The sequence below is a fragment of the Bacteroides sp. 214 genome (assembly GCF_010501015.1).
Taxonomy (GTDB): domain Bacteria; phylum Bacteroidota; class Bacteroidia; order Bacteroidales; family Bacteroidaceae; genus Bacteroides.
Genome location: NZ_QVML01000016.1, coordinates 57,672 through 104,707, shown reverse-complemented (window position 1 = coordinate 104,707; position 47,036 = coordinate 57,672). Strand labels below are relative to the sequence as shown.

The 47,036-nt window shown below is 41.8% G+C and carries 32 protein-coding genes; 14 read left to right on the top strand and 18 right to left on the bottom strand.

The annotated features are described in order from the left end of the window. Positions 1-331 precede the first annotated feature (331 nt). Positions 332-475 (top strand): hypothetical protein, encoded by a 144-nt coding sequence (locus D0T50_RS13630; RefSeq protein ID WP_203558231.1) that lies wholly within the window; start codon positions 332-334, stop codon positions 473-475. 82 nt (positions 476-557) lie between these two features. Here D0T50_RS13630 and tdh read toward each other — a convergent pair whose 3' ends face one another. From tdh to fsa, 4 genes are all read right to left on the bottom strand, one after another. Then, on the bottom strand, positions 558-1,583 hold the full coding sequence (tdh, locus tag D0T50_RS11420; protein WP_163223660.1) for an L-threonine 3-dehydrogenase: 1,026 nt from the start codon (positions 1,581-1,583) through the stop codon (positions 558-560). Between the two features lie 143 nt (positions 1,584-1,726). After that, entirely contained in the window at positions 1,727-3,586 is a 1,860-nt protein-coding gene (locus D0T50_RS11415; protein WP_163223665.1) for an SLC13 family permease, read from the bottom strand. A 49-nt stretch (positions 3,587-3,635) separates the two neighbouring features. Beyond that, a complete protein-coding gene (locus tag D0T50_RS11410) occupies positions 3,636-4,184 on the bottom strand; it encodes a TlpA disulfide reductase family protein (protein WP_163223659.1) in 549 nt (182 codons plus the stop codon). 114 nt (positions 4,185-4,298) lie between these two features. Further along, complete coding sequence (fsa, locus tag D0T50_RS11405) at positions 4,299-4,955, bottom strand: fructose-6-phosphate aldolase (protein WP_163223658.1); 657 nt, start codon at positions 4,953-4,955, stop codon at positions 4,299-4,301. A gap of 105 nt (positions 4,956-5,060) precedes the next feature. On the opposite strand from fsa, the gene D0T50_RS11400 reads away from it, so the two are divergent. Both D0T50_RS11400 and D0T50_RS11395 read left to right on the top strand, forming a co-directional pair. Next, on the top strand, positions 5,061-6,203 hold the full coding sequence (locus D0T50_RS11400; protein ID WP_163223657.1) for an ABC transporter substrate-binding protein: 1,143 nt from the start codon (positions 5,061-5,063) through the stop codon (positions 6,201-6,203). Further along, positions 6,200-7,189 carry an iron ABC transporter permease gene (locus tag D0T50_RS11395; protein WP_163223656.1) on the top strand — a complete coding sequence of 330 codons (990 nt, stop codon included), beginning with the start codon at positions 6,200-6,202 and terminating at the stop codon, positions 7,187-7,189. Before D0T50_RS11400 ends, D0T50_RS11395 begins: the two co-directional genes overlap by 4 nt. 5 nt (positions 7,190-7,194) lie before the next feature. Here D0T50_RS11395 and D0T50_RS11390 read toward each other — a convergent pair whose 3' ends face one another. Further along, positions 7,195-8,688, bottom strand: a complete 1,494-nt coding sequence (locus tag D0T50_RS11390) for a glycoside hydrolase family 10 protein (RefSeq protein WP_163223655.1) — start codon at positions 8,686-8,688, stop codon at positions 7,195-7,197. Positions 8,689-8,798: 110 nt separating this feature from the next. Between D0T50_RS11390 and uvrA the strand changes: the two genes are divergently transcribed. Next, positions 8,799-11,573, top strand: coding sequence for an excinuclease ABC subunit UvrA (gene uvrA / locus D0T50_RS11385; protein ID WP_163223654.1), 2,775 nt, complete (start codon positions 8,799-8,801; stop codon positions 11,571-11,573). A 117-nt stretch (positions 11,574-11,690) separates the two neighbouring features. Here the strand turns inward: uvrA and D0T50_RS11380 are convergent, their stop codons facing one another. Both D0T50_RS11380 and D0T50_RS11375 read right to left on the bottom strand, forming a co-directional pair. Continuing rightward, complete coding sequence (locus tag D0T50_RS11380) at positions 11,691-12,185, bottom strand: outer membrane beta-barrel protein (protein ID WP_163223653.1); 495 nt, start codon at positions 12,183-12,185, stop codon at positions 11,691-11,693. A gap of 17 nt (positions 12,186-12,202) precedes the next feature. Further along, positions 12,203-12,421 carry a hypothetical protein gene (locus tag D0T50_RS11375; RefSeq protein WP_163223652.1) on the bottom strand — a complete coding sequence of 73 codons (219 nt, stop codon included), beginning with the start codon at positions 12,419-12,421 and terminating at the stop codon, positions 12,203-12,205. Positions 12,422-12,554: 133 nt separating this feature from the next. Here D0T50_RS11375 and D0T50_RS11370 point away from each other — a divergent pair, with 133 nt between their 5' ends. Continuing rightward, entirely contained in the window at positions 12,555-14,015 is a 1,461-nt protein-coding gene (locus D0T50_RS11370; protein WP_163223651.1) for a glycoside hydrolase family 10 protein, read from the top strand. Here D0T50_RS11370 and D0T50_RS11365 read toward each other — a convergent pair. After that, positions 13,994-15,196: a hypothetical protein gene (locus D0T50_RS11365; RefSeq protein ID WP_163223650.1), complete on the bottom strand. Its 1,203-nt coding sequence runs from the start codon at positions 15,194-15,196 to the stop codon at positions 13,994-13,996. The genes D0T50_RS11370 and D0T50_RS11365 overlap by 22 nt on opposite strands. 136 nt (positions 15,197-15,332) lie before the next feature. Here D0T50_RS11365 and D0T50_RS11360 point away from each other — a divergent pair, with 136 nt between their 5' ends. Then, complete coding sequence (locus D0T50_RS11360; protein ID WP_163223649.1) at positions 15,333-16,511, top strand: ATP-binding protein; 1,179 nt, start codon at positions 15,333-15,335, stop codon at positions 16,509-16,511. 51 nt (positions 16,512-16,562) lie between these two features. Continuing rightward, entirely contained in the window at positions 16,563-20,117 is a 3,555-nt protein-coding gene (nifJ, locus tag D0T50_RS11355; RefSeq protein WP_163223648.1) for a pyruvate:ferredoxin (flavodoxin) oxidoreductase, read from the top strand. Between the two features lie 442 nt (positions 20,118-20,559). Here the strand turns inward: nifJ and D0T50_RS11350 are convergent, their stop codons facing one another. Together D0T50_RS11350 and D0T50_RS11345 are read right to left on the bottom strand one after the other, a co-directional pair. Beyond that, entirely contained in the window at positions 20,560-21,189 is a 630-nt protein-coding gene (locus D0T50_RS11350; RefSeq protein ID WP_163223647.1) for an HAD family phosphatase, read from the bottom strand. A gap of 74 nt (positions 21,190-21,263) precedes the next feature. Beyond that, a complete protein-coding gene (locus D0T50_RS11345; RefSeq protein ID WP_163223646.1) occupies positions 21,264-21,578 on the bottom strand; it encodes an MGMT family protein in 315 nt (104 codons plus the stop codon). A 207-nt stretch (positions 21,579-21,785) separates the two neighbouring features. On the opposite strand from D0T50_RS11345, the gene D0T50_RS11340 reads away from it, so the two are divergent. From D0T50_RS11340 to D0T50_RS11330, 3 genes are all read left to right on the top strand, one after another. Then, positions 21,786-23,816: an ATP-binding protein gene (locus tag D0T50_RS11340; protein ID WP_163223645.1), complete on the top strand. Its 2,031-nt coding sequence runs from the start codon at positions 21,786-21,788 to the stop codon at positions 23,814-23,816. Positions 23,817-24,014: 198 nt separating this feature from the next. Next, positions 24,015-25,859 (top strand): HAMP domain-containing sensor histidine kinase, encoded by a 1,845-nt coding sequence (locus D0T50_RS11335; protein ID WP_163223644.1) that lies wholly within the window; start codon positions 24,015-24,017, stop codon positions 25,857-25,859. Positions 25,860-25,952: 93 nt separating this feature from the next. Next, complete coding sequence (locus D0T50_RS11330; RefSeq protein ID WP_163223643.1) at positions 25,953-26,471, top strand: DUF4943 family protein; 519 nt, start codon at positions 25,953-25,955, stop codon at positions 26,469-26,471. Between the two features lie 116 nt (positions 26,472-26,587). Here the strand turns inward: D0T50_RS11330 and D0T50_RS11325 are convergent, their stop codons facing one another. From D0T50_RS11325 to D0T50_RS11300, 6 genes are all read right to left on the bottom strand, one after another. Beyond that, positions 26,588-28,294, bottom strand: coding sequence for an acyl-CoA dehydrogenase family protein (locus D0T50_RS11325; protein ID WP_163223642.1), 1,707 nt, complete (start codon positions 28,292-28,294; stop codon positions 26,588-26,590). Beyond that, positions 28,294-29,313: an electron transfer flavoprotein subunit alpha/FixB family protein gene (locus D0T50_RS11320; RefSeq protein WP_163223641.1), complete on the bottom strand. Its 1,020-nt coding sequence runs from the start codon at positions 29,311-29,313 to the stop codon at positions 28,294-28,296. Before D0T50_RS11320 ends, D0T50_RS11325 begins: the two co-directional genes overlap by 1 nt. An 18-nt stretch (positions 29,314-29,331) precedes the next feature. Next, positions 29,332-30,204, bottom strand: coding sequence for an electron transfer flavoprotein subunit beta/FixA family protein (locus D0T50_RS11315; RefSeq protein WP_163223640.1), 873 nt, complete (start codon positions 30,202-30,204; stop codon positions 29,332-29,334). 137 nt (positions 30,205-30,341) lie between these two features. After that, entirely contained in the window at positions 30,342-32,981 is a 2,640-nt protein-coding gene (locus D0T50_RS11310; protein ID WP_163223639.1) for a transglutaminase-like domain-containing protein, read from the bottom strand. A 19-nt stretch (positions 32,982-33,000) separates the two neighbouring features. Further along, positions 33,001-33,738: a copper homeostasis protein CutC gene (locus D0T50_RS11305; protein WP_163223638.1), complete on the bottom strand. Its 738-nt coding sequence runs from the start codon at positions 33,736-33,738 to the stop codon at positions 33,001-33,003. A 555-nt stretch (positions 33,739-34,293) separates the two neighbouring features. Further along, a complete protein-coding gene (locus tag D0T50_RS11300) occupies positions 34,294-35,472 on the bottom strand; it encodes an aminopeptidase C (protein ID WP_163223637.1) in 1,179 nt (392 codons plus the stop codon). A 124-nt stretch (positions 35,473-35,596) separates the two neighbouring features. On the opposite strand from D0T50_RS11300, the gene D0T50_RS11295 reads away from it, so the two are divergent. Then, entirely contained in the window at positions 35,597-36,442 is an 846-nt protein-coding gene (locus D0T50_RS11295; protein WP_203558229.1) for a patatin family protein, read from the top strand. A 129-nt stretch (positions 36,443-36,571) separates the two neighbouring features. On the opposite strand, the gene D0T50_RS11290 is transcribed toward D0T50_RS11295, so the two are convergent. Together D0T50_RS11290 and D0T50_RS11285 are read right to left on the bottom strand one after the other, a co-directional pair. Continuing rightward, a complete protein-coding gene (locus tag D0T50_RS11290; protein WP_163223636.1) occupies positions 36,572-36,823 on the bottom strand; it encodes a hypothetical protein in 252 nt (83 codons plus the stop codon). Between the two features lie 185 nt (positions 36,824-37,008). Further along, complete coding sequence (locus D0T50_RS11285; RefSeq protein ID WP_163223635.1) at positions 37,009-39,117, bottom strand: M3 family metallopeptidase; 2,109 nt, start codon at positions 39,115-39,117, stop codon at positions 37,009-37,011. Positions 39,118-39,428: 311 nt separating this feature from the next. Between D0T50_RS11285 and D0T50_RS11280 the strand changes: the two genes are divergently transcribed. The 3 genes from D0T50_RS11280 to D0T50_RS11270 all read left to right on the top strand — a co-directional run bounded on the left by D0T50_RS11280 (position 39,429) and on the right by D0T50_RS11270 (position 46,956). Beyond that, the gene (locus tag D0T50_RS11280) at positions 39,429-42,326 is read left to right on the top strand and encodes a pitrilysin family protein (RefSeq protein ID WP_163223634.1); all 2,898 of its coding nucleotides are present in this window, start codon (positions 39,429-39,431) and stop codon (positions 42,324-42,326) included. Between the two features lie 166 nt (positions 42,327-42,492). Continuing rightward, complete coding sequence (locus D0T50_RS11275) at positions 42,493-43,122, top strand: hypothetical protein (RefSeq protein ID WP_163223633.1); 630 nt, start codon at positions 42,493-42,495, stop codon at positions 43,120-43,122. Positions 43,123-43,503: 381 nt separating this feature from the next. Then, positions 43,504-46,956, top strand: coding sequence for a bifunctional proline dehydrogenase/L-glutamate gamma-semialdehyde dehydrogenase (locus D0T50_RS11270; protein ID WP_163223632.1), 3,453 nt, complete (start codon positions 43,504-43,506; stop codon positions 46,954-46,956). Positions 46,957-47,036 lie beyond the last annotated feature (80 nt).

The window sequence follows — 47,036 nt, the reverse complement described above, 5'->3', positions numbered from 1 at the left end:
GATATGAATGACAACCTTTTTAGAATGAAAAGATATATTGCGACAACCTTTTTAGTAACAAGCAGTAAAAACTGACAACCACTTTCAGTATAAGTCATATATCAATAGTACAATTATCTCTTCACAACTGTGATGATATATCGGCACATATGTGAAGAGATATCGTCACAACTGTGAAGAGATATCATCACATATGTGAAGAGATGAAAAGCACTATTCAAAACGAGTAAGAATGCAGTGCAAAAAGCACGAAGAAACAGTAGCTAAAAATCTGTGTTGAAATAGCACAAAACGAAAGAGCTAGTAGGTTAAGAATAATAAGCTATAAAAAATGGCAGTACAATTTGAGTTTTATGAGAATCCGTCTAAAGCAGACGAGGGGAAAGAAGAAAAAGGGGGTTCATGCGCGTGTCATATCTCGCGAATAGGTAGTGAATACCCTGTGAAGGCAAAAAGAGGGGGTCTTCACACGTAACCAGCTCGCTGTTATCTACTTACAGCGGTTTGTGAATGTGAAGACCTATTCCTTAAAATGGTTTATGAGTGGTAACAGGGCGCTATTCCCAGTTTAGAATTACCTTGCCACATTCGCCACCATCCATCACATCGAATCCTTTTTGGAACTCATCTATTGAGTAGTGATGGGTAATGATGGGAGACAGGTCGATACCGGTAATTAGCATTTGCTCCATCTGATACCATGTTTCCCACATTTCGCGTCCATAGATACCTTTCAGCGTCAATGCTTTGAAGATTACTTTATCCCAATCGACACCCGTTCCTTCGGGTTGAATGCCAAGCATGGAAATCTTTGAGCCGTTGTACATAGCGGCAAGCATTTCGTTGAATGCTTTGGGCGATCCCGACATCTCCAAGCCAACATCAAAACCACTCATCTTCAACTGCTTCATGGCTTGTTCTACTGTTTCGCCTTTGGCGGGGTTGATGGTCAGCGTAGCTCCCATACGCTTGGCAATATCCAAACGATAATCGCTAAGGTCGCTCACCACAATATATCTTGCACCGGCAAACCTGCAAATAGCCGTAGCCATTGACCCTATCAATCCGGCACCGGTTATCAAAACATCTTCGCCAATAATAGGAAATGAAAGCGCTGTGTGTGTAGCATTGCCAAAGGGGTCCATAATAGCTGCCATATCATCGGAGATACGCGGATCGAGCTTAACTACGTTTTCGGAAGGAATGGAAAGATATTCGGCAAAAGCACCGTCGCGATTTACACCTACGCCGATGATGTTTTCGCAAACATGTTTCTTTCCGCGACGGCAGTTGCGGCAATGTCCGCAAGCTATGTGACCTTCGCCGGTTACCCGGTCGCCTATTTTGAGATTCTCGACTCCTTTTCCCATATCAACAACCTCGCCCACATATTCGTGACCGATAGTCATCGGAGTCTTAATTGTTTTCTGCGACCAGGCATCCCACCTATATATATGTAAGTCGGTGCCGCAGATAGCGGTTTTCTTTATCTTAATCAGTACATCATTAACTCCAATGGTTGGCATCGGAACATCTTCCATCCACAAACCTTTTTCCGGGCGAAGTTTTACTAAAGCTTTCATTTTGTCATCAATTTAGATTCAAACTTATTTAATATAAGCAAAATTATAGCTTTTCTTCGATAGTACAACGGAGTAATGCTAACAAAATAACAAAACAGAGTACTAAAAAGAGTGAAAAGGCAAGAGGTGTTAAGAAACTGTTTCTAAAACGGGAATATCAGTGGAAGTACAAATATCATCACAATACCCATGATAATTTGCAACGGCAAACCAACTTTAATATAATCCATAAACGTATAATTCCCGGGATTCATCACCAATGCATTGGGGGGTGTAGAAAACGGCGAAGCAAAACACATACTCGCGGCAACCGTTACGGCAAACAAGAACGGGAAAGGACTTAAATCCATTTGCATGGCGGCGCTCAGCGCGATGGGTGCCATCAATACAGCCGTTGCCGTGTTACTGATAAACATGGTCATGAGCGAAGTTGTAAAATAGATACCTGCCATCAAAACATAGGGACTGTAGTCGCCAAGTCCGCTAACGAGTGCACCCGACACCAGTTCGGAAGCACCGGTTTTCTCCAACGCCAGCGACATAGGTAGCATGGCGGCAATAAGCACAATGCTCTCCCAGTTGATGGTTTTATAAGCTTCTTCCACATTGCGGAAACAACCCGTCAGCACCATTAAAATAGCAGCAATCAATACAGCGATAACAGGAGAAACAGGGATGAAGTCGAACATCATCGTAACAACCATTAAAATCATAATTGCCGCTGCAACCGGAGCTTTATGGTCTAGCGTAACTTTAGCAGCTTCTGTCAGAGGTTGCCCAAGCACCACCCATTCGGATTGATCTTCGCTCAAACGGGCAATATCTATCCATGCACCTTGCACCAACAGCACATCTCCCGAATGCATATTTGTATCTTTCAACTCGCGCAGGATATAGCGTCCATTGCGTTTGATACCTAATATATTAATACCATAATTTTCTCGAAACCCCGATGCCGATACCGGTTTATTGATGAGTTTGGAGTTATCCATTAATAAAATCTCGGCGATTCCAATTTCGGTAAATGCCAGATTCTCTTGCCGGGAAGCACTACCACCTTCTATTTGGTGTGTATCCAGCAGTTTGTTTCCGGTTTCATTGACAAAGCGCTCTACGTTCTCGAACTCGCCAAGCACATAAAGAATATCGTCTGCCGACACCACCGTACTTGCACCCGCAAGTTCCTGACTCATGGTTTTGAAAAACTTGCGCGAGGTAGAAAGGCGACGTACTTCGAGCACGGAGATATTATAGTTTTTAGTAATGCCAAGCTCTTGCAATGTTTTATCGACAAGCGAAGAACCCTTCTCTACCTGAATACGGTATAAATTGTTTGACAAGCGATATTCGCCAGCCAGTTCTTTCAATGTTTTGCCTTTCTTTTTTCCTTTTCCCTTCTGTCCTCTCTTACTCAACACCATGTTGCTCAATGGAACAAGCACAATCAGTCCTACCGCAAGGCAAACCAAGCCAACGGGAGTAAACGAAAAGAAAGAAAGGCTTTTGTAACCGGCATCAACCATTACGTTGTTTATAATAAGGTTGGGCGGTGTACCAATTAAGGTCATCATACCACCCATGCTACTGGCAAAAGCCAACGGCATCAACAAACGACTTACATTTATATTGCCACTCGCCGCCATGCTTACTACGATAGGCAGCATCAACGCCACCGTACCTGTATTGCTTACAAAAGCTCCGATAACAGAGGTCACCAACATGATTAGTATAAACAATTTCAACTCGTTGGTTCCTGCCAAGTTCAGGATACGGCTACTTATCATCTTCGCCAAGCCGGTTTTGAAGATAGCACCTCCCACCACAAAAAGCCCCACCATCATGATAACGACAGAGTTAGAGAAACCGGTCAGAGCCTCCTCGGGTGTAAGCACACCAGTAAGGGTTAGCAACACCAAGGCGCACAAAGCCACCACGTCCGAGCGTATTTTGCCACTTACAAAAAAGATGGCAGAAACAATAAGAATTGCAACTGTTATATAAATACCCATTGATTTTATGAATTATTTGTTAGCAAAAGAGTTAAGTCCTATCCTATTTCAGCATTTTATCAATCTTCGCTACCAGCTCATTAAACTCTTGTTCATTGAACAAGCGGGTAAGCATAATTATTTCCCCGTTTTTATCGATCAACACATTGCGGGTAATTCCCGACTGACGAAGTGCATACAATGCAAAGATATCTGCACCCGGGTCTAACCCCAGCGGGTAAGTTACCCCCACCTGCTGACCAAATTTTATCACTTTATCCAACGGTTCGTCGCGGTCTATACCAATCAAGGCGAAGTTCGCATTGTCTTTATGCTTCTGCCAGATATCTTTTTCAATGTAAGGCATCTCCTTGCGGCAAACACCACACCAACTTGCGGTAAACTGCAACATAACTAATTTACCACGCAACGAAGAGAGTTTTACCGACTCACCCGTAGTAAGAGTTATCGTAAAATCGGGTGCATAATCGCCCACTTTAACAATGTATCCTACTTTGTCGGCAATTGGTTCGGTAGTAGTTTGCTGTGCGTAAACAGAGCTACTCAACAATAAAAACAGGGAAATAAGCAGATTAAAAGTCTTCTTTTTCATAAATAGTAACTTAACTTAAGGCAAAGCTACAACAAATATCAGAAATTCTCTACGCGTTGAGAATAAATACTTGACGCTTTAAGTCTTTATTCTCAACGCGTAGAGAATCTGTACTTATCCGTTTACCTTTTTATAATCTGCCAAGAATTGTGCCAAGCCGGAGTCTGTCAACGGATGCTTCAGCAAACCTTTAATAGCACTTAGCGGACAAGTAGCTACATCGGCACCTACTTCCACACATTGTATTATGTGGCGTGTGTGACGAATGGATGCCGCCAATACCTGCGTAGGATAGTCGTAGTAACGATACATTTCAACAATTTCGCCTACCAAGGCAACACCATTTTCGCTAACATCGTCGAGCCTGCCCACAAAAGGAGAAACATAGGTTGCCCCTGCTTTTGCCGCCAGCAACGCTTGTCCGGTAGAGAATACAAGAGTACAATTAGTGCGGATGCCATTGGAAGAAAAATACTTGATAGCCCGGATGCCATCAGCAATACAGGGAACTTTTACGACAATGTTGGGATGCAGCGCAACAAGCTCTTTACCCTCTCTAATCATTCCTTCGTAATCGGTTGCAATTACTTCGGCACTTACATCGCCTTGCACAAGGTTACAAATCTCCACATAGTGTTTGTGTTGGTTCTCTACTCCGCTAATACCTTCTTTTGCCATGAGCGAAGGGTTGGTAGTTACGCCGTCGAGCACACCGAGTTCGTGTGCCTCTTTGATTTGCGCCAGGTTGGCGGTGTCAATAAAGAATTTCATATGTATATTTATTAATGGTGATACTCACAAAAATAAAAGAACTATTCCTAAACAACAATTCTTTAGCAAAAGAAGTTCTATCTTTGCGCCGAAAAGTTATTCTTTATGGGAAACAGGTTTATCTTAAGTATCATATTCATTATCATCCTATTACTTTCGGCTTGTGGCAAACAAAAAGAGCAACGAACGGAACAGGCAAACGCGCAGGGAAAAAGCATTGAAATAACTCACGCGGAGCTGTTTACAATTACAGTTCAAGAGAGCTACACCACCGTTAGCGTGCTGAATCCGTGGAAAACAGGCGAAGTATATGATACTTACTACCTTGTGACCGACAACGACACGCCCACCCCAGCCAACGGAAGGAAAGTAACCATTCCCATCACCCGGTTAATGACAAACTCCGCCACCCATCTCGGATTTCTTGAGTTACTGAACGAACTCGATGTGATTAGCGGAATCTGTAGCCCCGACTTCATCTATAACCCTACCGTACGTGAAGCTGTTAAAGCCGGAAGAGTTCAAGATATGGGAGATGCCTTTAACCTCAACATTGAGAAACTCCTGTTGCTACACCCCCAAGCTGTAATGACTACTGCTTATAATGCCGATGACGAGAACAGCAAAAAGATGAGACAAACCGGATTAACGGTTATTTATAACATTGAATGGCAAGAAAAAACATTGCTTGGCAGAGCAGAATGGATAAAATTTGTAGGTGCTTTCTTCAACAAATCTGCCCTTGCCGATAGCGTTTTTCAAACGATTGAAGCGCAATACAATAAAGTAAAAGCACTTGCCACCACACAAAGCCACCAGCCCACCATACTTTCGGGACAAGACTTCCGTGGCAGTTGGTCTATGCCGGGCGGACAAAGTTATAGCGGACAGCTTTTTCGTGATGCGGGCGGCAACTATTACTACAAGAAAGACACCAGTAGCGGAAGCATCAGCAGTACTATTGAAGAAGCATTGGTACACTTCAATAAAGCCGAAGTATGGGTAGGTGCACAAGCCTCTACACTGGAAGAACTTGGAAAAACCGATAGCAAATACAAACTCTTCGACGCATTCAAAAGCGGAAATGTGTATAACAACAACAAACGCATGAACGCCACCGGAGGGAATGATTTCTGGGAAAGTGGCGTAGCTCGCCCCGACCTTTTGCTCAGTGATATGATTAAGGTATTGCATCCCGAACTGCTACCCAACTACGAATTTACTTACTTCAACCGCCTTGCCCCATGAAGAAACTATTTGTTTTTTTAGTAGTATTGCTTGTATTGGCGTTGACAGCCGACATTCTTTTTGGAAGTATAAGCCTACAGCTAAGTGATATCTGGGCTACTCTTACCGGGAAAAGCGAAAATGAAATATACCGCGAAATTATCCTTAACCACCGCCTACCCAAAGCATTAACCGCGATTCTTACCGGTATTGCTTTATCGACTGCCGGTGTATTGATGCAAACTGTTTTTCACAATCCATTGGCAGGACCTGATGTTCTTGGGGTTACTTCGGGAGCAAGTTTGGGAGTAGCACTGCTGACACTAGGCTCTGCTTCTCTTCCTCTTTGGATGATTGCAGGATGGGGACAAGTAGCAGCAGCTATTATCGGTGCGGCATGCGTGTTACTATTGGTTATTATTGTCTCCATTAAAATACCACAAACTGTTTCCTTATTAATAATAGGAATGATGTTCGGTAACTTTGCCGGAGCAATTGTCAGCATTCTGCAAAGCGTGAGTAATCCTGATACACTAAAACTTTTCGTAACATGGACCTTTGGCAGTTTATCTGCTGTGGGTTGGGAGTATATGCGTGTTATGCTTCCGGTTATTGCCATTGGAGTAGTAATGGCACTGTTGCTTCAAAAACAACTTAATATTTTTCTGCTGGGACAAAACTACGCGGCAGGTTTGGGTATTTCTGTATCGCGTCTGCGGTTGTATGCGATACTGGCAACCGCGTTACTTGCCGGTACATCTACCGCTTTTACTGGCCCTATCGCCTTTATTGGCATTACTATTCCACATATTGCCCGCGGACTTTTCCGCACGTCCAATCACCGCATTATACTTCCGGCTTCAATGCTTATAGGCGCAGTGATTATGTTGCTGTGCGATTTGGTTTCGCAACTGCCCGGCAGCCAGTCTACACTACCTATAAATGCAGTAACAGCTTTATTCGGTGCACCGGTTATTATTTGGATTATCAGCAAAAATAAGGGGTAAAGAAACTACAGTTTCACAGCTTTTCCCACACTTCGCGATTCGTTTTGCAGACGATCTAACGCTGTCACTACATATCTGTATTTAGTTTTCCCGTTCTCGTAAGGCAATTTCAAGAAAGGTTCGGAGGTAATAGCAACAATATTCGCCGGATTATTGATGTCTACTTTTTGTTTGTTTTCAAAGCGATATACCACATAACGAACAGCTCTATCCATTTCGCTGGATGCTTTGGGTGGTGTCCAGAAAAGGATATAGCCATCGGCTGTCCATACTGGTTTTAGCTTCTTCACCTTGCCAGGAGCTACATTGTCGATAAAGTCGAATACAGGGGGTAAAGCCGGATATTTGTAATACTCCGCTTTTAGAGCATCTGCATAATTGCCTTCATTGGTAATAATTCCATTTGCCGGCCATTGACAGGCACCACCAATGGATTGGAAAGAACGTTCGAGCTTCATCTTCAAAGGGAGCTGATTAATAGCGGGATTGTCGGGGTCGGCATTCTTCACGGTGTTGGAGATAGATTGCCCGATGAAAAGCGGACGGTTTTCGTTATTCTTAGCCCACCACTCTACCAAGACTCCATAGTCAGCACGAGGGTGTCCTACATGCCAGTAAAGTTGCGGGATGTTGTAATCTATCCAACCTTCGCGCGCCCAAAGCAATACATCAGCATAAAGGTCGTCGTAATTGGCAAGAGCTTGTGTGTTACTTCCTAATGGATCTGCACTTTGATTGCGATAGACGCCAAAAGGACTTACACCAAACTTCACCCATGGTTTGGTGGCACGTACTGTTTCGTGAATTTGCTTGATGAGTACGTTTACATTGTTACGACGCCAGTCTGCTTTATTGGCAAAACCCGCACCATAGCGAGCATAGTTAGCATCATCCGGATAGGCTTCCTGGGTAGGGTACGGATAAAAATAATCGTCCATATGAATGGCGTCGAGATCGTAACGAGCTACCATGTCGGCTACTACTTTACAAATATGTTCCCGGCTTTGAGAGAGTGCAGGGTCAAAGAAAAGCTTGTTGTCGTATTGCACAAACCATTCGGGATGTGCATGATAGATATGACTGGGATGAAGTTCATTGGCAATATTTGTTTTTACCCGATAAGGATTAATCCACGCATGAAACTCCATAGCACGTTTGTGACACTCAGTAATCATAAATGCCATAGGATCCCAATAAGGATTGGGTGCTTGTCCTTGCACACCAGTAAGGAAACGGCTCCATGGCTCGTAAGGCGATTCATACAAAGCATCGGCTTCGGGGCGTACCTGAAAGAGAATAGCGTTAATACCTGCCGCTTGCAATATGTCAAGCTCTTTAATAAGGCGCTGTTGCATAGCTTCGGAACTCATGCCACGATAAAGTTCCGTAACGGTTGGAATCCACGCGCCACGAAATTCGCGTTTAGGATAACGTTGTTCTTGTTGTGCAAAAAGCGAGCCTGTGATACAAAGAACGAGTAGTAAAAGCTTATATTTCATACGATTCGGTATTACATTTAGAACGCAAAGATAAACGTTTATTTGTATTTACCCGATTTCTATTTCAGTAATAAATAGTACCTTTGCGGGGATTTTTTAGTTTGAAGAATATGTCGGAAAGCAAATACATAAGTGTAAAGGGAGCAAGAGTTAACAACCTGAAGAATATTGATGTTGCCATTCCGCGCAACAAGTTGGTGGTAATTACCGGCTTGTCGGGCTCAGGGAAGTCATCGCTTGCCTTCGACACACTCTATGCCGAAGGGCAACGCCGCTATGTGGAAAGCCTTTCGTCTTATGCCCGCCAGTTCCTTGGACGAATGAGTAAACCGGAATGTGATTTCATTAAGGGTATTCCGCCTGCTATTGCCATTGAACAAAAAGTTAGTAGCCGCAATCCACGTTCCACCGTAGGTACCAGCACCGAAGTGTACGAATATCTACGTTTACTTTATGCCCGCATCGGAAAGACTTTTAGTCCAATAAGTGGCGAAGAGGTAAAAAAGCACAGTACCGAAGACATTGTAAACTGCATGACAAGCCATCCTGAAGGTACGCGTTATACTGTACTTTCGGTTTTCCGTATAGGCAACAATCGCACTGCGTCAGAGCAACTCGATATCTACCTCAAACAAGGGTTTAACCGTCTGGAAGTAAATGGCGAAATGATTCGCATAGACGAATACACCTATAAAGAGGATGATATTATTTACCTCCTAATAGACCGTATGACGGTAAGCAACAGCAAAGACGCTATTAGCCGCCTTACCGATTCTGCCGAAACAGCGATGTACGAAGGAGATGGCATCTGCATGTTACGCTTTTATGCAGAAGATGCCACCAGCAAGTTATACACCTTCAGTACTAAGTTCGAAGCCGACGGCATACTCTTTGAAGAGCCTAATGATCAGATGTTTTCTTTCAACTCGCCCATTGGAGCATGTCCCACATGCGAAGGATTTGGCAAGGTTATCGGTATCGATGAACATCTGGTTATACCGAATCGTGTACTTTCTGTATATGACGGGGCGGTGGTTTGTTGGCGAGGCGACGTTATGGGCGAATGGAAAAATGAATTTATCCGGGCAGCATATGATGTTAAGTTCCCTATATTTACCCCTTATTACGAACTGACCGACAAAGAACGCCACATTCTCTGGAATGGAGACGGAGGATCACTTCATGGCATTAACGAGTTCTTTAAGATGGTTCAGGAGAACCAATACAAAATACAATATCGTGTAATGCTTGCCCGATATCGCGGCAAAACAACCTGTCCTACCTGCCATGGCACCCGGCTGAAACCCGAAGCGGGATATGTACGTGTAGGCGGTAAACCGATTAGCGAATTAGTGGATTTACCAATTACGGAACTACAAGATTTTTTTCGCTTATTAAAGCTCGATAAGCACGATGCAGCCATTGCCAAACGTATTCTCACAGAGATAACCAGCAGACTGAGTTTCTTGGTGGATGTAGGGTTAGGCTACTTAACAATGAACAGGTTAAGCAACTCACTCTCGGGAGGTGAGAGCCAGCGTATCAACCTCGCTACCTCATTAGGGAGCAGTCTGGTAGGTAGTTTATATATTCTCGACGAACCAAGTATCGGACTACACAGTCGCGACACCGACAAACTGATTCGCGTGTTGCGCCAATTGCAAACACTCGGCAACACTGTTGTTATAGTGGAGCATGATGAAGAAATCATCCGTGCTGCCGACTACATCATCGACTTAGGTCCCGATGCCGGGCGATTGGGTGGAGAAGTTGTGTATGAAGGTGACATGAAAGAACTGAAAAAGGGTAGTAAAAGTCACACCGTGCACTACCTGCTTGGAGAAGAAGAGATTCCTGTACCACTGCATCGCCGCCCATGGAACAACTACATTGAAATAACAGGTGCTCGCGAAAACAACCTGAAAGGTATTGACGTACGCTTTCCACTCAATGTGATGACGGTAGTAAGCGGAGTCTCTGGCTCAGGGAAAAGCACATTGGTACGCGATATTTTGTATCGGGCCCTTAAGCGCGAACTGGATGAGTGTAGCGACCGGCCAGGCGAGTTTATAAGTATGGGAGGAGATATTAAAAGTTTGCGCAATGTGGAGTTTATAGATCAGAACCCTATAGGAAAGTCTAGTCGGAGCAACCCTGTGACCTACATTAAGGCTTATGATGACATCAGAAAACTATGGGCAGAGCAGCCACTCGCCAAGCAAATGGGCTATACCGCAGGCTTCTTCAGCTTTAACAGCGAAGGTGGGCGATGTGAAGAATGTAAAGGTGACGGTACTGTAACAGTAGAAATGCAGTTCATGGCAGACTTAGTATTGGAGTGCGAAAGTTGTCATGGCAAGCGTTTCAAAAGCGATGTGCTCGAAGTGAAATACCACGACGTAAGCATCTATGAGTTACTGAACATGACGGTAAACCAAGCAGTAGAATTCTTCACCAAATACGGTCAAAAAAAGATATTAAAGAAACTGGCACCGCTACAGGCAGTTGGGTTAGGATACATTAAATTGGGACAAGCCTCTTCTACCCTTTCGGGTGGAGAAAACCAACGCTTAAAATTAGCTTATTACCTTAGTCAAGAGAAAGTAGACCCTACCCTCTTTATCTTTGATGAACCTACTACGGGGCTACATTTCCATGACATCCGCAAACTGCTCGAAGCGTTCGATGCGTTGATTTTACGCGGACATACCATTGTTATTATCGAGCACAACATGGATGTTATAAAATGTGCCGATTATGTGATAGACCTAGGTCCTGAAGGAGGCAAACAAGGAGGAAACCTGATTGTTTGCGGAACACCGGAAGAAGTAGCAGCGTGTGGAGCAAGCTATACAGGACAATTCCTAAAAGAGAAACTTGCGTGATTTGTACTATTTTTGGGCTTCACTTTTACACTAAATGAAGTCTGTTTTCATAAGAAACGAGGCTCACTTCGCTTGAAAGTGAGCCTCGTTTCTTAAGGATATATATAGCTTCTTCTTTTAGAAATAAATTCCAAATCCAACTTTAAGCCCAAAGTTATCATACTTAAATCCATCCAGATTCAAATCGTAGTACACAGCAGGCTCTATCGTTACAGTTCGGGTAATAAAGAAAGCATAGCCTACTTCGGCGTTAAAAAGATAATTGGTATCTGAATCACCACCTAAAGAATTGCTAAGACTAAGATGATTCATCTTAAACCCAACACCTGCATAGACACCACATTTATCGAAATAATAACGACCTCCTACTCCCAATGCATAAACATCGAAAGAGTCTTGCCACTGTGCACCAAGTGTTACCAAAAGTGCCACATTATCCATCAAGAAGTTACCTCCTTGCGCTACAATCCCAAAGGTAGTATCGCTACCCTTGCTATGCGATAAGTCCAAACCTGTTATCGAGGGGTTTACAATCCATTTTCCTTGTTCAAACTGTGCGTGAGCCGACAGCGATGCCACCAACAGACAGCAAATGATCATAATTTTCTTCATTGTTTCTTCGTTTTTAATTAGTTATTATTTTCTCTTTCTCGTCTCTCTTTAAATTGCTCTTTTTTGCGGAGTACAAACCACAAAGCAGCAACAATTACGTAGGAAGCAGCTAGCGTGATGTACTTCTCCGTATCGCCAATCTCTGTATTGCGTGGCAGGAAGTAAACAGCCATTGCTGTTACATAAATAAGCAAGGCAAGTGCAAGCCAAGTAGATTTCTTTAGTTTCTTTTTCATTTTATTTTTGTTTACGGAATCATACTGATTTCTTACGCGTTAAAAACTAAGCAAAAATAAGACAATCAACCGAATAATCGTAAACTAAACGACCATTTTGCTAACTTTGTAGAGTTTTTAATGAAAAATAAGTATGCACAAATTCTTTCTCTTATTTTTTCTTTCATTGTTTTCAATGGTAATGACCGCCCAGCCCAAATACGAAGTAAGGGCTGCCTGGATAACTACAGCATACGCTTTAGACTGGCCAAAGACGCGTGCAACTTCCACTGCACAAACAAAGAAACAACAAGAAGAATTACTGCAAATACTCGATAAGCTACAGGAAGCCAACTTCAACACCGTGCTTTTTCAAGCTCGTACGCGGGGGGATGTATTTTACAAATCTGCTATTGAGTCGTATAGCGCATTACTTACAGGGAAAGTAGGAAAGACACCCGGATACGACCCACTGAAATTTGTCGTTGAAGAATGTCACAAGCGAGGAATGGAATGTCATGCGTGGATTGTGGGTATTCCTTTGGGAAATAACAAACAAGTGGCGAGCCTTGGCGCACGGTCGGTTACAAAAAAGAGCTCAGGCATTTGCGTAAGACAACGGGGTAACTGGTACCTCAATCCCGGCAATCCAAAAACCAAAGAATACCTGATGGAGTTGGCAAACGAGATTGTAGACAATTACGACATAGACGGTATCCATCTGGATTACCTGCGCTATCCTGAAAATATGCAAGGTTTTGCCGACGCAAAGGAGTTCAAGCAGTATGGCAAAGGTAAGAGTATCACCCAATGGAGACGAGATAACATCACTGAAATAGTGCGTCATATATATAAAGGTGTAAAAGCAAAAAAACCGTGGGTAAAGGTTAGCACTTCGCCTGTAGGGAAGTTTCGCGATACCACAAGATACCCATCCAAAAATTGGAACGCCTACCACACTGTACACCAAGATGTACAGCAGTGGCTTTCCGAAGGTATACAAGACCAGATTTACCCTATGATGTACTTCCGCGAAAACGATTTTTTCCCCTTTGCACTCGACTGGCAGGAGCAGAGCAACGGTCGTCATATTATTCCCGGATTGGGTATTTACTTTCTTCACCCCAATGATGGCAATTGGAGTATTGACGACATTGAACGCCAGCTCCGCTTTATCCGCAAGCATCAGCTTGCCGGCAAAGCACACTATCGCGTGGAGTTTTTAATAAATAACACACAAGGTATCTACGACAAGCTTGCTAGCCATTATTACACGACTCCGGCGCTTCAACCTCCTATGCCATGGCTAGACAATGTAGCTCCTACTCCTCCCACCTCCCTTACTGCAATTCGACAAGAAGGTTATGTAACCCTCTCGTGGCAGGCTGCCACAGACAATGATGTAAGCAACACTCCTTATTATATTATATATGGTTCGGATTCGTTTCCAGTAGACACCGACAGCCCCATAAATATCATCGCACAACGAATTAAAGAGACCAATTACACCTATGCTCCTTTATTGCCATGGAAGAATTATGCCTATTACGCGGTTTCGGCTGTAGACAGGTTTGGGAATGAAAGTGAGGCCACTCAATGTATTTGCGGAAATTGACTACGCACCACTACGGTAGCTGCATACTGAGAGCTGGCAGTAACAGGAACCAAGGGGAAGGATCCTTCTTTAATTTTCTCTTGAGTATATACCAATGGTAATTTCTCAACATCTTCTTGAGGGTTAAACGCTACACTTACACCCGGTTTAACAATATCAATTTGGAATGTTCCTATTGAAGCCGGATGCAAATAGTTATCGCAGATTTTATGTGCAACAACCCCCATGGTCGTACGCAAATTAATCTCCACGCAAGGATGCAAGTAACAAGTAGATCTATTGTCAGAAGCACTACAAATCATCATATCCACACCTAAAAAGCCATTATAAAAGGAAGGCAGGGCAAGCGACAGCTCCTTTTCTATAGCCATTCTAACCGCCCTTAAAGTTTCTTGTGCAACATATGTATTTAATTCTTTTTCTATTAGCTCATCGGGCATTTGTATATTTCCAGTATATACTCCCTTGTTTGAAGTTACAAATAGTGAATAACCATAAAAGCGTACAGAGTTTTTATCACTGTAAAATAGCATAGAACAATCACGTACTTTCTTATACATTGGTTCGGCAACAACCCCACCTTGCTGTTTTAATACATTAATACACCAATTGGCTATTGGTTTGTCAAAACTACCTTTGCACCAGCAAAGTCCTTTTCCGCTACCCGACAAAGGCATTTTCAAAACAGCGTCAGGATGTTGCATGACAAACTCCCGCAACTCTTCGAGTGTGGTAAGGTAATGTGATTCTCCACAACAATTAGCGTCCATCAAGAGCTTGGGGAGTAATGCAGAGGCGAATTTTCTGTTGGAATAAGTACGAATAAGATCTAATGTTTCTTTTGGAGGCAGCAACCTTTCTGAAACGCCCAGCTTCAATAGTCTGTTCTTCAGTGAAGCATTCCATCCCCATGGCACAATATTGAAAGATTGACCCGACAATTCTTTCTCCGTTATTAACCGTGGAAGATGAGGGAATCGCTTGCGCATCTCTTCCGCAAAGACCAAATTATATTTTGATGGAGCCAACACATAGTCGTTAGCATCAGCATACCAAAGAGGCAACAGCGCCATCTCGGCAGCCATCTTTCTCGCCGACTCGGGCGCCATGTAGTTAGGATCATTATTGGCAAGTGCCAAGTCATGATCAGGGTTAAAGATATACAAATTGGGACTCTTCATGTTGCAGAATATTTTTGCATACGCAAAGATAACGCCTTTAAAACATAAACTTATCTAATAAGCCGACATTTTGCTATCTCTACTTTGCAAATAGCAAATAAAGAATTATATTTGCAAGCCGATAAAACCGATAAAGATGGAAGCATTTTACCGTACCCATGCATATCTTGTAGAACACGCCAAAGCGCCCGTTCGAAGAGACCTCATGAATGAGATTGATTGGAACGACAGGCTCATTGGTATAAAAGGTACGCGCGGCGTTGGGAAAACTACATTCTTGCTGCAATATGCTAAAGAAAATTTCGGAACAGATCGTTCTTGCCTCTTTATCAACATGAATAATCTCTATTTTTCTGCCAATACCATTGTGGATTTCGCTGGAGAGTTTCGCAAGCGAGGCGGTAAAGTATTGCTTATTGACCAAGTCTTTAAGTATCCCGATTGGAGCAAAGAGCTACGTGCCTGTTATGATCTCTACCCCGACTTAAAAATCGTTTTTACCGGCTCATCAGTCATGCGCCTGAAAGAAGAGAACCTTGAACTTCGCGATATAGTTAAGAGTTATAACTTGCGAGGGTTTTCGTTTCGCGAATTTGTAAACCTTCAAACAGGTATGGACTTCCCGGCTTATACACTCAATGATATTTTGCAAAATCATGAGCAGATAGCACGCACAGTGTTATCCAAAGTTCATCCTCTCAATTATTTTCAAGACTATTTGCACCATGGCTTTTATCCGTTCTTCCTCGAAGAACGCAATTTCTCGGAAAATCTACTCAAAACCATGAACATGATGATAGAAGTAGATATACTTCTGTTAAAACAAATAGAGCTAAAATACCTATCGAAAATAAAGAAATTATTATATCTACTGGCTGTTGACGAGCCAAAGGCTCCGAACGTAAGTCAGTTGGCTAACGACATACAAACATCGCGCGCTACAGTCATGAACTACATTAAGTATCTGGCGGATGCACGATTAATTAACATGGTTTATCCCCACGGTGAAGAGTTTCCTAAAAAACCCGCGAAGATTATGATGCACAACACCAATCTGATGTACTCAATCTATCCGGTAACAGTGAAAGAACAGGATGTGCTCGACACGTTCTTTCTCAACACCATGTACAAAGATCACAAGCTATACAAAGGTGATAAAAACATATCGTTCCTTGTGAACGACAATATACCCTTTAAGATTTGCTACGAGGGACAACGCGTGAAGAACAACCCGAAGGTAACCTATGCCATGCATAAAATGGAAATAGGTAGAGGAAACCAAATACCACTCTGGTTGTTTGGATTTTTATATTAGAATGTACAACCTATAAATGATTTATTTACTTAATATATTTTTAATTTAGTTATGGCTAAACAAAAAAAGTTTTTAACATGTGATGGTAATCAGGCAGCTGCGCATATCTCGTATATGTTCTCTGAAGTTGCTGCTATCTACCCAATCACCCCTTCTTCGACTATGGCAGAGTACGTAGACGAGTGGGCTGCAAAAGGTCGTAAAAACATCTTCGGCGAAACAGTATTGGTACAAGAAATGCAATCGGAAGGTGGTGCCGCAGGTGCACTTCACGGTTCACTTCAGGCAGGTGCGTTGACTACTACGTACACAGCTTCTCAGGGTCTGTTATTGATGATCCCGAATATGTACAAAATTGCCGGTGAGTTGCTTCCTTGCGTATTCCACGTATCGGCTCGCGCATTGGCATCTCATGCACTTTCTATCTTTGGTGACCACCAAGACGTTATGGCTACTCGCCAAACAGGTTTCGCTATGCTTGCCGAAGGTTCTGTACAAGAAGTTATGGACCTTGCCGCTGTAGCGCATCTTTCTACGCTTAAAGCTCGCGTTCCTTTCGTAAACTTCTTTGATGGCTTCCGTACTTCACACGAAATCCAAAAGATTGAAGTACTCGAAAACGAAGATTTGGCTCACCTTATTGACCAAAAAGTATTGGCTGAATTCCGTCAACGCGCATTGAACCCCAATGCACCTGTTGCTCGTGGTATGGCCGAAAATCCTGATGTTTATTTCCAACACAGAGAGTCGTGCAATTCGTACTATGATGCTGTTCCTGCTATCGTAGAAGAATACATGAACGAACTTTCGGCTATTACCGGACGTAAATATGGCTTGTTTGACTATTACGGTGCAGAAGATGCTGACCGTGTAATTATCGCTATGGGTTCAGTAACAGAAGCTGCTCGCGAAGCTATTGACCACATGCGTGCCGAAGGCGAAAAAGTAGGTTTGGTTGCCGTACACTTGTACCGTCCATTCTCTGCAAAACACTTCTTGGCTGCTGTGCCTAAAACTGCGAAACGTATCGCTGTTTTGGACAGAACAAAAGAACCGGGAGCAAACGGCGAACCACTTTATCTGGACGTAAAAGACTGTTTCTATGGAACAGAAAACGCGCCGGTAATCGTAGGTGGTCGTTACGGTCTTTCTTCAAAAGATACTACTCCTGCTCAAATCATCTCTGTATTTGAAAACTTGGCATTGCCCGAACCAAAGAATCACTTTACCTTTGGTATTGTTGATGATGTTACATTTACCTCTCTTCCTCAAAAAGAAGAAATCGCACTTGGTGGCGAAGGAATGTACGAAGCTAAATTCTACGGATTGGGAGCTGATGGTACAGTAGGTGCTAACAAGAACTCAATTAAAATTATTGGTGATAACACTAATAAATATTGCCAGGCATACTTCTCGTACGACTCTAAGAAGTCGGGCGGTTTTACCTGCTCACACCTTCGCTTTGGCGACCATCCTATTCGTTCTACTTATTTGGTAAATACACCTAACTTCGTAGCTTGCCACGTACAAGCTTACTTGAAGATGTATGACGTAACACGTGGTCTTCGTCCAAACGGTACATTCCTTTTGAACACCATCTGGAGTGGAGAAGAATTGGGTAAGCATTTACCTAACCGCGTAAAACGCTACCTGGCAAAGAATAACATTACAACATACTACATTAATGCTACTGAAATTGCAATGGAAATTGGCTTGGGCAACCGCACCAACACCATCTTGCAATCAGCATTCTTCCGTATCACTCAGGTTATTCCGGTAGACTTGGCTATTGAGCAAATGAAGAAATTCATTGTGAAGTCTTACGGAAACAAGGGCGAAAGCATAGTAAACATGAACTACGCTGCAGTAGATCGTGGTGGCGAATACAAGCAACTTACTATTGACCCAGCATGGGCTAACTTACCTAACGACGAAGTGGAAGCTAACGACAATCCGGCTTTCATCAACGAAGTGGTATTCCCTATCAATGCACAAGACGGAGACTTACTTCCGGTATCTGCATTCAAAGGTCGCGAAGACGGAACATGGAATCAAGGAACTTCTCAATACGAAAAACGCGGTGTAGCTGCTTTCGTTCCTGAATGGAATCCTGAAACTTGTATTCAATGTAACAAGTGTGCATACGTTTGTCCTCACGCTGCTATCCGTCCGTTCGTACTGGATGCCGAAGAGCAAAAAGGTGCTAACTTCCCTTCATTGAAAGCTGTTGGTAAGCAATTTGCAGACATGACATTCCGTATCCAAGTTGATCCACTAGACTGTTTAGGTTGTGGTAACTGTGAGGATGTTTGTCCGGGTAATCCTAAGAAAGGCGGCAAAGCTCTTTCTATGCAACCACTTGATACTCAATTGGCAGAAGCTGCTAACTGGGATTACTGTACAAAACAAGTGAAGACTAAACAACACTTGGTAGATGTAGCATCAAACGTGAAGAACTCACAGTTTGCTACACCATTGTTTGAATTCTCGGGAGCTTGTTCGGGTTGTGGAGAAACTCCATACGTGAAGTTGGTAACTCAGTTGTTTGGCGACCGTCAGATAGTAGCTAATGCAACAGGTTGTACCTCTATCTACTCGGGTTCTGTGCCATCTACTCCTTATACTATGAACGATGCAGGACAAGGTCCGGCTTGGGCTAACTCACTGTTCGAAGACTTCTGCGAATATGGTTTAGGTATGGAGCTGGCTAACAAGAAAATGCGCGAACGCATTATTATCTTGATGAACCAGGCACTTGCTTCTGATAGCTGTCCTGCTGAAAACAAAGAGCTTTACACAGCATGGATTGAAAACATGAACGATGCTGAAAAGAGCAAAGAGTTGGCAGCGAAGATCATTCCGATGCTAGAAGCTACAAAAGATAAATGCGACATCTGCAAAGGTATCTACGATTTGAAACAATACTTAGTAAAACGTTCACAATGGATTATCGGTGGTGACGGTGCTTCGTATGATATTGGTTACGGTGGTCTTGACCACGTGATTTCTACCGGCGAGAATGTAAACATCCTGGTACTCGATACCGAAGTTTACTCAAACACAGGTGGACAATCGTCAAAAGCTACCCCAGTAGGTGCAATCGCTAAGTTTGCTGCTTCGGGCAAGAAAATTCGTAAGAAAGATCTTGGTTTGATGGCTACAACTTACGGCTACGTATATGTTGCTCAAATCGCTATGGGTGCCGACCAAGCACAAACTTTGAAGGCTATCCGCGAAGCAGAAGCATATCCGGGACCATCATTGATTATTGCTTACGCACCTTGTATCAACCACGGTTTGAGAGCCGGTATGGGCAAATCGCAAGCCGAAGAAGAACGTGCGGTAGAAAGTGGTTACTGGCATTTGTGGCGTTTCAACCCAGCTTTGGAAGCCGAAGGAAAGAACCCATTCATGCTCGACTCTAAAGAGCCCGAGTGGTCTAAGTTCCAAGACTTCTTAAAGGGTGAAGTTCGTTACACTTCATTGTTGAAACAATACCCAGCCGAAGCTGTTGAATTATTCCAAGCAGCCGAAGCAAATGCAAAATGGAGATACAACAATTACAAACGCTTAGCAAACCAAACATTTGGTGATGCTGCCGAGTAATTAAGAAGTTACTTCAATAAATAGAATCAGGGATGTGCCGAAAGGTGCATCCCTTTTTTTGTTTCTTATATGGTGGAATTACTTTTTTGACTATGGCTGACGAGTCATGAGCCATAGGCTGACGAGTCATGAGACTATGGCTGACAGGGCACGAGCCATAGGCGGACAATCATTGAAGCTATGGCTGATAACCGAAGAAGTACAGGCAGCTTATTTTCTCACTGATTTTCACTTCGTTTCTCACTGATTTTTTGATCGTTTCTCACTGATTTTTGATGTAAAATACACTGAGAAATTCCCGTGAAGAAGCTGTGAAGGATAAAAGAGAGGGTCTTCACACGTAACTCACTCACCAGCATAAAGTTACAGCGTTTTGTGAAGGTGAAGACCTATTCCATCAAACTCCATTTGGAGTATGTATTACTCTATTGGGCGGATAATATTAACGAGATATTTCCTGCAACAAGCGGTCTAAATCTCCCGTCCAATCCGTGCCATTAATTGGCTGCAGAGTAAAGAAACCAAGTTGTTTTCCCATCTCTACATTAGCAGTTCCATCGTCAATAAATACAGACTCGGCAGGATTTATACCATCATTTATTAAGATATCGAAGATTTCTTTATGCGGTTTCACCACATCGAGTTGATAAGAAAGATAGAGCTTATCAAAGTAAGCATCGAGCGGTTTGCCAAGCTCTGAAAAATCTTCACTTCTTGCCCAACTCATAATAAAAGGATTGGTATTGCTAAGTATATAAAGGTTATATCCCTGCTTTCTTAATTTTTCCAGATATTCTAAGCGATAGACAGGCACATATGTAAAAAAGCCCATCCATGCCTCTTTTGCCTCTTCCATTGTAATTTCTTTTCCGGTAAGAGCACTTAGTTTGGCACGAAATTCTTCCGCGCTAATGCTGCCATCTTCTACTTCGAGGAAAATACCGTTTTGATGATATTGGTCTAGTAAATCATCCGCATTTGCCACGCCCACTTTTTCAAAAGCTTTTACTGCGCTAGTGCGGCTTATATCGCCTATCACTCCACCAAAATCGAAAATCAAATTCTTTATCATCTTTTATTATTTTTCCTACAAAGGTAATGAAAGTAGAACGCAATATCAAACAAGTTTATTTTTTGCCAAATGTATTATATTTCTTTCCACCTCCAACGAGATTTATCCATATCAACCGTACCATTCCGTCTGAAAATAACACCTTCGTTGAGCAATAATTGTCGTTGTTCTTCCCAGCCGGGAGCTAAACGTCCTTGCGCATTCACCACTCTATGACAAGGCAAGCTCAATCCTTCAGGGACTATTCGCAACGCACGCCCCACCATTCTGGAATAAGCAGGTTTCCCCAATAACTCAGCAATCTCACCATAAGAAATCACCGAGCCGGAAGGAATTACCGTTAACACTTCATATACTTCCCGAAAGAAAGTCTCTTTGTCTATTTTCATTATCAAACATCATACGTTAAAATTAACTTCTCAAAGTTCAAAAGCAAGCGTTCGTTTTTCCTGAATTGAGTCCATAAAGAGCGTAAAAACATATCATTAGCACAAAATAAGTCATAATTCATCATAAACATTCAATGTTTTTCATCAAAATATTGTTTTTATTACAAAAACAGCACTATATTTGTTTGCCGACAATAACAGTCTAATATGAGTACATTGGGTTATCGATTTCGTTTTGTTTATTTATTTTTATTAGTCTTTCTTCTTCATTCATTTGCATGTAACGCGTGGGCGCAAAAAACGCCACAACAAGAGAGAGAAGACAGCATTTTGAATATCTACAATAAAAAATGTGTGGAGTTAGTTGCCGACCCCATTGTGTTGTCTGTATCAGACACATTTTTCAATTTGGCAAAACAGTACAACCGCATCCATGAGCAATCCGTGGCTTTGGTGGCAAAGTTGGATCACTACTACTATGGTAGCAATCCACACAAGACCGACAGTATCATTGCCTGGGTAAACCGTGTTAAGCGACATGCAAAAGAGACACACGACCAGAATGCATATTATTTCGTATGGGGACAGCGTCTTATTAACCATTATATTGGCCGGGGCGAATACCATATTGCCTTATTTGAGGCTGAAAAAATGATGAAGGAGGCCGAAGCCGAAGAGTATATGGAAGGGATTGCCAATTGCTACTCTTGTATGGCAAACATTTACACAGCCAAAGGAATTACAACAAAAGGTGTAGAATTCTTGCAGAAAGAAATAGACCTGTTCGAGAGCCATGAAGGTCTCAAGAGATTCAACATTTCATTGCATTACAGTGATGCAGCCAAGTATTATATAGAACTAGGGCAAAAAGAAAAAGCACCTGCACTCTTGAAGCGCGCCACGGAACAAGCCCAAACCAACTATCATCGCGTAACTGCAAAGATGGCTTACATCCTGTTATACTTAGCTGATAATGATATCGCTTTAGCCAGCAAAACACTTAAAGAGTGCGAAGAACTCTTTGAAAACGATTTGAGGTTACAACGTCATAAAAGCTATCTCTATGAAGTAGAAATGACCTATTATCGCCACATTAAAGAGTACGACAAAGCACTTGCCGCACTTCAGCAAAGGGTGGACTTAATCAAAGGAAAAAGCGAAACCAGTACGCTTACCCGAATGGCAAGACCACAAGCCGACATTTATTGGGAAATGGGGCAGAAAGAAAAAGCCGCAGAATTATACCGCACCTACTTAGATGTGCTGGATCAAGATAAAATACACAACGAAGAAATTACCACGGCAGAATATGCCACACTGCTCGATATACAAAAAATCAATGCCGAAAAGAAAGAACTGGAGATGCTTTCGCAAGAAAGAGAGTTGCAAAATGTACGTATCATTGTATTCTTCTTGGTTACTTTGTTGGCTCTTATCATTTTCTTCCTATACAAACAACGGAAGTTGAACCGACAATTAAAAAAATCGAAAGACGAACTATTAGAGAAAAACATCATCCTCGAAGCTGCAGAGAAAGAGCTGCGTATAGCCAAAGATATTGCCGAAGAGAGCAGCCGGATGAAAACTATTTTCATACAGAACATGTCGCACGAAATACGTACTCCGCTTAATTCCATCGTAGGATTCTCGGCAGTACTTGCCGGTATGTTTGCCGAAGAGGATGAAGATGTACAAAGTTTTGCCAAATTAATAGAAGATAATAGCCAGTTGCTATTAAAACTAATCAGTGATATTCTTGAGATATCTGCGCTTGATGGTTCGGAACAAGGATTCCCACTATCACCAGTGGACATCAACACTTGTTGTGAAGAGTGTGTCAAAGCTGTAAAATCAGCTACAAAAGAAGGAGTTAGTGTTGTATTTAAATCGAACTATCAGAGTCTAACCACTGAAAGTAATCTCGAAAAACTGTCACTTGCTCTTACTAATATACTTAGCAACGCTGTTAAGTTTACCGAACAAGGAGAAGTAGTACTTTCGTGCGAAGTTGAAAAGAATAAAATTCTCTTGAGTATAACCGACACAGGCGTAGGAATACCCGCAGAAAAGCAGGAGCAAATCTTCGAACGTTTTGTGAAATTGAACGAATTTGTACAAGGAACCGGGTTAGGACTTCCTATTTCCCGGATCATTGCAGAAAAACTGGGTGGCAGCTTGATTTTAGACAAGAATTACACAAATGGAAGCCGATTTGTATTAAGTATCCCGTTAAAATAAAGTGAAATTCAAAGCATGCAAAGAAATAGGATTATCATATTTATATTATCTGTTATATTCCTACTACCAATCAATGTCGTTGCACAAAGCAAAAACGAGATTGCTCCTATAGATAGTGCGATATATGCCTATTATAAAAGATGCTTAGAGTTAGTACAAGATTCGATAGTGCTGTCTATGAGCGACACACTGTACCATATGGCAGAGCAAGAGGGTGACAAGCGAATGCAAGCAGTGGCACTATCCACCAAATTAGAATATTACTACTATGGTAATAACATACCCAATAAAAAAGACAGCATTATAGCTTGGGTAGACAGAGTAAAGCAGTTTGCAAAAAAAACAAATCAACCTAAATATTACTATTTCGCTTGGAGTAGTAGGCTTATTTACTACTACCTCCACATCAACAACCTTCATTTAGCCCTCAACGAAGCGGAGAAAATGCTAAGGGATGCTCAAGCAGAGAACAACTTAGATGGAATTATGACATGCTACAACAGTATGGCTGCCATTTATGAAAAAAAAGGGTTGTTATCAAGAGCTTTGGAATACACATTACTCGAAATCGAATTGTTTGAAAATAATGAAATTGAAAAATATAACATTAGTGGCAGATATTGCAGTGCAGTCGATATACTAACTGAATTAAAACAATTCGACAAAATTCCTCTTTTTTTAGACAAAGCAAAAAAGTACTCCAAAACGGACCTGCACCATTTGCAATATCTAACTCACTATATAGATTACGACATTGCCATAAACAAGCCAGAAGATGCTTATAGGAAAATAGAGGAAGCTAGCGAACTCTTCAAAAATAACAAGGCATTGGCACCACATCTTCATATATTACATCACACTCAATTTACTTACTACAGATACATAAAAGACTTTGAGAAGGCATTGTCTTATTTAGACTTGTGGAGGAGCGAAGTGAATCAACGAAGAGACAACTCTGCCAACTCTGCCTATAGTTTAAGGAAAGCAGACCTATTTTGGGATAACCATAAAAAAGCAGAATCGGCCGACCTTTACAAAGAGTATATAGAGTTCTTAGATCAAGAAAAAATTGAAGCCGAGCAAATAACTACTGCGGAGTTCTCTACGCTTCTGAACATTCAGAAGCTAAACGCAGAAAAACAAGAATTGGAGAACATTGCTCGCCAAAAGAAACTGCAACACACTCGCATCACACTGGGATTACTTTCAATAATATTACTAGTAGTAATTTACTTCTCGTATAACCAAATCAAGACAAACAAAATTCTGAAATTATCTAAGTCGAAGCTAGACAAAAAAAACAGCATCTTGGAAAAAGCGCAAAAAGAGTTGCGTATAGCCAAAGAGGTTGCTGAAGAAAACAGCCGACTGAAAACAGTTTTCATTCAGAACATGTCGCACGAAATACGTACACCCCTCAACTCTATTGTAGGATTCTCAGCAGTGTTATCGGGCATGTTCGAAGATAAAGATGAGGAAGTTAAAACTTATGCGTCGCTTATTGAGGAAAACAGCCAAGTATTGCTAAGACTTATCGACAACATCCTTACGATTTCTGCATTGGATGGTTCGAAACAAATGTTTCCTGTTGCACTTATGGATGTAAACCAGTGCTGTAAGGATTGTATCAGCAAATTTGAAAAAGAAATGCCGCAAGAAGTAGCACTGATATTCGAATCCGGCAGAGAAGTACTACGTGTTGAAAGCAATTTGGAGCATATAACATTAGCTTTAAATCACTTACTTAGTAACGCTATTAAGTTTACCAAAGAAGGTAAAGTAATGCTTACATACGACTATAACGACAAAAAAGGACTGCTCACCTTTACAGTTACCGATACAGGGATAGGTATTCCAGTAGAGGAACAGCAAAAGGTATTTGAACGCTTCTTCAAATTAGATGAATTTACACAAGGAACAGGACTTGGTCTATCTATCTCTCATATCATTGCAGAGCGATTTGGTGGAAAAGTAGTCATTGACATGGAGTACACCGGTGGATGCCGTGTTCACTTTACAGTTCCGGCTAAAGTTTGTTCCTGACGAAAAGCCAATCCTTTTAATCTTTATTAACCAACCAAGCGACATCTTTTCCCATAGTAATGCGTCTAATAATATATAAAGACAATTGCTTATATGGGAAAGAATTTGTTAATCTTATGTCTTACAGTATTCCTTTTTTGCTCATGCGAAAGAATGGAATCAGATTTCTTAAATGAACCCGATGTTAAGACGTTCGTCAAACAAATAAGAGAAGGTTCGTACAATGTGAAAGACAATTATGGCGACATCACGCTGCCCAACTTCTACTCCGACCACATACCCGAACTATTAGAGCATGTAGATGACATGAGTTCAATACCCAGTTATCCTGTGTCGCCTATCTCTTTGTCTGTTGGAAACAGGAAATTAGGGATATGTCTTCTGTGGACAATAGAGGGTATCCGGCAAGGTGTAAAATACCCTTCGTTAAGCCCTACCCTTATGGTTTACACAACTCCCGATAAACAGGATGTGCGCGAAGTTACCAATGAAGAAGCAATAGCTGTGGCTACTCTTTACAAAAAATGGTGGAAGGGTGAATACCCTTACAATATTCGCCACGATAAATTTACCATTGACCCATTGGAAGGTACGGATTATGCTTGGTTTTGATTATTCCTCTCTCTTTTAAGATTACAATTAATAGCTCTCACTTGCTTCATAGCAAAGTACAAAAAAGAAAGCGTTCGGATGACTCCGAACGCTTTCTTTTATAGAGCAAATTGCGATTATTTTCTGTAATACGCTAAATCATCTTTGTCGAACTTACGAATGAAGTTTATGTGTTTTTCAACTTCCGATTCAGCATAACGAGTGTACACCTGAGCTGAAGTACCAAAGAGCTCACTACTTCTGGAAGCATCTTGCAACAACAAATGTCCCATAATAATGTCGGCAGCCATTTCTACCAAACGACGAGCACAGAAGTCCAAATATTCCTGATCTTTTTCTTCTGTTACTTGAGTCACTGTAGCAGCATACTTACAAGCCATCTCTTTCAGACGATCTTTCAAGCCTTCCAATTCGGGAGCTACCGGCATTGCTTCATATTCGTGAATACGTGCCAGGTACGAGCCATTGGTTACATAACGAATAGCTGCCACTACTTGTAGCTGTGTAGTACCTTCATAAATGGAAGTAATACGCGCATCGCGATAAATACGTTCGCAAGCATAGTCTTTCATAAAGCCCGAACCACCATGAATCTGGATACAGTCGTACGCATTTTGGTTAGCATACTCACTACCCATACCCTTGGCAAGCGGAGTCAAACTATCTGCCATCTTAGCAAATGTTTTTTGTTCCTGACGTTCTTCGGGAGTTAGCTTACGTTCTTTAGCAATGTCATCCAAAGCCTTGTAAACATCTACAAAACGAGTGGTTTCATATAACAAAGAGCGAGAAGCTTCGAGTTTTGCTTTCATCAACGCAAGCATTTCTGATACTGCGGGGAATTCGATAATAGCTTTTCCAAACTGGCGGCGATCTTTAGCATATGCCAATCCTTCATTGTAAGCAGCTTGACTAAGGCCTACCGACTGTGCGGCAATACCTAAACGGGCGCCATTCATCAATGCCATTACATACTTAATCAAACCTAGTTTGCGATCTCCGCAAAGTTCTGCTTTAGCATTTTTATACACGAGTTCGCAAGTAGGTGAACCTTTAATACCCATTTTGTTCTCAATGCGACGAACGGTAACACCACCATTTTGCTTGTCGTAGATAAACATAGAGAGTCCGCGACCATCGCGTGTACCTTCTTCCGAACGGGCAAGTACCAAGTGAATATCCGCATCACCATTGGTAATGAAGCGCTTCACTCCGTTAAGGTACCAGCAATTATCTTTTTCACTAAAGGTAGCTTTGAGCATTACAGCTTGCAAGTCAGATCCTGCGTCAGGCTCCGTCAAGTCCATCGACATCGTTTCACCCGCACAAATACGAGGAATGAAGCGTGACTTTTGGTCTTCGTTGGCAAATTCGTAAATGGTTTCGGCACAATCTTGTAAGCCCCACAGGTTTTCAAAACCCGCATCGGCTGTACTTACCATATCAGCAGCCATCATGTAAGGAACATTCGAGAAGTTCAAACCACCGTAACGGCGAGGCATAGCCATACCCATAAGTCCGGCTTTTTTAGTTGCATCCAAGTTCAACGCGGTGCCGCTAGCATAGGTTACTCTTCCGCCTGCTACGGTAGGACCTTCATGGTCTACACCTTCGGCATTAGGTGCTACTATATCCGCACAGATTTCGCCAACAATATCCAGTACTTTGTCGTAGCTGTCTATTGTATCTTCAAAATCGTAAGGAGCGTAATCAAATTTATCTTTATCGGCATAGTTGCGCTCTTTGAGCTCAACAATTCTCTTCATCATCGGATGACCCAGATGATGCTTTAATTCGGGAGTATCTTGATAAAAGTTTGCCATTATTTACTGTTTTTCTTATAGAACTTAATCATCTTTGGAACAACTTCTTCAATCGTTCCGGTAATCACGTAGTCGGCAATTGCATTGATTGGTGCATCGGGATCGTTATTGATAGAGATTATCATCGAGCTTTCCTGCATTCCGGCAATGTGCTGTATTTGTCCTGAGATACCACAAGCAATGTAGAGTTTAGGACGTACGGTAACACCTGTCTGGCCAATCTGACGGTCATGATCCGCATAACCTGAGTCTACCGCTGCACGGCTTGCACCTACTTCAGCATTTAAGACCTTTGCCAAGTCGAACAATAAATCAAAGTTTTCTTTCGACCCCACACCGTAACCACCAGCAACCACGATTGGCGAACCTTTCAAGTTGTGCTTGGCTTTTTCTATGTGACGTTCGATAACCTTTACTACAAAATCGGTGTCGTTTACAAACTTCTTCACGTCGTGGTTCACCACTTCTCCTTTGTAGTTCGCGTCTATTATTTCTTTCTTCATTACCCCTTCGCGAACGGTTGCCATTTGCGGACGTTGTTCGGGATTGATAATTGTGGCTACAATGTTTCCACCAAAAGCAGGACGAATCTGATACAACAGGTTTTTGTAGTTGATGTTGTTCTTCTTATCTTCGTGATCACCGATTTCGAGCGAAGTACAGTCGGCAGTTAAACCGCTATGCAACGCTGATGAAACGCGTGGCCCTAAGTCGCGACCAATAACGGTAGCACCCATAAGACAGATTTGTGGTTTCTCTTCTTTGAAAAGATTTACCAAGATAGATGTATGTGGAAGCGATGTGTATGGATACAATCCCTTGCCATCAAATAAATGCAATTTATCTACCCCGTAAGGAAGCACTTGCTTATCTATATCTTTTAAATTCGTACCGATAACAATCGCTTCGAGCTTGCATCCCAGTTCGTTGGCAAGCGAGCGACCTTTTGTCAATAACTCAAGACTGACATCTACTACGGTACTTTCTTCTATTTCGCAATATACAAATAGGTTATTCATATTCTTAATCGTAGTTTGTTAGCCAATCGTATGGTTAGCCAAAAGTTCAACAATCAAATCTTCTATATCACGGTCGCTTCCACTCATGGTTTTGTTTTCCTTTGCTTGGAATACGATATTCTGAATGGTCTTCACCTTTGTTGGAGAACCCGAAAGTCCACATTGCTCCAAATCGGCATTTACATCATTCACACTCCACTCGGACAGGTTGAGATAGTCGCAGCGATCGTACAGCTCGGTATAGTCCATAGTAGCACGTTGTTTCTCGGTTACAGTTTTGGCGTGTTTGTACTTCTGTACCAACTTCGCGTTGCGCGGACGGCAAGGTGCAGCCGAGCTGTTAACCGTAAGTACGATAGGCAGCGGACCTTCCACTACTTCTACCCCACCATCGATATGACGTTTCACGGTAATTTTTCCGTTTTCTACTTTCAACACCTCTTCGGTGTAGGTTATTTGTGTGAGTCCCAGCTTTTCGGCAACTTGCGGACCTACTTGAGCAGTATCTCCATCAATAGCCTGACGTCCACCGATAATAATATCGTACTCGCCTATTTTCTTGATAGCTGTGGCAAGTGCATAGGAAGTAGCCAGCGTATCGGCACCGGCAAAAGCACGGTCGGTAAGCAGGTAACCACCATCGGCACCACGATAAAGTCCTTCACGAATAATTTCGGCAGCTCTATCAGGTCCCATTGTTAGCATGGTGATTGTAGAGCCCGGGTGTGCATCTTTCAGTCGAAGCGCTTGTTCAAGAGCGTTCAAGTCTTCCGGATTGAAGATAGCTGGAAGTGCCGCACGATTTACAGTTCCGTCGGCTTTCATGGCATCTTTCCCCACATTTCTAGTATCGGGTACTTGTTTTGCCAAGACAACAATTTTCAAACTCATGTTACTTTGTTATTTGGTATTAGTATTTTAGTAATTATTTTACCGGATGCAAAATTAAACAAACCCTTTGTTCCACAAAGAAATAAACCAAAAAAATGCACATTATTAAGACTTTTGCGCAATCTTTCAATGGTTTCTTACTTCTTAGATTGCGCCTCCAGTTTTATTATTTTCACGATATCCGATGGTATTCCAATGCTATATCCTACCGAAGAATATACCGTTCCACCATTATTGGTAAGATACAGTGCCAATGGGAAGTTGTTTGTAAACTGTACCTGAGCCGCCTCAGCAGCAGCTTTCAACAGCAAGCGGCCATCATCTTTAGCCCAAACTGTCTGTGCAGGCAGGTTTGCAAAACGATTGGGGGCAAAGGCTTTGGTCATCTTATCATCAGGAACAAGCATTACTACCGCCCCACCCCATGCTTCTATTTCCTCTTTCTCTGCTGGGAAGTCTTGCAAAATATGCTTGGTAGGTTCTTTGTCCGGATCGGCAAAAATAAGAATGGCACCCTTACCTTTACCCAATTCTTTGAGTGTGGTTTTGGTATTGTCCATAAGATAAACAATGGAATTCATATCTACCACACCTTTTACAAAGAGTAGCCCTTCGAGTTCGGGAAGTTTCACGGTAAGTGTCTGCGGTTTGTCGGGAGCTATGCTAAAGTATTGTGTAGCAATAGCCGTTGAGCCATTATTAGCACGACTGCCTACAAAAAGGCGATAGTAACCTTCGTTGAGAGAAATTGTTGCCGGAAACTTACCGAATATTGCAGCGTCATCCAGTTTTAGAACCTGAAAGTCTCCATCTTCAAAGCGTGCCAGCGTAAAGTGTGTTTCGTACGCCGGTTTTATAACATTTGTAGGATGGCTCAACAAAGTTAGATTTCCTTTGGGTGTCGCCTCGCTTATAATCTCTTCGGTATCAAACAGAACGTCAATCCACTCATTGCGCCAGTATTGCGGGCGGGCAGTTGCCGGATCGAGCCTTGAGGGGCAACCAAAAGAGCGGCACAATGCTACAAAATAAATATCCCGCGAACGGTTGTCGGCAACCTTCAGTTCGTGTACACCCTGCGGATTTTGACGACAATTGTAGTAGTTATCCTCATTCCTTATTATAATAGAGGAGTTGACATACTTTATGATATCTTCGACCGTAGCTATTTGCGGATTGGCATCAAAAAAGCGATTGAAATATCCTCTCCATGGCTGAATCAGTTCATAGCCGATGCGTGGCGAAAGTACGGTAGTCGCATACAACTCTTTAGGGATATCTGCAGCAGCGCCCCGTTGCGTATTCAAATGATCGCTTAAGTAATGGGCTGGCGTATCTCGCAAATCTTTATCGCGCAAGGAAGCAAGAAAAGCGTTCAGTTCAGGATGTGACTTCTCTTTACGCAAGAACTTTTCTATCTCTTGCCAGTTGCCTTGCGAAGCAAAAATGGTTTTCCAAACAACCTCGTGTGATAGTCCTGTTTCCGTGGCAATGATAGCCGCATATTCTTCTTTTGGGAAAGTAGCCATATAAGCATTGCGTATGGAGTCCTCGTATGCCAAGCGAACCGCATTGCCGGCAACCAACTCTGTCGGAAGCTCCTCAAAGGGTTGTTCCTTAGGAGCAGCAATGGAATAATCCTCAGTATAATCCGCACCGGGAGTCTTATCCAACACCACAGCAACGGTGTCATCACCAGGCGAAGATTTGGCATAGCCATACTTCCCGTCTTTAGAGGCCCATACCATTACATCTCCCATTCCAGTTTCAAGAATGGCACGTCCGTTTTCATCACTCGCCATTGTTACCAACGGATAGAGCTGAGCGTAGTTATAAATCTTGAATTGCACCTTTGCGCCTGCCACATGGTTACCATCAGTATCGAGTATCTCAACGTGCGCCATGCGGGTATTGGTGTAGTTAGTCAATGTATTAATAACAGAATAAAGCGGTGTTTCCACATTTTTTGTTTCGGGACCGTTATACTCTCCATACACAGTGGTATGCGTCATCATAGCACGTTTTACCGGGCCATCGAACCAAGCTACGTTCAACTTGGGCTCGGGTTCGCAAGCACCGAGGTATTGCCACTTGCCATCTATCCAAACTTCTACCCACGCATGGTTATTATCAGTATGCGCCCAACGTGGCGTATAACACTGACGGGCAGGAATGCCCACTGCCCGAAGTGCGGTGGTGGTGAAGGTAGATTCTTCTCCACAACGACCCCATGATGTTTTCATCAAGGCGAGTGGTGCGGAAGTGCGCGCGTCTGTTGCACGATATGTAACCAGTTCATGACACCAATGGTTTACTTCGAGAGCGGCATCGTACATAGAAAGGTCTTTCACCCTATCCTTCAATAAGTCAAAGAAAACATCACGGGCATCGTCCATATATTCGTTATTTACACGATATACCAATACAAAATGGCGGAACACTTCTTCGGGCATACTACTACCCCACGAGAAATAATCGCGTGCCCGAAACGCACCGTCTACTTGCCGAAGGAAATACTCACCGTTATACTCCGACAAATCGCAAAGTGGCATATAGGCATAGAGAAATTCCAATGCTTCGCGCTGTTCCGTGGTTAGCGAAGAATCCATAACGCCAAAGAGGACTTCACTTCTTCCCGCAGCCAACTCCTTGCGCTCCAAGAAATCTTTGTGTACACGGGTACGGTATTTACTGTCGGTAAGGAAATGTTTTTCTCCGCCACACGAGGCGAACAGCAGTGCCAGGCAAGACACTAAAAGGATACGAATTGATTTCATAGCACATTATTTATGTAGATTACAGTTTTAAGGATTTAGTGGCGTCGACAACTGCCTTTACTTTGTCCGGATCGGTAAGATAGCGCGAGTAATCTGCCCAAGCAGGATGTTTAAGGTGGCTTTCGTACTTACTGCGAAAAGTACCGTGAATTTCCTTGCATCCGGTACGGGTTATTATATTTGTTGCATTTCCGGGAGTTACCCCCGAACCGGGCATAATGATGATTCGCCCGGCAGCTTGTTTTATTAGTTTCTTCAGAGTTTCCACCCCTTCTTCGGCTGTGGCTTTTCCGCCCGAAGTAAGCAAGCGGTCGCACCCTAAAGTGATAATATTTTCCAAAGCTTCTTCCTGGTTATTGCAAACATCAAACGCACGATGAAAGGTTACGCTCATTTTATAGGTACGCGCTATCTCTGCCAACACATTACAACGTACCATATCCACACTGCCATCGGGTGTAAGCATACCTATAACCACGCCATCACATTTATTTTCTCCGCACATTTCTATGTCCTTACACATTGCCGAGAATTCTTCTTCACTATAAACGAAGTCGCCTCCGCGTGGTCTGATAATGACATTCAAATTTATATTCAGCGCATTGCGCAGTTCCGCAATTTGACCAACCGATGGTGTGGTTCCGCCTTCGCTCATATTATCGCAAAATTCTACGCGCCAAGCACCACATGCCTGCGCTGTCATTGCCGACGCAATAGAGTCAACGCACACCTCTACCTTTACCTGAGGCTCTTCCATATCTATTAGTTTAAAGAGAGGTAAATATAGTGTTTATTCATGATTTCAACAAGACATATTGCGCTTTTGAAATGGTAAATAAACGTTTTCGCACTGTAATGCCCTTGCGTTGCAAATAGCAATTTCGAGGATATGCTAAAAGAGAAGGGTAAGTATGTAAAATATTATCTTAATTTTCTATTGCAAACAAACTTGTAAAAACTGCAATTTATTTACAAACAACCCCTCCCAGAAGGCACTGTGGAGAGGTTTTTGTAAATGCAGCATTTGATAACTTCGAAATGCAGCAAACCACTTAATCGAAATGCTGCATTTCGATTACGACAAATGCAGCATTTGTAAGTGGCAGTTTGCGAGATGTTTTGTGGATATAAATAATATTTACTAATCAAGACAATTAGAAGCCCATTGGCAAAAGCACCGAATAACATAAACAGAAACACGGATATGCCGATGAAATAAGCCGTTTCGTAGATTAGGATAAATATAGAGAATCATAAATAAAAAGAGGCACATCTCTTGACGCGCCTCTATCTATTAGTATGCTGGAAGGGATTATTTAATCCCGAGCTTCTTCTTTACATCTGCCGGTATGGCATCTTTATGCAACAGGATGTTCATGGTTTTATACTTCGTAAATGCTTTAGAAGCATACCATGTTCCCTTGTACTTATTATTGGTTCCCCAAGAATTTTTAACCATGTAGTACTCTTTACCATTTTGGTCTTTGGCTATACCATAGATAAGCATACCGTGATCGTCGGTTGTTTCCCAATTATCGTACGCCATTTGACGTATTTCCTGCGTAATTTCTCTTTCGGGCAATGGTCTTGCAGTTGCCTCTTTCTTCTTATCGGCAGGGGTTAAGCCCGTCCAACGTGCCATATCCGAACCGGTTAGTTCTGTGTTTTCCATATTAGGAGCCACGGCAATACCGTCGCGACTAAAACCAACTTCGCTTACATCGGCAGCCCACATAAGGGTATATCCTTTAGCTATGGCATTGTCTATAACAGCAATAAGTTCGTCAATTGGCAGATTCCACGACAAGCCGTTACGCCAATTATCGGGCACTTCTACAGCAAACTGCGTATAGAAAGGATGATGAGTGAATGAAGCTAAAGAAACATAATCGTCTGCGTTAAGTCCCAAAGAGGCGGCAAATGATTTAGGAGTGTATTCTTTTCCTTTATATGTAAACTTCTCCGGACAAGCGCCTAGGTATGTATCATAAATAGCCGTAAGACCATTTTTCCATACTGGAGTGAGTTTTGCATGTCTTCCTTTAGCAATAGCATTAACATAACCACCGGCAACCGCATCTATTTCGGAGTGGATAGGCAGTGTGTCGCCATACATTATTCCTTCCATAGCTTCTTGAGGAACTATACCGTAATGCTTCAAACAATAAACAACATCTTCCGAACTTCCACCCGGGCTAAATGAGCCTTCGCCATGTAAACGTACATATCTCTCAGCGCGGTCGAGCATTGTATGATGCACCACAAACATTTCGGCAAGATCATACTCACCTTTCCCCATGCGAAGCAATTCAGATTCAAGGAGTGCCAAACCCGAAAAACTCCAGCACGTACTGGAACGGTTTTGATTCTTAATCGGGGTGATAGCAAGTTCTTTTACGGTGGTAAATTCAAAACCATCCTTTGGTTTCTCTTGTGCATTAACTCCTAAGATAAATGCGCAAAGTGTAACTGCAATTAGTGCTCTTTTCATAAAAAAATAGTTTTTATTATATCACAAAGATATAGTTTATCTATAAAAAACGGACTTCTTCCTTGTAGAAAAAATGTGAATAACTTTTTTTTGGTACTTTTGTAGGGCAACAAAAGCGAGTTACATGAGAGAGATTATTTTGAACGAGAAGTCTGGCTTGGTACTTGAGGGAGGGGGCATGCGTGGTGTTTTCACTTCCGGTGTACTCGATTACCTGATGGACCACAACATACGTTTTCCATATACGATAGGTGTTTCCGCCGGTGCATGCAACGGACTATCCTATATGTCAGGGCAGCGAGGCAGAGCTAAATACAGCAATATAGATTTGTTGGAGAAGTACAAATATATCGGATTAAAACACTTGCTCAAGAAGCGAAACATCATGGATTTCGATCTACTCTTTACGGAATTCCCCGAACATATACTGCCTTATGACTACGAAGCTTACTTCGCTTCGCCCGAACGTTATGTAATGATTACCACCAACTGCATTACCGGCGAAGCCAATTATTTTGAAGAGAAGCAAGATAAAAAGAGGGTTATCGATATTGTAAAAGCATCGAGCAGTCTCCCGATTGTTTGTCCTATTACCTATGTAGATGGCATACCTATGCTCGATGGAGGCATTGTAGATTCCATTCCTTTACAACGCGCTATTGATGACGGGTTTACAAATAACGTGGTAGTACTTACCCGAAACCGCGGATATCGCAAACAAAGCAAAGACATCAAGGTTCCTTCCTTTATTTATAGGAAATATCCTAACCTGCGCCATGCGTTAAACATGCGAAGCATTGTTTACAATGCCCAGCTAGAAATGGTGGAGCGTATGGAAGACGAGGGTACAATTACTGTAATACGCCCCGAACAACCGGTCGTAGTAGACAGGATGGAAAAAGATGCCACAAAACTCACAGCCCTCTACAAAGAAGGTTATGAGTGTGCCACAAAAGCGTTCAGGAAATAGGGGTTAAAGGATAACTATCACGAAGAGAATTATCACAACAACGTGTATTCCTATTAATATGGCATTATTAATCAGCCTATACTTAGTATAAGCCGTATTCTTTGAACTCATGCGAAATGTTGTTGATTACTAATTTATTCCGGCAACAAACAGTGCAGCCAATGCACCGTAGAATATAAATATTAAGATAAATCCTACAACCATGAGGATTAATGAAGCTTTGGCAAAATTAGCCTTACTAACGGGAGTGCTACTGCTAAATGCCCACACCAGCAACATGATAATTCCAACTAAGGGAATTGCTATTAAAATTAATGTAATCAACCAATCACCAACAGTCATTAACGATTGATTTCTTGTGGGGTACTCTTGATTTTCCATAAAATAGTTGTTTTGTTAGCAAATTGCTTATTGCTATTATGTTAGAATTTTCGACAAGATATAAAGATTTATTGAATTATACAAATTTTTGCAAACTTGTAGGTAAAAAACGACAAACAACATCATAAAAAAGGGAGCAGTCAATACAACCGCTCCCTCTATATCTGCATCTTTTATAACAAATGTTACTTGAGTCCTCTGTTTTTCAATAAGGCATCCGTACCCGGCTTCTTTCCACGGAAGTTTATATACATATCCATCGCATCATCAATACCGCCCGGAGTTAGTACATACTTACGGAATTTCTGAGCAACTTCCTGATTGAACAAGTCGCCCGTTTCAACAAAAGCCTGATATGCGTCACAGTCAAGCACTTCTGCCCAAATATAACTATAATAACCAGCAGTATAACCTCCACCCATTGTGTGGTTGAAATAAGTAGTACGGTAACGTGGAGGAATTTGTGTCAACAATCCACGCGCACCCAGCACTTTTTGTTCAAAAGCCAGTACATCAAAGTCGGCTGATACATCTTTCAATACATGAAAATCCATATCTAGGTAAGAAGCAGCCAGGTATTCTGTTGTTGCAAATCCTTGTCCGTACTTCCCGCTTTGGCTCATTTTCTCTATCAACTCGGCAGGAATCATCTCTCCTGTTTCATAGTGCTTGGCATATACTTTCAGCACTTCGGGTTCAAAAGCCCAATGCTCCATTACCTGCGAGGGAAGTTCCACAAAGTCACGTGGTACACCTCCTACCCCTTTATAGTTTACATCTTTGAATAATCCGTGCAACGCATGACCGAACTCATGGAAAAGAGTTTCGGCTTCATCTGCGTTAAGTAGCGCGGGTTGTCCTTCGGCAGGTTGACTAAAATTGCACACAACGGTAACAAGTGGAGTAATCTTTTTACCATTTTCATATCCTTGCGAACGATAGCTACCACACCAAGCGCCACTTTTTTTGTTAGCGCGTGGGAAGTAGTCCATAAACAACACGCCCAAGTGAGTACCATCTTTATCTTTACAGTCGAAAGCTTCGGCATCAGGGTGTGGCAATGGAACATTCTTCAATGGAGTAAATGTTACTCCATACAATTTATTGGATACATAGAACACGCCATCGCGTACATTTTCGAGTTTCAGATAAGGACGTATTTGACTATCATCCAAATCATATTTAGCTTTCTTTGCCCGTTCAAAATAATACGACCAGTCCCAACCTTCTGCTTTGAAATTCTTTCCGTTCTTATCTATTTCTTTTTGAATATCAGCAAGCTCTTCCTTTGCCTTCTTCAAAGCGGGTGTCCATAATTCATCCAATAAATCAAATACACTCTTTGAGTTCTTTGCCATTCTATCTTCCAGAACGAAAGAAGCATAGTCATCATAACCCATTAGCGCTGCTTTTTCAAGGCGTTTGGCAATTAATTCTTTAACAGCTTTTTTGTTGTCATTACCATTGTCATTATTACCTCTATTAATATAAGCATTAAATATTTCCTCTCTCAACGAACGGTTTTCGGCATTTTGCAAGAAAGGGAGTACACTTGGTTTGTGCAAAGTAAACACCCATTTGCCTTTTAATCCAGCTGCTTCAGCTGCTTTTGCTGCATTGGCTATTTGAGTACTTGTAAGTCCGGCCAAGTCTTTTTCACTATCAACAACTAGTTTATATGCAGCTTCTTCATTACGCATATTTTGTCCAAAAACAATTTGCGACATAGAAAGATCCGAGTTCAATTTACGAAGAATAGCTTGCTTTTCTTCGGGAAGATTAGCCCCACCTCTTATAAAATTTTTGTAGGTTTCTTCAAGCAATTTTGTCTGCTCCTTATCCAAACCAAGCTCATTCTTCTTTTCATAAACAGCTTTAACACGTGCAAACAACACAGGATTAAGCCAAATATCATCACTATATGTCGAAGTCAGAGGAGATATTTCCTTGCTTAAAGTATCTAGCTGGGCAGTTGTATTGGCAGAAGTAAGTCCATAAAACACAGAGGAAACCTTACGTAACAATTTTCCGGATTCGTCCATTGCAACAATTGTATTCTCGAATGTCGGTGCTTCCGGATTTTGACAAATCGCATTTATTTCTGCTCTTCCTTCTTCCATCCCTTTCAAGAAAGCCGGCATATAATGTTCAAACTTTATATCTTCAAAAGGAGGTATTCCATATGGTGTGGTGTACTCCGTAAAAAACGGATTCACATCAGCCCCCTTCTTAGAAGGAGAATCACAAGCACTAACTACAGCAGCAAGTGAAATAGCAATCATAATTTTCTTCATTTTTAATTCATTTAAGATACAATTAAGTACAAATATATGCAAAAAAAGAATTATAGGTTACCCAATCCGACAAAAAGGACTGGCTGTAAACTTCTTACACGCATATATTTGCAGGGAATAATATCAACAAAACATTTAAGCTGAGTTTTTAAGACCCTTAACAAAAGACATCTTGCTCCTTAGTGACTAAGTAGCAAGATGCTTTTGTTGTTCATGTCCCTATGACTTTTTTACATCTCCGCAACATAACCTTGTGATTTTTTTCTACATTTGTCGTCATATAAAGTAAAAACACTATTTTAAGAACTTTTATGAAAGCAATCAAGTATTTATTTCTTCTTGCAATCTTAGCCATTACAGCTCCAACATATGGACAAGGGCTAAAAGCTTTTAAGCTAAAAAACGGGCTTTCCGTATATATATGGGAAGACAGTGAACAATCCGACGTATACGGTATGGTAGGCGTACGCGCGGGCTCCGTTAACGACCCTGAGCAATACACCGGATTAGCGCATTATCTGGAACACCTCCTATTTAAAGGAACCGAGAAAATCGGAACATTAGATTGGCAGAAAGAAGAACCAATCTATAAGCAAATCATAGCTAAATATGATGAAATGGCCGAAGCTACAGACCCTGCAAAGAAAGAAGCCATTAACAAAGAAATCAACGAGTTAACAATTCAACAGGCACAACACAGCGTTTCTAATGAGTTTTCGAACCTTATGGAAAGTATGGGTGGTAAGGACGTAAATGCCGGTACAATCTATGATTATACTGTATACTATAACTCTTTCCCTGCATACCAAATAAACAAATGGTTGGAGATTTCTTCTCAACGCTTACTCAACCCTGTATTCCGTACTTTCCAAACAGAATTGGAAACTGTTTACGAAGAGTACAACCGTTTTGTAGACAACCAATACAGAGCTGTGTCTAACTTTGTATTAAGCAAAGCATTCGAAGGTCACCCCTATTCTCGTGCAGTACTTGGTTTACCCGAACATCTAAAAAACCCACGTATCAGCGAATTAATCAAGTTCTATGAAGATTGGTACGTACCCGAAAATATGGTATTAATCTTAGTCGGCAATGTTAAAGCACAAGAAGTTAGTGGTCGTATCAACGCCAGTTTCGGTCGTTTAGCAGCAAAACCTACTCCTGAACGCAAAACATACCCTGATTTAGAAATAAAAGGACGCGTACAACACAGTGCTAAAATAGGCATGAGTCCAAGTGTGAATTTAATCTTCAAAGGAATTCCTAAAGGTCATCCAGATGAAAGAGCATTGGAGATTGCGATGTCACTGTTAAGCAACAGTAGCCGCACAGGTACGCTCGATAAGTTAGTTATTGATGGTGAATTACTTTCTGCCTATGGTTATCCACTTTCACTACGCGAACAAGGAAGATGTCTTGTATCGGCAACTCCATTCTATGACAGGAATCAACGTAGATATGAATCAAACAGAGCTACAGAAAGGAAACTTCTGAAATCCATGGAAAAGATTGTAAATGGTGACTTTGAGCAATGGACTGTAGATGCTATAAAAATAGAGATGTGCCGCCTATTTGACTTAGGCATGGAATCTGAATCGCAAAAGGCCAATATACTGTTTGATGCCTTTGTTAATGAAGTGGATTTAGGTACTGCTCTTGGTTATAAAGAAGAGGTAATGGCAGTAACCATTGAAGATATTAAGCGTGTAGCTAAAGAATACTTAACAGGAAACTTCCTTGCCATTCATACTGAAAAAGGGAAAGACCATAAGAAAGAAAAATTAGAGAAGCCCGGTTTTAAGGCTGTTGAATCTCCACAAGGTCAGCAATCTTTATATGCACAACAGTTCAAAAACATGCCAATTGGTAAGGTAAGCGAAAACTTCATGAACTTCGATGAAGTACAAACAAAACCAATCAATGAAAAATCTAAATTCTTCTACACTCAAAATAAAGAGAATGAAGTATTTAGCTTGATTCTTCGTTATGGTGTAGGAACACGCGAATTGCCACAACTGGGTATTGCCGCCAACCTAATGAACAATGCCGGTATAATGGGTGCTTTCACTCCGCAAGAATTGAAAGAAGAGTTCAGTAAACTACATGTTACCAGCCGTGTAAGCGCTTCAGATGATTATCTAACAATCAGCATGTCGGGTTATGAAACAAATTTGGCAGAAGCTTGCCAACTATTATCTCGCCAGATATTAATGCCCCAGTTGGACGAAAAGCAATTGAACAACAGTATTGGTAGTATATTAAGTAGCAGGTCTGTTCGTAAAGAAGACCCGTCATCACTGGCAAATGCACTAAGAGAGTACATCCGCTATCAAAATAAATCTGATTTTATTGATGAGATAACCGATAAAGAAATTATTGAATTACAAATTTCTAAGTTAACGGGAGACATCAATCGTGCATCCAACTACGAAGCAGAGATTCATTATACCGGTACATTGCCGTTAGATGATGTTTATCAGATATTAAGTTTGAACTTGCCGCTGGTTGCTAATGAGCGTCCATCAAATTCGCCACAAGTAAAACCTTTTGTTGAAGTAACAGAAAACACCGTTTACTTCTTACCAAATAGTGATGTAGAGCAAGCACAGATTATGTTCTTTATGCCAACAAGCGAGTATAAAAAAGAAGATGATGTATTGCGCGATGCTTTCTATCAATACTTTTCGGGTAGCTTTAACGGATTGGTATTAACCGAACTACGCGAAAAACGCTCAATGGTTTACACCGCCGGTGGTTCTATTGCTACTCCTGCTCTGCTAGGACACCCAACATGTTTCTTAGGAAGCATCGGAACACAAAACGACAAGGCTATCGAAGCGCTTACCATTTACATGGATTTATTGCGCAACATGCCCGAAAACGCAGACCGTATTGATAACATTAAGAGCTACATGCGCCAGGAAGTATTAACAACGCATCCAAGCTTTAGATACAAATCGCAGGTTTATCAATCTCTCAGAAGAATGGGCTACGATCAAGACCCTGCCATCGAGAACTTACCTAAGATTGACGCACTTACTTTCGAAGATATTGTGAAATTCTACAAAGAAACAGTAAAAGACAAACCCATTGTTATTGCTATCATGGGTAATCCTAAAAACATCAAAGTAGAAGACTTGAATAAATTCGGCAAAGTGGTTCGCTTAAATGAAAGAAGATTGTTCAACACGAAAGACACCATGTTCTAAGAATTGTTGAACTTATTATAAATTAAGAATAATCGCGCAATCTTTTAACAGAGGTTGCGCGATTTTTATATTCAATCAGGTTGTATTCCTATTTTATTTATACATTTGTATTGGTCTATCTTTTTTGACCTTTTGAAACACTTTGTTTAACCAAATTTTAAAGAATATGAAAACGACCGGCTATTTACTATTAATACTATTTTCTGGAATTATCCTTTCGTGTAATAATGATGAAGATTCATCTCTACCTAATACACTTTACCCTACCAAAGGAGCTAAGGCGGGGAGAACAAGAATGTTTGTTGGCAATAAAGAGATTACTGATAAAAGAGTCATTGAAAAATTCACAGCCAATGCACGCTATATGCATTGGGACCCGGATTGGGATTTTGGGTACGTAAGATTCCACTCTAGTGATAGTGCCTCTTTTTCCTATGATTCTTTTAAGTATGGTATTGAGAAGCAGGAAAAAAAAATCTATTTTACGTCTGCAAGTCCAATATACTTCCCAAAAAACGAAAATGATATTCCAATACGTTTTCTTAAATACAAAAGTTCATCCTATACACCTATTTACATGGGGTATCAAATTATTGGACAAGCTGCACCCGAGATACGAGTTGGTTATGGCCATTACCGTCGCATTGAATTAGGAATTCTGACATACAAATATGTAAACAGATCATGGATATCCGAGGGTAGTCTCTACAATGAATTTGATTACTCTGCCGATTTGGGTTTAAGAGAACAAGACACCCTTGCTATTCAAGAATACAGGGTAGTATACACCAGATGACGCGCCTTAGTCTCATCTCCCCTCAGCCATAGTCTCACGATCCGTCGTCCATAGTCTCACGATCCGTCGTCCATAGTCTCACGACCCGTCGTCCATAGGCGCATATCCCGTCAACCATAAGGAGAGAAACCACTGTTTTCTTTTGCATTGCAAATGTGCCTGAGCCTCTATTTAAAAAGAGTTGAGGAGGGCTATTTATCGAAAATAAGGAGAAAACAACTTTCTTTTTGTTACTTTTCATACAAACAACAGGCTATTTCAAGCCTACGAACAGCAATTATTTCGTCGTTCTACAAACATTTCCTATCAAAAAGTATTGCTAATTCTATTTATTTTAATATATTGCACCCTTTCAGCAATACCTTAAATAGAGAATAAACCATGAAAAAAGTAACAACCACCGATGTTATTGATTGGGCGAAGCTGTTTCTAAAGCAAGCCGATGAAGAACTAACTCAAGAAGAGGTTAAAGAACAAAAGAAGTATGCTTCATTAGTACAAACCCCTGAGTATAAAACATTTCTCTCGAAGATGCTCGACGAATCATCACAGATTCGCAACAACACCATTCTTAACCGGCGTGTTCGCGAACTGATAAAAGAGAACGGAACACCTACTTTCTTTAATTCGTTCGATCAATTACTCATCAAGGCTTATATGCTGTTTGGATACTGGTTTCCTTTCATCGCTATGCCTATCTTTAAGTATAAGTTGCGTGAACAAACCAACAAAATCATCATTGCCGAAGAGCGTCCCAAACTAACTAAACACCTGAAAGGTCGCTGGCAAAGTCGCATCGGACAAAACGTTAATTTACTGGGCGAGGTAGTATTGGGAGATGGCGAAGCCGATAAGCGTTACGAGCATTACCTCGAAGCCTTAGCAGAACCGGATATTAACTACATTTCTATCAAGTTATCGGGTATCTATGCACAAATTCGCGCATTGGGCTACGAGCAAAATATGGCTGAACTGACCGAGTTGGTTTCTACCGTTTACCGCGAAGCTATGAGGCATCCTTATATAGACCCTGATGGCAAGAAACGAGCCAAGTTCGTTAATCTCGACATGGAAGAGTACAAAGACACTCAATTAACGATGGATATCTTCATCGCTGTACTCTCCAAACCCGAATTTAAGAACTACGAAGCAGGCGTGGTAATACAAGCCTATCTTCCTGACGCAGAGCATTTACAACGTCGCTTACTCGATTTCGCAAAAAAACGCGTTGCCGAAGGTGGAGCACCATTAAAGATGCGTTTGGTAAAGGGAGCAAACTTACAAATGGAGAGCGTTATCTCTTCGGCTAAAGGCTGGGAAAACCCTGTATATCCTACCAAGGTAGAGGTAGATGCCAACTATATGCACATTCTCGATATTGCTTTGCAACCCGAAAACATCAAAGCTGTACGTGTAGGTGTTGCTTCGCACAATTACTTTACCATTGCTTATGCCCACCTGCTTGCCGAACAAAACGGAGTGAGTGAATATGTAACTTTCGAGATGCTGGAAGGAATGGCAAATAATCTACCACGTGTGATGCGTAAGCTGCAAAAGCAAATTATTCTCTATACCCCCGTAGTGAAAGCCGACCATTTCCTCAATGCTATTTCGTATCTGGTACGCCGGTTGGACGAGAATACAGGCAAAGATAACTTCCTAAGCTACACCTTCAACCTGAAATTGGATGGCCCGCATTGGCACTTCCTTGCCGAGCAATTCGAAAAGGCATACGCTCTGAAAGACAGCGTAAACGTAACCCCATATAGGACACAAGACCGCACACAAATGGTTACGTACGAGCCTATTAGCGATTTTTTCAATGAGCCGGATACAGACTTAGAACTTTCACAAAACCGGCAATGGGCGTTGGATGCACTGAAAAAGTGGGAAGCTATGCGACCGGAAGAATTTACCATCCCTGTGCAAATTGGCGATAAAGAAATAAAAACGGAGCACAAACGTGCGTATAAAGATAGGAGTAAGAATGACAGCGTAACCTTCTGCGAGGTCTATTTATCGTCTATGGAGCATGTAAAGGAAATCATGACCATAGCCGAACAGGATGCTTCGAAATGGCGCGCTACGCCACTTGATAAACGTACGGAAATACTGCACAAGACAGCGATAAACATAGCCAACAAGCGTGGTGACTTGATAGGCTGCATGTCTGCCATTACAGGTAAGACTTTTACCGAAGGAGATGTGGAGGTGTCTGAAGCAATTGACTTCTGCCGATTCTATCCACTCAGCATGAAAACATTCGAAGAACTACCTAGCGTAACATACAATGCCAAAGGTATTGTGTTGGTTATTCCCCCTTGGAACTTCCCATTGGCTATTCCGGTGGGAGGAGTAGCAGCAGCACTTGCCGGTGGCAACACCGTAATCTTGAAGCCAGCCACGGTTGCCATGCCTGTTGCCTGGGAGTTTGCAAAATGTTTCTGGGAAGCCGGTGTACCTAAGGATGCATTGCAGGTGATTTGCACTGCAGATAGAGAATCATTAGGATACGTTACCAATCATCCTGCTATCAAACATACTATTCTTACAGGCGGAACCGACACTGCTTTTCGTTTGTTGAAGAGCAATCCACGCACACCATTATCTGCCGAAACAGGTGGAAAAAACGTTATCATCGTAACCGAAAACGGCGACCAAGACCATGCTATTCTCAACATTGTAGCCTCAGCATTTGGTAATGCAGGTCAGAAGTGTTCGGCTTGTTCCCTACTCTTCTTGGCTAAAAACATTTATAATGACGAATCTTTCAAATCCAAACTTAAAGATGCAGTATACAGTATGAGAACCGGTAGCGCTTGGGATCCAATGACTGTAGTAGGCCCTATGATTGAGAATACCAACGAGAAATTGCATCATGCTATAGAAGAACTGGAGCCGGGTGAGTCATGGTTAGTTGCCCCCGAGTATGTGGATGAGCAGAAATATATTCTCCGTCCTACTGTGAAATGGGGAGTAAAACCGGGTAGTTTTACTTTCGAAAATGAGCTGTTTGCACCGTTACTTAGTGTAGTTTGTATAGACAATCTAGAGCAAGGCATTGAGTATGCCAACCGTAGCGAATATGGATTGACATCGGGCTTGCAAAGTCTAAATGAAGAAGAACAGTTACTCTGGAAGAACAGTATCGAAGCGGGCAATCTTTATATCAATAGAGGAATTACAGGTGCCATTGTTCGCCGACAGCCTTTTGGTGGCATGAAACGTTCGGCATTTGGTGGTGGCATCAAAGCAGGAGGAAGCAACTATGTATCTTGCTTCGTCAATTTCGAGGAGAAGCCTGTTAGCGATCGCCTTGCATACGCCCGCGAGAGCTACTACAAAGCATACATGAACGAGTTTTCGGTAGAGAGAGATGTTAGTCATATCTACGGCGAAGAAAACATATTCCGCTATCTGCCGTTAAAAAACATGGGGTTCAGAGTCCGCATGAACGATACCATGGAAGATATCATGATGGTTTGCACTGCTGCACATTTATGCCATACAACGATAGACATCAGTATGCCGCCACAGCTTGAAATGTTAGATGAGTTAGTACAAAAAACAGCTTCGCTTGCTTGTCTCACCATTAAGCAAGAAACGGACGAAGAATTTGTTCTACAAATGGATAAGTACGAACGCATTCGTACCACAACAAACGAATTGTCCGACGAATTCTATCATAAAGCCGCCGAACTGGGTAAGCATATTGCCTCAGACAAGCCTTGTGTAGAAGGACGCATCGAGTTATTAAACTACCTGAAAGAACAAAGCGTGACAACAGAATATCATCGTTATGGTAGTATTTTTGATGATACACGGATGTATTAAGTCGTAAATAATATTTACTTTTGCCCTGATTAGAATTAAAACTACTTCTAATCAGGGTTTTTTATTTCCAATCAATCAAG

Excerpts from the sequence above, each read along its gene's own strand:
- D0T50_RS13630 (WP_203558231.1), top strand. The coding sequence starts at position 332 with ATGGCAGTACAATTTGAGTTTTATGAGAATCCGTCTAAAGCAGACGAG.
- tdh (WP_163223660.1), bottom strand. The coding sequence starts at position 1,583 with ATGAAAGCTTTAGTAAAACTTCGCCCGGAAAAAGGTTTGTGGATGGAA.
- D0T50_RS11410 (WP_163223659.1), bottom strand. The coding sequence starts at position 4,184 with ATGAAAAAGAAGACTTTTAATCTGCTTATTTCCCTGTTTTTATTGTTG.
- fsa (WP_163223658.1), bottom strand. The coding sequence starts at position 4,955 with ATGAAATTCTTTATTGACACCGCCAACCTGGCGCAAATCAAAGAGGCA.
- D0T50_RS11400 (WP_163223657.1), top strand. The coding sequence starts at position 5,061 with ATGGGAAACAGGTTTATCTTAAGTATCATATTCATTATCATCCTATTA.
- D0T50_RS11395 (WP_163223656.1), top strand. The coding sequence starts at position 6,200 with ATGAAGAAACTATTTGTTTTTTTAGTAGTATTGCTTGTATTGGCGTTG.
- D0T50_RS11390 (WP_163223655.1), bottom strand. The coding sequence starts at position 8,688 with ATGAAATATAAGCTTTTACTACTCGTTCTTTGTATCACAGGCTCGCTT.
- uvrA (WP_163223654.1), top strand. The coding sequence starts at position 8,799 with ATGTCGGAAAGCAAATACATAAGTGTAAAGGGAGCAAGAGTTAACAAC.
- D0T50_RS11380 (WP_163223653.1), bottom strand. The coding sequence starts at position 12,185 with ATGAAGAAAATTATGATCATTTGCTGTCTGTTGGTGGCATCGCTGTCG.
- D0T50_RS11375 (WP_163223652.1), bottom strand. The coding sequence starts at position 12,421 with ATGAAAAAGAAACTAAAGAAATCTACTTGGCTTGCACTTGCCTTGCTT.
- D0T50_RS11370 (WP_163223651.1), top strand. The coding sequence starts at position 12,555 with ATGCACAAATTCTTTCTCTTATTTTTTCTTTCATTGTTTTCAATGGTA.
- D0T50_RS11365 (WP_163223650.1), bottom strand. The coding sequence starts at position 15,196 with ATGAAGAGTCCCAATTTGTATATCTTTAACCCTGATCATGACTTGGCA.
- D0T50_RS11360 (WP_163223649.1), top strand. The coding sequence starts at position 15,333 with ATGGAAGCATTTTACCGTACCCATGCATATCTTGTAGAACACGCCAAA.
- nifJ (WP_163223648.1), top strand. The coding sequence starts at position 16,563 with ATGGCTAAACAAAAAAAGTTTTTAACATGTGATGGTAATCAGGCAGCT.
- D0T50_RS11350 (WP_163223647.1), bottom strand. The coding sequence starts at position 21,189 with ATGATAAAGAATTTGATTTTCGATTTTGGTGGAGTGATAGGCGATATA.
- D0T50_RS11345 (WP_163223646.1), bottom strand. The coding sequence starts at position 21,578 with ATGAAAATAGACAAAGAGACTTTCTTTCGGGAAGTATATGAAGTGTTA.
- D0T50_RS11340 (WP_163223645.1), top strand. The coding sequence starts at position 21,786 with ATGAGTACATTGGGTTATCGATTTCGTTTTGTTTATTTATTTTTATTA.
- D0T50_RS11335 (WP_163223644.1), top strand. The coding sequence starts at position 24,015 with ATGGCAGAGCAAGAGGGTGACAAGCGAATGCAAGCAGTGGCACTATCC.
- D0T50_RS11330 (WP_163223643.1), top strand. The coding sequence starts at position 25,953 with ATGGGAAAGAATTTGTTAATCTTATGTCTTACAGTATTCCTTTTTTGC.
- D0T50_RS11325 (WP_163223642.1), bottom strand. The coding sequence starts at position 28,294 with ATGGCAAACTTTTATCAAGATACTCCCGAATTAAAGCATCATCTGGGT.
- D0T50_RS11320 (WP_163223641.1), bottom strand. The coding sequence starts at position 29,313 with ATGAATAACCTATTTGTATATTGCGAAATAGAAGAAAGTACCGTAGTA.
- D0T50_RS11315 (WP_163223640.1), bottom strand. The coding sequence starts at position 30,204 with ATGAGTTTGAAAATTGTTGTCTTGGCAAAACAAGTACCCGATACTAGA.
- D0T50_RS11310 (WP_163223639.1), bottom strand. The coding sequence starts at position 32,981 with ATGAAATCAATTCGTATCCTTTTAGTGTCTTGCCTGGCACTGCTGTTC.
- D0T50_RS11305 (WP_163223638.1), bottom strand. The coding sequence starts at position 33,738 with ATGGAAGAGCCTCAGGTAAAGGTAGAGGTGTGCGTTGACTCTATTGCG.
- D0T50_RS11300 (WP_163223637.1), bottom strand. The coding sequence starts at position 35,472 with ATGAAAAGAGCACTAATTGCAGTTACACTTTGCGCATTTATCTTAGGA.
- D0T50_RS11295 (WP_203558229.1), top strand. The coding sequence starts at position 35,597 with ATGAGAGAGATTATTTTGAACGAGAAGTCTGGCTTGGTACTTGAGGGA.
- D0T50_RS11290 (WP_163223636.1), bottom strand. The coding sequence starts at position 36,823 with ATGGAAAATCAAGAGTACCCCACAAGAAATCAATCGTTAATGACTGTT.
- D0T50_RS11285 (WP_163223635.1), bottom strand. The coding sequence starts at position 39,117 with ATGAAGAAAATTATGATTGCTATTTCACTTGCTGCTGTAGTTAGTGCT.
- D0T50_RS11280 (WP_163223634.1), top strand. The coding sequence starts at position 39,429 with ATGAAAGCAATCAAGTATTTATTTCTTCTTGCAATCTTAGCCATTACA.
- D0T50_RS11275 (WP_163223633.1), top strand. The coding sequence starts at position 42,493 with ATGAAAACGACCGGCTATTTACTATTAATACTATTTTCTGGAATTATC.
- D0T50_RS11270 (WP_163223632.1), top strand. The coding sequence starts at position 43,504 with ATGAAAAAAGTAACAACCACCGATGTTATTGATTGGGCGAAGCTGTTT.